Annotated in this window: 62 protein-coding genes and 1 riboswitch (1 of these 63 cut by a window edge); of the genes, 39 read left to right on the forward strand and 23 right to left on the reverse strand. The window is 38.0% G+C overall.

Going from position 1 to position 56,917, the window contains the following annotated elements; genetic code table 11:
* Positions 1–387 precede the first annotated feature (387 nt).
* The 3 genes from DRF67_RS19310 to DRF67_RS19320 all read left to right on the forward strand — a co-directional run bounded on the left by DRF67_RS19310 (position 388) and on the right by DRF67_RS19320 (position 3,006).
* On the forward strand, positions 388–1,080 hold the full coding sequence (locus DRF67_RS19310; protein ID WP_115929942.1) for a hypothetical protein: 693 nt from the start codon (positions 388–390) through the stop codon (positions 1,078–1,080).
* 105 nt (positions 1,081–1,185) lie between these two features.
* Positions 1,186–1,854: a hypothetical protein gene (locus DRF67_RS19315; RefSeq protein ID WP_115929943.1), complete on the forward strand. Its 669-nt coding sequence runs from the start codon at positions 1,186–1,188 to the stop codon at positions 1,852–1,854.
* Positions 1,855–1,941: 87 nt separating this feature from the next.
* Positions 1,942–3,006 (forward strand): PIN domain-containing protein, encoded by a 1,065-nt coding sequence (locus DRF67_RS19320; protein WP_165851847.1) that lies wholly within the window; start codon positions 1,942–1,944, stop codon positions 3,004–3,006.
* 131 nt (positions 3,007–3,137) lie between these two features.
* Here DRF67_RS19320 and DRF67_RS19325 read toward each other — a convergent pair whose 3' ends face one another.
* Positions 3,138–3,371: a helix-turn-helix domain-containing protein gene (locus tag DRF67_RS19325; RefSeq protein ID WP_115929944.1), complete on the reverse strand. Its 234-nt coding sequence runs from the start codon at positions 3,369–3,371 to the stop codon at positions 3,138–3,140.
* Positions 3,372–3,895: 524 nt separating this feature from the next.
* On the opposite strand from DRF67_RS19325, the gene DRF67_RS19330 reads away from it, so the two are divergent.
* Both DRF67_RS19330 and DRF67_RS19335 read left to right on the forward strand, forming a co-directional pair.
* On the forward strand, positions 3,896–4,420 hold the full coding sequence (locus DRF67_RS19330; RefSeq protein ID WP_123912786.1) for a hypothetical protein: 525 nt from the start codon (positions 3,896–3,898) through the stop codon (positions 4,418–4,420).
* Positions 4,421–4,605: 185 nt separating this feature from the next.
* Positions 4,606–5,184, forward strand: coding sequence for a hypothetical protein (locus DRF67_RS19335; protein WP_123912788.1), 579 nt, complete (start codon positions 4,606–4,608; stop codon positions 5,182–5,184).
* Between the two features lie 110 nt (positions 5,185–5,294).
* On the opposite strand, the gene DRF67_RS19340 is transcribed toward DRF67_RS19335, so the two are convergent.
* Both DRF67_RS19340 and DRF67_RS19345 read right to left on the reverse strand, forming a co-directional pair.
* Complete coding sequence (locus tag DRF67_RS19340; RefSeq protein WP_115929947.1) at positions 5,295–5,885, reverse strand: DUF6624 domain-containing protein; 591 nt, start codon at positions 5,883–5,885, stop codon at positions 5,295–5,297.
* A gap of 135 nt (positions 5,886–6,020) precedes the next feature.
* Positions 6,021–6,368: a winged helix-turn-helix transcriptional regulator gene (locus DRF67_RS19345; protein WP_115930002.1), complete on the reverse strand. Its 348-nt coding sequence runs from the start codon at positions 6,366–6,368 to the stop codon at positions 6,021–6,023.
* Positions 6,369–6,450: 82 nt separating this feature from the next.
* Between DRF67_RS19345 and DRF67_RS19350 the strand changes: the two genes are divergently transcribed.
* The 19 genes from DRF67_RS19350 (at position 6,451) to ribB (ending at position 23,357) form a co-directional block, all read left to right on the forward strand.
* A complete protein-coding gene (locus DRF67_RS19350) occupies positions 6,451–6,960 on the forward strand; it encodes a dihydrofolate reductase family protein (protein ID WP_115929948.1) in 510 nt (169 codons plus the stop codon).
* A 234-nt stretch (positions 6,961–7,194) separates the two neighbouring features.
* The gene (locus DRF67_RS19355; RefSeq protein ID WP_115929949.1) at positions 7,195–7,683 is read left to right on the forward strand and encodes a hypothetical protein; all 489 of its coding nucleotides are present in this window, start codon (positions 7,195–7,197) and stop codon (positions 7,681–7,683) included.
* A 910-nt stretch (positions 7,684–8,593) separates the two neighbouring features.
* Positions 8,594–9,766, forward strand: a complete 1,173-nt coding sequence (locus DRF67_RS19360; RefSeq protein WP_115929950.1) for an alpha/beta hydrolase-fold protein — start codon at positions 8,594–8,596, stop codon at positions 9,764–9,766.
* Positions 9,767–9,970: 204 nt separating this feature from the next.
* Positions 9,971–11,143 carry a T9SS C-terminal target domain-containing protein gene (locus tag DRF67_RS19365; RefSeq protein ID WP_123912790.1) on the forward strand — a complete coding sequence of 391 codons (1,173 nt, stop codon included), beginning with the start codon at positions 9,971–9,973 and terminating at the stop codon, positions 11,141–11,143.
* Between the two features lie 73 nt (positions 11,144–11,216).
* Complete coding sequence (locus tag DRF67_RS19370) at positions 11,217–12,128, forward strand: alpha/beta hydrolase family protein (RefSeq protein ID WP_228435862.1); 912 nt, start codon at positions 11,217–11,219, stop codon at positions 12,126–12,128.
* Between the two features lie 101 nt (positions 12,129–12,229).
* On the forward strand, positions 12,230–12,412 hold the full coding sequence (locus tag DRF67_RS21700) for a hypothetical protein (protein ID WP_185142129.1): 183 nt from the start codon (positions 12,230–12,232) through the stop codon (positions 12,410–12,412).
* A gap of 334 nt (positions 12,413–12,746) precedes the next feature.
* Complete coding sequence (locus tag DRF67_RS19380) at positions 12,747–13,292, forward strand: hypothetical protein (protein WP_115929953.1); 546 nt, start codon at positions 12,747–12,749, stop codon at positions 13,290–13,292.
* A 628-nt stretch (positions 13,293–13,920) separates the two neighbouring features.
* Positions 13,921–14,580, forward strand: a complete 660-nt coding sequence (locus tag DRF67_RS19385) for a DUF2461 domain-containing protein (protein ID WP_115929954.1) — start codon at positions 13,921–13,923, stop codon at positions 14,578–14,580.
* Between the two features lie 79 nt (positions 14,581–14,659).
* Positions 14,660–15,205 (forward strand): acyl carrier protein, encoded by a 546-nt coding sequence (locus DRF67_RS19390; protein ID WP_115929955.1) that lies wholly within the window; start codon positions 14,660–14,662, stop codon positions 15,203–15,205.
* Between the two features lie 70 nt (positions 15,206–15,275).
* Positions 15,276–15,923: a hypothetical protein gene (locus tag DRF67_RS19395; RefSeq protein WP_115929956.1), complete on the forward strand. Its 648-nt coding sequence runs from the start codon at positions 15,276–15,278 to the stop codon at positions 15,921–15,923.
* Complete coding sequence (locus tag DRF67_RS19400) at positions 15,920–16,462, forward strand: dihydrofolate reductase family protein (protein ID WP_115929957.1); 543 nt, start codon at positions 15,920–15,922, stop codon at positions 16,460–16,462. Before DRF67_RS19395 ends, DRF67_RS19400 begins: the two co-directional genes overlap by 4 nt.
* Positions 16,463–16,485: 23 nt before the next feature.
* Positions 16,486–16,878, forward strand: a complete 393-nt coding sequence (locus DRF67_RS19405) for a VOC family protein (protein ID WP_115929958.1) — start codon at positions 16,486–16,488, stop codon at positions 16,876–16,878.
* 188 nt (positions 16,879–17,066) lie between these two features.
* Entirely contained in the window at positions 17,067–18,677 is a 1,611-nt protein-coding gene (locus DRF67_RS19410) for a serine hydrolase (protein WP_115929959.1), read from the forward strand.
* A 119-nt stretch (positions 18,678–18,796) separates the two neighbouring features.
* Positions 18,797–19,180, forward strand: coding sequence for a 5-carboxymethyl-2-hydroxymuconate Delta-isomerase (locus DRF67_RS19415; protein ID WP_115929960.1), 384 nt, complete (start codon positions 18,797–18,799; stop codon positions 19,178–19,180).
* Between the two features lie 46 nt (positions 19,181–19,226).
* The gene (locus tag DRF67_RS19420; protein ID WP_115929961.1) at positions 19,227–19,730 is read left to right on the forward strand and encodes a DinB family protein; all 504 of its coding nucleotides are present in this window, start codon (positions 19,227–19,229) and stop codon (positions 19,728–19,730) included.
* A gap of 78 nt (positions 19,731–19,808) precedes the next feature.
* Entirely contained in the window at positions 19,809–20,816 is a 1,008-nt protein-coding gene (locus tag DRF67_RS19425) for a gliding motility protein GldB-related protein (protein WP_115929962.1), read from the forward strand.
* Between the two features lie 398 nt (positions 20,817–21,214).
* Positions 21,215–21,991 (forward strand): alpha/beta fold hydrolase, encoded by a 777-nt coding sequence (locus DRF67_RS19430; RefSeq protein WP_115929963.1) that lies wholly within the window; start codon positions 21,215–21,217, stop codon positions 21,989–21,991.
* Between the two features lie 10 nt (positions 21,992–22,001).
* Positions 22,002–22,355 (forward strand): DUF2200 domain-containing protein, encoded by a 354-nt coding sequence (locus tag DRF67_RS19435; protein ID WP_115929964.1) that lies wholly within the window; start codon positions 22,002–22,004, stop codon positions 22,353–22,355.
* A 135-nt stretch (positions 22,356–22,490) separates the two neighbouring features.
* Positions 22,491–22,616: riboswitch (FMN riboswitch) on the forward strand.
* 93 nt (positions 22,617–22,709) lie between these two features.
* On the forward strand, positions 22,710–23,357 hold the full coding sequence (gene ribB, locus DRF67_RS19440) for a 3,4-dihydroxy-2-butanone-4-phosphate synthase (RefSeq protein ID WP_115929965.1): 648 nt from the start codon (positions 22,710–22,712) through the stop codon (positions 23,355–23,357).
* A 105-nt stretch (positions 23,358–23,462) separates the two neighbouring features.
* Here ribB and DRF67_RS19445 read toward each other — a convergent pair whose 3' ends face one another.
* Positions 23,463–25,547: a TonB-dependent receptor domain-containing protein gene (locus DRF67_RS19445; protein WP_115929966.1), complete on the reverse strand. Its 2,085-nt coding sequence runs from the start codon at positions 25,545–25,547 to the stop codon at positions 23,463–23,465.
* A gap of 180 nt (positions 25,548–25,727) precedes the next feature.
* On the opposite strand from DRF67_RS19445, the gene DRF67_RS19450 reads away from it, so the two are divergent.
* The 5 genes from DRF67_RS19450 (at position 25,728) to DRF67_RS19470 (ending at position 31,341) form a co-directional block, all read left to right on the forward strand.
* A complete protein-coding gene (locus tag DRF67_RS19450) occupies positions 25,728–26,480 on the forward strand; it encodes a DUF3575 domain-containing protein (protein WP_115929967.1) in 753 nt (250 codons plus the stop codon).
* Positions 26,481–26,569: 89 nt separating this feature from the next.
* On the forward strand, positions 26,570–27,247 hold the full coding sequence (locus DRF67_RS19455; protein ID WP_115929968.1) for a response regulator transcription factor: 678 nt from the start codon (positions 26,570–26,572) through the stop codon (positions 27,245–27,247).
* On the forward strand, positions 27,244–28,512 hold the full coding sequence (locus tag DRF67_RS19460) for a sensor histidine kinase (RefSeq protein WP_115929969.1): 1,269 nt from the start codon (positions 27,244–27,246) through the stop codon (positions 28,510–28,512). The genes DRF67_RS19455 and DRF67_RS19460 overlap by 4 nt, the downstream gene beginning before the upstream one ends.
* Positions 28,513–28,614: 102 nt before the next feature.
* Entirely contained in the window at positions 28,615–30,027 is a 1,413-nt protein-coding gene (locus tag DRF67_RS19465) for a porin (protein WP_115929970.1), read from the forward strand.
* Positions 30,028–30,048: 21 nt separating this feature from the next.
* The gene (locus tag DRF67_RS19470; protein ID WP_115929971.1) at positions 30,049–31,341 is read left to right on the forward strand and encodes an MFS transporter; all 1,293 of its coding nucleotides are present in this window, start codon (positions 30,049–30,051) and stop codon (positions 31,339–31,341) included.
* Between the two features lie 49 nt (positions 31,342–31,390).
* On the opposite strand, the gene DRF67_RS19475 is transcribed toward DRF67_RS19470, so the two are convergent.
* A complete protein-coding gene (locus DRF67_RS19475) occupies positions 31,391–31,606 on the reverse strand; it encodes a hypothetical protein (protein ID WP_115929972.1) in 216 nt (71 codons plus the stop codon).
* A 422-nt stretch (positions 31,607–32,028) separates the two neighbouring features.
* Between DRF67_RS19475 and DRF67_RS19480 the strand changes: the two genes are divergently transcribed.
* Complete coding sequence (locus DRF67_RS19480; RefSeq protein WP_115929973.1) at positions 32,029–32,643, forward strand: class I SAM-dependent methyltransferase; 615 nt, start codon at positions 32,029–32,031, stop codon at positions 32,641–32,643.
* 58 nt (positions 32,644–32,701) lie between these two features.
* The gene (locus tag DRF67_RS19485; protein ID WP_123912792.1) at positions 32,702–34,486 is read left to right on the forward strand and encodes a GEVED domain-containing protein; all 1,785 of its coding nucleotides are present in this window, start codon (positions 32,702–32,704) and stop codon (positions 34,484–34,486) included.
* 113 nt (positions 34,487–34,599) lie between these two features.
* Here DRF67_RS19485 and DRF67_RS19490 read toward each other — a convergent pair whose 3' ends face one another.
* The 3 genes from DRF67_RS19490 to truA all read right to left on the reverse strand — a co-directional run bounded on the left by DRF67_RS19490 (position 34,600) and on the right by truA (position 37,597).
* Entirely contained in the window at positions 34,600–36,354 is a 1,755-nt protein-coding gene (locus DRF67_RS19490) for an ABC transporter ATP-binding protein (protein ID WP_115929975.1), read from the reverse strand.
* Positions 36,355–36,554: 200 nt separating this feature from the next.
* On the reverse strand, positions 36,555–36,854 hold the full coding sequence (locus DRF67_RS19495; RefSeq protein WP_115929976.1) for a hypothetical protein: 300 nt from the start codon (positions 36,852–36,854) through the stop codon (positions 36,555–36,557).
* Positions 36,855–36,865: 11 nt separating this feature from the next.
* A complete protein-coding gene (gene truA, locus DRF67_RS19500) occupies positions 36,866–37,597 on the reverse strand; it encodes a tRNA pseudouridine(38-40) synthase TruA (protein WP_115929977.1) in 732 nt (243 codons plus the stop codon).
* A 108-nt stretch (positions 37,598–37,705) separates the two neighbouring features.
* On the opposite strand from truA, the gene lpxK reads away from it, so the two are divergent.
* The 6 genes from lpxK to DRF67_RS19530 all read left to right on the forward strand — a co-directional run bounded on the left by lpxK (position 37,706) and on the right by DRF67_RS19530 (position 43,558).
* Complete coding sequence (gene lpxK, locus DRF67_RS19505; RefSeq protein WP_115929978.1) at positions 37,706–38,731, forward strand: tetraacyldisaccharide 4'-kinase; 1,026 nt, start codon at positions 37,706–37,708, stop codon at positions 38,729–38,731.
* Positions 38,715–39,533 carry a purine-nucleoside phosphorylase gene (locus DRF67_RS19510; protein ID WP_115929979.1) on the forward strand — a complete coding sequence of 273 codons (819 nt, stop codon included), beginning with the start codon at positions 38,715–38,717 and terminating at the stop codon, positions 39,531–39,533. The genes lpxK and DRF67_RS19510 overlap by 17 nt, the downstream gene beginning before the upstream one ends.
* A 187-nt stretch (positions 39,534–39,720) precedes the next feature.
* A complete protein-coding gene (locus DRF67_RS19515) occupies positions 39,721–40,236 on the forward strand; it encodes a TlpA family protein disulfide reductase (RefSeq protein ID WP_115929980.1) in 516 nt (171 codons plus the stop codon).
* A 74-nt stretch (positions 40,237–40,310) separates the two neighbouring features.
* Positions 40,311–40,766 carry a GNAT family N-acetyltransferase gene (locus tag DRF67_RS19520; protein WP_115929981.1) on the forward strand — a complete coding sequence of 152 codons (456 nt, stop codon included), beginning with the start codon at positions 40,311–40,313 and terminating at the stop codon, positions 40,764–40,766.
* 181 nt (positions 40,767–40,947) lie between these two features.
* Complete coding sequence (gene dinB, locus DRF67_RS19525) at positions 40,948–42,045, forward strand: DNA polymerase IV (protein ID WP_115929982.1); 1,098 nt, start codon at positions 40,948–40,950, stop codon at positions 42,043–42,045.
* Positions 42,046–42,085: 40 nt separating this feature from the next.
* Positions 42,086–43,558 carry an alpha-amylase gene (locus tag DRF67_RS19530; protein ID WP_115929983.1) on the forward strand — a complete coding sequence of 491 codons (1,473 nt, stop codon included), beginning with the start codon at positions 42,086–42,088 and terminating at the stop codon, positions 43,556–43,558.
* A gap of 86 nt (positions 43,559–43,644) precedes the next feature.
* Here the strand turns inward: DRF67_RS19530 and DRF67_RS21660 are convergent, their stop codons facing one another.
* The 3 genes from DRF67_RS21660 to DRF67_RS19540 all read right to left on the reverse strand — a co-directional run bounded on the left by DRF67_RS21660 (position 43,645) and on the right by DRF67_RS19540 (position 46,307).
* A complete protein-coding gene (locus tag DRF67_RS21660) occupies positions 43,645–43,809 on the reverse strand; it encodes a hypothetical protein (RefSeq protein ID WP_165851848.1) in 165 nt (54 codons plus the stop codon).
* A gap of 103 nt (positions 43,810–43,912) precedes the next feature.
* Positions 43,913–45,271 (reverse strand): carboxylesterase family protein, encoded by a 1,359-nt coding sequence (locus DRF67_RS19535; RefSeq protein ID WP_115929984.1) that lies wholly within the window; start codon positions 45,269–45,271, stop codon positions 43,913–43,915.
* 133 nt (positions 45,272–45,404) lie between these two features.
* Entirely contained in the window at positions 45,405–46,307 is a 903-nt protein-coding gene (locus tag DRF67_RS19540) for a helix-turn-helix domain-containing protein (RefSeq protein ID WP_115929985.1), read from the reverse strand.
* A gap of 288 nt (positions 46,308–46,595) precedes the next feature.
* On the opposite strand from DRF67_RS19540, the gene DRF67_RS19545 reads away from it, so the two are divergent.
* Positions 46,596–47,651, forward strand: coding sequence for an NAD(P)-dependent alcohol dehydrogenase (locus DRF67_RS19545; RefSeq protein WP_115929986.1), 1,056 nt, complete (start codon positions 46,596–46,598; stop codon positions 47,649–47,651).
* Positions 47,652–47,704: 53 nt separating this feature from the next.
* Here DRF67_RS19545 and DRF67_RS19550 read toward each other — a convergent pair whose 3' ends face one another.
* Positions 47,705–48,133, reverse strand: coding sequence for a winged helix-turn-helix transcriptional regulator (locus tag DRF67_RS19550; protein ID WP_115929987.1), 429 nt, complete (start codon positions 48,131–48,133; stop codon positions 47,705–47,707).
* A gap of 160 nt (positions 48,134–48,293) precedes the next feature.
* On the opposite strand from DRF67_RS19550, the gene DRF67_RS19555 reads away from it, so the two are divergent.
* A complete protein-coding gene (locus DRF67_RS19555) occupies positions 48,294–49,172 on the forward strand; it encodes an NAD(P)H-binding protein (protein WP_115929988.1) in 879 nt (292 codons plus the stop codon).
* A 155-nt stretch (positions 49,173–49,327) separates the two neighbouring features.
* Here the strand turns inward: DRF67_RS19555 and DRF67_RS19560 are convergent, their stop codons facing one another.
* From DRF67_RS19560 to DRF67_RS19610, 11 genes are all read right to left on the reverse strand, one after another.
* Positions 49,328–50,611: an alkaline phosphatase family protein gene (locus tag DRF67_RS19560; RefSeq protein WP_115929989.1), complete on the reverse strand. Its 1,284-nt coding sequence runs from the start codon at positions 50,609–50,611 to the stop codon at positions 49,328–49,330.
* A gap of 98 nt (positions 50,612–50,709) precedes the next feature.
* Positions 50,710–51,558 (reverse strand): GNAT family N-acetyltransferase, encoded by an 849-nt coding sequence (locus DRF67_RS19565; protein ID WP_115929990.1) that lies wholly within the window; start codon positions 51,556–51,558, stop codon positions 50,710–50,712.
* Between the two features lie 23 nt (positions 51,559–51,581).
* Positions 51,582–51,977 carry a cytidine deaminase family protein gene (locus DRF67_RS19570; RefSeq protein WP_115929991.1) on the reverse strand — a complete coding sequence of 132 codons (396 nt, stop codon included), beginning with the start codon at positions 51,975–51,977 and terminating at the stop codon, positions 51,582–51,584.
* Positions 51,978–51,981: 4 nt separating this feature from the next.
* Entirely contained in the window at positions 51,982–52,596 is a 615-nt protein-coding gene (locus tag DRF67_RS19575) for a GrpB family protein (RefSeq protein ID WP_115929992.1), read from the reverse strand.
* 142 nt (positions 52,597–52,738) lie between these two features.
* A complete protein-coding gene (locus DRF67_RS19580) occupies positions 52,739–53,503 on the reverse strand; it encodes a T9SS type A sorting domain-containing protein (protein ID WP_115929993.1) in 765 nt (254 codons plus the stop codon).
* A 3-nt stretch (positions 53,504–53,506) separates the two neighbouring features.
* Positions 53,507–54,031, reverse strand: a complete 525-nt coding sequence (locus DRF67_RS19585) for an ankyrin repeat domain-containing protein (protein WP_115929994.1) — start codon at positions 54,029–54,031, stop codon at positions 53,507–53,509.
* Positions 54,028–54,573 carry a YceI family protein gene (locus DRF67_RS19590; RefSeq protein WP_115929995.1) on the reverse strand — a complete coding sequence of 182 codons (546 nt, stop codon included), beginning with the start codon at positions 54,571–54,573 and terminating at the stop codon, positions 54,028–54,030. Before DRF67_RS19590 ends, DRF67_RS19585 begins: the two co-directional genes overlap by 4 nt.
* Positions 54,574–54,585: 12 nt before the next feature.
* Complete coding sequence (locus DRF67_RS19595) at positions 54,586–54,936, reverse strand: c-type cytochrome (protein ID WP_228435863.1); 351 nt, start codon at positions 54,934–54,936, stop codon at positions 54,586–54,588.
* A 1-nt stretch (position 54,937) separates the two neighbouring features.
* Positions 54,938–55,780 carry a DUF5777 family beta-barrel protein gene (locus DRF67_RS19600; protein ID WP_115929997.1) on the reverse strand — a complete coding sequence of 281 codons (843 nt, stop codon included), beginning with the start codon at positions 55,778–55,780 and terminating at the stop codon, positions 54,938–54,940.
* A 145-nt stretch (positions 55,781–55,925) separates the two neighbouring features.
* The gene (locus tag DRF67_RS19605) at positions 55,926–56,564 is read right to left on the reverse strand and encodes a Crp/Fnr family transcriptional regulator (protein ID WP_115929998.1); all 639 of its coding nucleotides are present in this window, start codon (positions 56,562–56,564) and stop codon (positions 55,926–55,928) included.
* A 244-nt stretch (positions 56,565–56,808) separates the two neighbouring features.
* Positions 56,809–56,917: the 3' end of a DUF3467 domain-containing protein gene (locus tag DRF67_RS19610; protein ID WP_027375539.1), read on the reverse strand. It continues 197 nt past the right edge of the window; only the last 109 of its 306 coding nucleotides appear in the window; the start codon falls outside the window, past its right edge — the gene reads right to left on this strand; the stop codon is at positions 56,809–56,811.

Here is a 56,917-nt window from a genome sequence, read left to right on the forward strand (position 1 = left end):
TATGGATAATCTGATGTTCCGAAAATTTGCTCTTTTTCATAAGGTTTAACAAACTAAATTTAATAATTTTAATTTGTCTGAAAAACAGGGAAGGTTACCGAAGAACCGAACAGAACTTTTAAACTTGATTTTATTAACAAGTATGATATAATAAGTAGCTATGCGACACTCATATCGGGTTTATTAACATTTCTATCAATTCTATTTGTTATTTATGCATTAGTAAGTCAAAAAAATGAAATACTTGAAAAAGAAAATAGTGAAAGAAAACAGGAACAAAAAGATTTACTGGAACATTATAAAGTGTTATTATATTATTTAAAAACTCTATTAGATTCTTTAGAAACATTAAATGAAAGTTTAAAAGAGTATATCAAATTTGAATTGATGAATCCAACTATTAATAATGCCTTATTAATTGAAATAAATAAAAATTTCACCAGGATAGTTGATATGGATGTAAAATCAACATTTAAATCTTTTCAAAGTATATATAAGACTCAAAATAATGAAATAGATTTTGTAAATCTTTATAAATATATTGATTTTTATAGTGAACTATATTTTTCCGTTAAAAAAGACTATGAGGATACTAAAAAATTTAAATATGATAAATTAGTCGAATATGGGTTTGAAGTTCTAGAACTTTACAACAAAAAAGCTGATATGATTGATAGTTACAAGGATGAATTTCCTACAATTTATTTACATAAACCATGGGTAGAAAAAGTAAATAAATCGATTAATGATTATTATAAATATATTGCCGATTGTGAAAGAACTAAACAACAGAATAATTTCGATTATATCAGTGAAAATATATTTAAGACCTTTATAGAATCAGCATTAGCATTAAGGGCTAATATAGGCTATCAAGGGCATAACGAAAAGGAAATTTTAAGAATGACATCAACATTAAGAAAAAAACTTTTCTACATAAAAAGTAGAATTTATAATAATGCTGAAACTTTAGAAAATATAAGAAATACATACATAGATGGAGATAGTGAACATCTTAAAAAATTTAGAGAACTTATTCAAAATATAGAAAAATCATCAAATGATTATAATGTTATTTGATCATTGTATTAATAAAATACTGACTTTACAGAAAGAATAATATCCAAAATTAAGTTACAAGTTTAACTCATAAACTTAAAATAAACCATAATAATAAATATCGATATGATAACTGAATATCAATTACACAGTAAAGAAATTAATGAATTGACTTTCGAAGAAATGGCATTTATCCATTTAAATAATAGCCATGGCCCAATAATGCTTAAAAAATATATTTTAAGGTCAACATTATCTTTTGCTCGTCAAAATGTACTACAAGCTTTAACAAACGATTATAGTAAACAATTAATGCCTTATATAACTTTATGTTCAATTTTAGACCAATTAGGCATTTGTTATGATAGAACGGATAAACCTGAACCTAAATTTGGAAATGGCTTAAAAAGAGCTTTAGTTCAATATGCCGAGTTAGAAGAAAACGATGATTTAATTGATACAATATATGCATTAAGAAATGGATTATTACATAATATAAGTTTAACTTCTTTTGACATTAAAAAAGAAAAATATTATAGATTTAGATATAATTCAGACATATCAACAGTTTATAAAAAGGCTGAAGAAGAATGGAATGGATCCTATGAAACTCTTGATACAAATCCAGAAAAGTTCACAACTCATATTAATGTAGAATTACTAAAAGACTTAGTATTTTCTTGTATTAATAATGCAGATCTACTTAATCAAGAATCACTCCTTAAGTTAAGATTGGAAGGAGGTGTACGCCAGCTTTTTTTTGACTATATTCTCTCTATTAAAAAATTACAATAGTTTTTTATACACAGTCTCCACTACGCAAAGTCTCCTAATTTTCGAATAATTATAAATTAACCTAATAAAAACTAATAATATTTTTTTATGAAAGTAGTTCTAGATTCCAATATAATAATTTCAGATTTCAGATTATCTTCTCCGGATTCGAAGATTCTTTTAGAAGCATCAAAAAAGGGTGACATTGACTTATATATTCCCAAAATTGTATTAGATGAAATCTTCAATAAATTTGAAGAAAGACTTCATGAAGCTAAATCAAAAATCGAAAAAGAAACAAATACAATAAAAAAATTAACTACATCAGAAAAGCATTCTAATATTTCAGCTGATGAAATAACAAAGGAAATTGAAGAATATAAAAAATACATTCAGAGTTTACTTAAAGAAAACAATATCAAAACAATAGATTATCCAAAAATTCCCCATGAATATATTGTTAACAAGGCAATAAAAAAGATTAAACCTTTTAATTCTGGAGAAAAAGGATATAGAGACTCCTTAATTTGGGAAAATGTAAAATCTCTTATGCCAATAATAGGAACAAATATCGCAAATCCAGCTGTATTATTCATTAGTAATAATAAAAAAGACTTTTGTGAGAATCAAAATGATTTACATAAAGAACTTATAATAGAAATTCAGACATCTGATTTAGATGAGGAATCAATAAAAATGCTTAATACATTAGCTGAGTTCTCTCAAGAAAAAGCAAAATTATTCTTTGAACAAGCAAATTCATTTAAAGACAGAATTGAATTAGGCGAAATTGAAGATTTTGATTTAGAAAATTTACTATTAAATAGCCTTAGAAAAGAATTTGATTATGCAGACGTTTCAGAAATAGATTCAATACCATATCAAGATACTACAATAAGGTATATTGAAAATGCTGATAATATTAAAATTATAAATGTACTAAAGCTAAATTCAACAGAATACCTAATAGATTTAAAATGTAATGTAGAAATGACTATTGATTTTTATGTTGATAAATACGAGCATTACTCAAATGATGAGGCTACCTATGATGTTGAGGATTTAGACCATAATGATTATGTAATTTGGGCTTCTGAATTAATTAACCCAGAATTAAAAATTTCACTAATTGTTGATGATGAATTTAATATATTATCAATTCAGATAGACTAAAATCCTCTACAGCGACACCGACTTCGTACAAATAAAAAACAATCCCTTTGACATACTCCGAAGTCTATAGACTTCGGGGTTAGGTTTACTCTATCACCAGACAATATAATAAAGATAAATCCCAACTTTCGTTAGGATTTATCATCTATTTTAAAATCAAATAATTCTTGAGGATGAACTTCTAAACCTTTAGCTAGTTCCTGTATTGTTGAAATTCTTAAATCAACTTCTCCTTTTTCAATTTTGCTGATATTACTATGGTCTACATCACATTTTTGAGCTAACTCCCGATAGCTTAATCCCATCTTCTTTCTAAATTTTTCAACTCTTTTACCAAAAGCGATTCGAAATTCAATTCTATCCATTGCAATACCATTATCAAAGCAATTTGGAAAGTTTACAATAAAAAAATGTAGTTGAATTAACCTACAATTCGAAAATTATATTATATTTGTATAATAAGCTACAATAAATGTAGCTTTGCGATACTTCAAAGAAATATAGAAGCTATTGCTTAGAATCTTGTAATAGAAAACTGGTAATTTTTAACACACGAGACGATAAGCAGGAAGCTCACGACCTAGGCGTGGGCTCTCTTATCCTGTGTGTGGGTATACCAGTACCTCTATTACGGATATTGTAGAGTTTCATGCCGTTTTTATTTTCATGCTGTTCTGCTTTTCTACAATTATCTTTTTCTAAGCCTGCTTTACCACATAAAGTATCATGATACGATACAATGGGGTGTACAATCCATTGCGGCTTCAGGGCTTTTAGAAAAACACAAATTCTATCCTATTCATTCGGTTTGTATAGACAGGAAGCTCAGGCATTGCAGAGCTTATTTCTTTACTGCCGGGTAAAATCGTACAACAAAAAATACACACTCATGAAAAAAAACAGAACAGACTTTCAACCCCGGCTTGGGAAAGGCCGGAAGAAACATTACGAGTTACAGCAGATGGAAACATTTTTTCAGCTCAATGATCTCGCAACATCCAAAGAGCTTTTAAACAACATTATGAGCTATGCCCTTAAAAGAAATAGCTGGATAAAAGAAGATCCTTCCGTTATTTATCATTTTCATCAGGCGATTCGGTCATTCATTCGTGCAGGCTACTTTTTAATGTTGAAGGAAAAGAAATTGTTTGTCAATGCTCAGTTGGAAGAGGTCTCTCCATTGGTTCTTGGCCTGCTTTCTGAGAAAGAATATCAAAATCCGCTACTAGTCTTTAAAAAAGCTTTCAAAGAATACAACGTTAAGGAATTTGATTATTTTATTTCCGGGATGGTCTACTTCTCACTGGGCATCTATGACAAGCTACCGGAAAGGAATATGATAAACCCGTATATTCATATGATCAAAATGCTGGATGCGGCGTATCTTATTATTGAAAGGAGAAGGAAAGAATAAAGATAGTCTTGCTCCGCCATACACAATCTCCCGGCTTTGCGCTAATAAACTAAGTAATCCTAAATTTTCCGATTTAAGATTATCTATAATATTATTTCATCTAAAATACCTTCTTCCACTCCCCCAACTTTACCTATATTTGTGTCGTAGCCACACTAAATATGCACAACCAAAAGGGTAATGGAATGAAAAAAATATTTTGGATATTAATTGTTGTCCTTTTTACAGTAAGCTGTTCTAAAAGTAAAAAACAAGAAGAAACAGAACTAAACAAAATAGTGAATGCTGTTTTGAAATACGAATCCAATCGTAGTACTTCAAAAGAGAACATCTATTTAGTTAATCCTAAACTTTTACAATTAAAAGTCTATAGTCCCAGTAAAAAAGAAATCCTGGGAGAAGAACCGGGACCACCACCATTTTTTAATAAAAGTGTTGCTCATTTGCTTGATTTGAAGAACAATAAATCAGAAGAAAGAAAATCTGACTCTTTGCATCTATTACAACAAAACCAATATTTTTTTGATTCTCTGAAAGTTGATCGTAAAATAAACCCCAATATAAAACTTGCCAGTAAAGAAGACATTAATAATCGTATAAAATTCTGTGAATTCTCAAATCCTGTATACTTCAAAGATGGATCTACTTACATAGAAGCCAGATATTTTGACTCTTCTTTTGGAATTGGTTTTGGGTACCTGCTGGAAAAACAAAAAGATGGAAACTGGATGGTAAAAAAAATAATCAATACTTTTATCACTTAAAAATACTACCCAGCTCCGCAAAATCTTCAGAGTTTGCACAAAAAAATAAATAATCCAAAGTCAGGAGACTTCGGAGAGCAAAGTCGTCCACGTGATTACATGTTGTGTTGTTAATTCGTATTGAACTGAATATTAAAATACTTTAAATAATCCTCTATTGGTTCCAATCCCATTTCTTTTCTTCTTTCGTTTACAGTTTCGGGATTTTCTAATGTATACAATTTACCATTTTCTATTTGTGAACCATACATTTGGGGTTTTCCTTCGTCCATTAACATCCTATCTTTCATCAATGCATATTGCTGTTTAGATAAGTCTCCATTTTTTACCGCTTTCTCTATTTGTGGAAAATACTTTTTTCTGATTTCTTTAGTACTATGTTGCAGACCCAACCAGATTGCATCCATGTGTTTTTGATCCACCTCCTTTAATGTCGGCATACCACACTTTTCAATAATGCTAATCACTAATTCCTGATTCCTGTGATCTTCTTTAGCGTATTTGATGAGTTCATTTGATTTTCTAATCCTTTGGTCACTTTCTAAAACTTCGCTCAAGATTTGATTTTTTTTGCTGCAATCGACTTCAATAATATCTACTGAACCTACATAGACAAATTTATCCCTATTCATATAAAGGAATATTGATATCATTACAACAAGAGCGGTTAATATGCTAAATAATATTTTTTTTATTTTCATTTCTATTTTTGTGTCATAATCCAAAATAGATTGACCATTTTTGGTTAAAAATTAATTGTAAAAATAGGAAAAAATAGAGCCATCAAAAACAAGAAAGATGATTTGATGTAAATTCACATTCTTAATTATATACAATCACTTCTCCTTTATTTTCTTTCTATGCTTCAACCCAAAATTAATTAAGGCATTAACAACCTCTTCAGTTTCTTTGGCATGTGTTGTAAGTGCATATGAGACGGTAATAGGTTTGGTGTTATTAACCGTTCGGGTGATCAGTAAATTATCTTCCAGCTCCTGCAGCACTTTGGATAAAACTTTTGGACTTATTCCCTGAGCTATTTCCTGCAAATCTTTGAACCGCATTGTTTTGCTATTATACAGATTATGCAGAATACAGAATTTCCACTTGCCACCCAATAATTCAATGGCATCTTTAAGGGCCAGTATTTTTTCTTTACTGATGTCATTTTTTTTGGTACTCATACAATAGTTACTTTCCAAAAGGTAACGGATAGTAAAGGTAAAGTTTCTTTCAGATAATTTTACACTGTAAAAAAAATTAAAAATGAAAGTAACAGTAATTGCCAACATTTCAGCTAATGGTAAAGTATTATTATCCGACAATCCACATCATCAGCTACCACCAGAAGCAATGGAATTTTATTTAGTATTCGCGAAAAAAGTGGGAAACCTTGTCATCGGCTTTAAAACCTTTGAAAATTTTTTAACCTTCCCACAGGAAGTCAAGGAACATTTCAGCGGAATAGAAATCGTAATACTCTCTGAAAAACCTTACCTATCAAAAGACTACAAGACGGTTAAAAGTCCTGAAGAAGCTATTGAATATATGTCAGGAAAAGGCTGGCACGAAATGGCAGTTGGCGGTGGAACAGGTGCTTTTAATGCCTTTATCAACAAAGATTTGGTAACGGACATTTATTTTAATATTCATCCACTCATCACAGGAGTTGGCGGTGTTTTAGGAAACAGCAGTGAACTGAATTCGAAATTTAAGCATATAGACTATAACCTTAAAGATGGTTTTATTCAACTGCATCTCAGCAGGGAAGACTGAATGACAAAGGCTAAAAAAGTGAATACACGACTTTGCGCAGCGATGAGACTTATTGTCGCTGAGACAAATCAATATACTAATCGTTCTGCTTTTTGTAGAACGGTTTTTTGTTTACAGAAAATCCAATGAACTTTCTACTTGAAATTTAGTCGTAATCCTATGTATTATATGTAGACGGAATGCGTAAATTTGGAGGTTGACAGATTTTTAGAAGTATACTCACTCTTTTATTGCATGAAAACTAAACTAACCTTAAAAGCCTATTTACCACTGTTACTCTTAATAGTTATTCCCATTTTGTTCATAAAAATCATATTCCAGATTTTTAATGACCCTTACTATGAAAACACTCTATTTCCGAAAATCTTTCTCCCCGGAATATTTATTTTATCTTTCTTAGCCATGTTTTTTGGAGAGATTAAACATAAATTCATTAGTGTTGAATTCACACCACATGAAATTATTATAAAACGCTTTATGGGGCTTCAGACAAAATCATATAAAGTTTCTACAATAGAGGGGTGGAAATATAGCTATCTTAGTGCAAGAGGTGGTACCTACGAATATTTATACTTATATAAGAATGGCCAAAAGGTTGTAAAGATATCTCAGTTTTATCACAAAAACTATGATGAAGTAAAGCGCTATGTAAAAACTGTATTCCAAAGTTTAGGATATGAAAAATTTTCGTACATCGATGAGTTTAAAGAAGCTTTCAAATAATAAAAGCTTTTTAATTTTAAAACAGCAGTTATTTAAAGGTATGGCGAAAGTTCGAAACTAAAAAAAATCAGCAGACTTCGGAGAGCGAAAAAAAAGCAGACAAATAATTGACAAACTTCCAATTCAAATACACCATCCAACGTGAATCGCATCAAAAACCTCAAAAGGCTTCTGCTAATAGATACTTTCGGAGCATTAATAACCACAATATTACTGTTCTTTGTTGTAAGGAATTATCATCATTTTTTCGGAATTGATCCTTCCAAAATCACTATTTTGGCAATTATTGCATTTTTAATCTGTTGCTACGGTATGTTCTGCTGCTTTGCTAACGAAAGATTTTGGAAACCTCTTTTGTTTATTCTTGCATCATTTAATTTACTGTATTGCTCACTTACTGTTTTAATCCTTTGCTCAACTCCATTCTTAACTATTTATGGAATCTTATATTTCCTAGTTGAAATAATTATAATTTCAGTCCTTGCATTTTTTGAAATTAAAACAGCAATGCGATTAAACTCATCAAAGAACTAAAAAAGTGGTATCATTTAAACAAACCCACTGCGTCCTACAGCGCCCCTTTGCACAGCAATGGTAGCCGGGCAGTTTTTATTTCCAGTTGATTAGTAATACTTTCAAAATTGCTATATAAATGAATACATTTGTAAAACAATGACAAAATATATGGAAAAAATATTTACTTCATGGAAAGCTAACCGCAAAATCTGGATATAAAGAGGAGCTTGCCAGTATTTTAATACAAACTTCTTAACTTGTATCGACGGCTAAAGGCTGTATTCTTTATGCTACATTCATGCCCACTAACAGCTATCAAACCAAACACTGTTAATCAAAGCAATAAATAAAACAAAAAACTCCAACATCACAAAATAGTAAGCCTATGAATCTCATGCTATCTTCTTTCAAATGGAGAAAAATTTTTCTGTTATATTTTTCTTTACTTTCTTTTTCAGCTTTCTCACAGCTTGAAAACATACCACCTAATCAAGATACCGCCTTTCTGATAGAATCAAAAGTCCTTCATCAGCCCAGAAGCATTTGGGTTCACCTGCCTGAAGGCTACTCCCCTTCTCAGAGCTACCCTGTTCTTTACCTACTGGATGGTGATGCCCATTTTAAATATGTATCCCAACTTACCGATTATCTTTCGGATTACGATCGGAATAGAATTCCAAAAATAATTGTCGTTGGGATAGTCAATATCGACAGAGGTAAAGATTTAAATATTCATTACGATTTGCTCAACGGAAAAAAAGACCTCTCAAAAATATCAGTATCTGAGGGCTCTGGAAAATTTTTAAAATTTATTGAGCTGGAAGTTGTACCACAAATAAATTCCCGTTTTAAAACACAACCTTATAGAATTTTAATGGGGCATTCTTTAGCAGGTGAATTTGCCTTTTATACTAAAAACACATTGCCTGGTTTATTCCAGGCCATCATCCTGATAAGTCCCGCAATTCATGACGAAAATAGTAGTCTAATAGGTGATTTCAGCAAAATGCTACAAAGAAAAGACTTAAAAGGGAAAATGTACATTAGCCTCGGTGATGAGAATACCCAAAAAGTGAACCTAATCACAGAACAGTTAAGACGTTTTGCCCCAGCTTCCTTTGAATGGGATTTTAGACATTATAAAGAAGAAGACCATTTCTCAGTCACCTATAAAAGTATGTTTGACGGTTTGAAATTTATTTACAAAAATTGGTTTTTTGACAATTACAGTTCAACATTAATGACTCCCGAAGAAATTCAGCAGCGCTTCGAAAGTCTTTCCAAAGAATTTGGTTATCCTATTCAGCCTACAGAAGATTTTGTCAACAATCGTGGTTACAAACAGCTTCGAGCAGGAAATATTGATATTGCTCTTAATTTATTCCAACAAAATGTCAGAAATTATCCTGATTCCTGGAATGCTTATGATAGTTTAGGAGAAGTCTATATGAAAAAAGGAGATAAGAAATCAGCCATTGAAAATTATAAAAAATCCCTCCAATTAAATTCTGATAATGCAGATGGAAAAAAAATATTGGAACAACTGCAATCAGGGAATAAAAACTAAAAATTCAGTACTCCCCTGCCCATTCTAGGACACCATAGCAAACAAATTTTACGTTTGGGAATGACAAAAAAGTCAACCGAAAAAATTCGCTTATACTTTTTCCCTATCTTTAAGCCTGGATGTTCTATTGATATTCTGGAGTGCACCAATCCCGGATTCTCAATAGAAAATCAATAAAAAACAAAACACTAAATCTATACACCATTGAAAACAAAATTATTTCTCCTTTCATTTTTGGGCTTCTTCTTAGTCCATGCCCAAACCCTTCATTTTCAAAATCTCGCAGATATGTCTGCAGACAGGGGTGCATTAACAAGTGTTGTCGTGAATGAGAACATGTACGTGAGCAATGGCTATACAGCAAATAAAGACACCAATTATATTGAGAAGTATAATATTACCAACAACCGTTGGAGCATTTTCAGTTCTAAACTGGTTCCTAAAAGGTTTGCCAATTCGGAGACTGACGATAATAAGATTTATATTTTCAACGGTTGGAAGAATAATCAGCTTGAAATTGTAGATCTTGGAACCAGTACCATAACAAAGGGAGCTGTTAATCCTTTTTATGCCGGAAATTCAGGATCTGCCATTCATGATGGTAAAATCTATGTGTTTGGGGGCAGCGGATTAAATGGGGCTGCAAAAACTGTATTTTCTAACAAGTTTCAATATTACGATATTGCTTCAGATACCTGGAACCCATTACCTGATATGCCGATAGCTAAAGAAACAAAAGGCAAAATTGTTAATAATAAACTGTATGTCATTGGTGGTTTTAACGGAACTTCATCTAATCTGATCAATGTCTTTGATTTGACTACCACCCTTTGGACGGAACAATATACAATGCCGGTCAGCGTGTCCGGACATTCACTGGCAGTATCCGATAATAAAATTTTTATAGTAGGTGATTATGATAATCTAACTTTTCTGGCCTATTTTGATATAGCCACCAATGAATTACATCAGTTATCGTCTAACATGATTCCCCGAAGACATTCGGCCGCGGAAATATATAACAATAAATTATACATCACCGGTGGAAATACAACCTCTATGTCCAACTCATCAATTAAAAGCATACAGGTGGCAGATCTTAATGAAAGTGTACGCTCTGCCAATACAGACCATGATGATCAGGCATTGAAAAAGAAGATCTATACCAATGCAGCGAGAGATGGTTTTGCGATCAGTAATAAAAATAATAGCAATCAGTTTGAATACACTATTTTCTCAATGGATGGAAAACCAATCAGTAAAGGTTTTGCCTATTATAATAAAATGATAGATTTATCAAAAGTACGAAGGGGAACCTACTTTTTTAGTTTCAAAAATGAAAAAGGAATCCTACAAAAGATTAGAATTGTAAGATAATAATAAGCCTTCATCCAACAAGATCAATTCGGTCTGTGTTTCTCTTGCTGCATTTATAACAACTCAAAAAAATATGAATACTCTATTTAAAGAAATCAGAACTATAAATTTCTATTGCAAATCCCTCGCGATGTTTTTACTATTGGTCACCTCTTTTCAGGTCATGGCGGCATCACCAGACTTTATGACCAAAGAGGTGAAATTTGTAAGCAATGGAGACACTCTTGCAGGGACCATTGTAAAACCAGCACAACCCCTTGCTGCGCTTGTCATTGTGCCTGGCTCCGGGCAGGAGAAAAGGATGATGGAATTTGCTAGTCTTCTAGCCAAAAATGGTATAGCGGTTTTAACCTACGATAAACGAGGGGTCGGAGAATCCGGCGGTGTATATGCCGGCCCCGAAGTGGGGACTAATAATGTTGATTCTGCAAACCTCAATCTCTTGTCGTTAGATGCAAGCGCAGCCGTAAACACTTTGAAGAAAGATTTAGCTGACAAGTCTATTCAGGTAGGATTGATTGGCGGCAGCCAGGCGGGATGGATTATTCCTCTGACAGCTAAGAAAAATAACAGTGTCAGCTTTATGGCCATTTTCAGTGGAGCGTTGGTTACCGTCCGGGAACAATTAAGATTTCAGTTTTACACCAACAATAATGCTGATTTCTGGAACAGCCATTCGGAAGAAGACGCACGCCACCATATATTCAATGATCCCGATAAGTATCAACTCATAGATACTGATCCTCTGACTGCATTATCCAAGTTGTCAATACCGGGCTTATGGATCTATGGAGGCAGGGATATTCAGGTTCCGGTTCAGCTATCGATCGAACGTTTGAAGACACTGAAGTCTAAAAATGGCCGATATGAATATCAATTATTTCCGGATTTAGGCCATAATACCGTCTTCACGGAAGACCAGAAGCCTGTTGAAACCATGATAAAATGGATTAAAACGATAGTGTCTTCAACGGAAAAACCCTAATTATTTTACCTCAGGTACTCACTGCTAAATTGGAGACAGAGAAATACTTGTAAGTTGTGGGTGGATATTTTTTCTAATTCAGTGGCCTACCCGGTTTAATTGTGAAAATAACTGATAAAACAGGAGATTATGATTTTGAACTGGTCAAGTCTGTATCAGGTGCTAAGCTGAAAGGAAAAACGGTTACCGTCAACAAAAATCGTTATCAAAATGCTAAGCTGGTTTCCAAAAAGAACTGGTTCAAGCGAAAGAAAATTTCAGGGGAAACGCTAAACACGAATTAGAAAGCATGGGTACCGTCTTTTCTGACGACCAAAAAGCAAATCAGAGAAAAAATCAAACAGGAAAGAGAGATAACCCTATTGCATTAGAAGATTAAAATGTCCGGAAAAATTAACCAGACTTATAAAGAGCGTTTTCAAAGATGAAAGTGAAAAATAAGCAAAGCAATGGAATAATCATGATCAAAAATTTCCAGGGAAGAAAGCCCCCAATCAGTATATCGGCTGGTTTTTCAGCATAATTTCGCTACGCCCTCAGTTTTTTATCCCCTAACTTTCTCCTATATTTGCTTAGATAACCATGCAATCAACATTGAGAGTACATAACCTATAAAATATGGCAACACAGGAAGAATTTTGGGATAGAAAAAAGAAATTAAATGATGACTTTTTCGTCATGGGTTCCGTAGCCAATCCGGCAACAGAAAAACAGATCTCAGAATATGAAGAAAGTACAGGATTTACATTTAGTGAAGATATGAAAGACTTTTTGACCACCTTCGGATCCTTGGTTTTTGAAGTCAAAGAAGAAGTATGGAAACGGCCTGAGGAATTTGATGTTCTTCCAAGCTGGAAATTCGGATATGGCTTTTTTGTCTATGGCCTTTCTCAGGACGAAGAAATGCCTTCGTGGATGGGTTTTGAAGAAAAGCACAATGAAGCTCTTGAATATAATGAATACCCTCTGGGACAAATGTTCTTCAAGCGCAGCGGGAATCTGTACCGGGCCTATACTGACAATGGTGTCATAAAAATTGAATACGATAAATATGATGACCAGGACTATGAAGTATTCGATGGCAACCTGTATGATTTTCTCATTCAGGAAATTGACAATCTGGAAGAAGATTACCTGGAATATATTTCAGAAGGTAAATCCTGATGTATTGGAGTCATAAGGCTTGAAACCATTATTAACATCTATAGCCACTAAATAACGTGAAATCAATATTAAAGATGGAGCTTCCTTGAGTGTCTGAAGAGAGATAATCTTCGATTTTAACGTATAAGTATAAAAATAACCGCAGATGGCACAAATTTCCACAGATGTTTAAGTATATTTTTCAGCGGGCTTTTTTCTAATTGGCTTTCAACCCGATAAGTACTATGAAAAATAGTTGTAAGTATTCTTTAATCGACCTAGGAATCAGTAGCGTAAAAAAAATTGATCTTGAATCAGTTAAAAAATTTCCAGTGTCTGAGCATGGCCACCCAATTGAGTCGAAGAACCAATATAGAATCCATGCGAGTTTGGAAATTTTAGGAGGCAAGGTCAATTTTTAGCGGATGATTCCAGTCTTGAATTTTTGTATACTTTTGCTTCAAGGCAAAAGTATAAATAGAAAATACTCCTTTTCTCCCCACAACTTTTGTACTTGATCCAATAATTACTCTGAATATAAAAGATATAAAAGACTCATGAAGAAAAACAAACCGTAGTTTAAATTCATGAATCAGGTTTTAAAACGTGATAAAAACAATATATTAGATCTCAGTTTAACACTTCCTCTATGAAAAAAGCCTTTGAATTCCTTAAGCATCTTGAAAGAAATAACAACCGGGAATGGTTTGCACAGCACAAATCCGAATACGATGCGGTGGTAAAAGAAAACAAGATATTTTTTAATCATATCTATGCAGAACTTCAGGAACACGATAACCTGAAAGGGATTCATATTTTCAGAATTTACAGAGACGTTCGTTTTTCTAAAGATCAGACGCCATATAAAACCAATTTCGGGGCTGGATATTCCCGTTCAAAACCGATGTTAAGGGGTGGATATTATATTCAGCTGGAACCTGGCAACAGCTTTGTAGGCGGTGGATTTTGGGGTCCTGAAGCCAACGATTTGCTTAGAATCCGTAAAGAATTTGAAATCAGCACCAGAGAAATAGAGAAAATAACCTCAGATGAAACTTTTGTAAAATATTTTGGGGAACTCCAGGGTGATTCTGTAAAAACGGCTCCCCGGGGTTTTGATAAAAATCACCCGGCTATAGATTTAATCAGAAAAAAGCAATTCGTAGTCATGCGAAAATTTACTGATAAGGAAGTCTTATCAAACAGCTTTCAAAAGGAAGCCTTGCTCACTCTACTGGCTATGCGTCCTTTTTTTGATTATATGAGTGACGTGCTGACAACGGATCTTAATGGAGAACCCTTATTTTAGTTACGAACCAACAATGGTTAGAGCTGGAACTGCTACAGCACAACTTACCTATTACAACACAAAGTTAGAATACCAATAAATGGGACTTGACAGCGTAGAGCTTTTATTCGAAGTGGAAAGAACATTTCAGGTTCAGATCAGTGATCAGGAAGCAAGTACTATATCAACAATTGCTGATATTTCCTCCTGTATCGCGGGTATTAAAAATGTGCTCGATACAGAATCAGAGTCACTTCGTCTTATCGAGCAGAATATATTTTTTGCCATCCTTAAAGCGACGGGTAAGAATAGCATTGATCCTGACGATAAAATCTCAGCTCTACTTCATCCCGCAACAGAAGAATGGATACGGTTACAAGCAGATCTTCCCTATAAAATTCCTAAACCGGTACTTCATAGACTATTCTTCAGGAAACCCGGTTATGACTGGAACAGTATATCTGTGAAAAATTTCATCGGGGCGATCATCATTTTGAATGCTCCTGACATTGTTGACTTCGGGAATCCTCAATCCCCAATGGAAATTTATTATGGCGTAGCCGGTATTATTTCAGATCATATGGATATCGATGTATTTGAAATAAAACCTGAAAAGAAAATCAGCACAGATCTGGGAATATACTAATCACGGACACCGCAGAAAAACTTTGACTTGCATTGATAACAATGCGTACCTTAGAGCTTTAATTTTCATTATGAAATTCAGAATTTTAGTACTGTGTCTCCTGCTTTCCGCAAAATTTCTGGCTTGCAAATGCAATGGCGACCCAACCCTGAAATCTTCGTTTGAACGAGCAGACTTTGTTTTTATTGGTGAAATTGACCAGATCACGGAGATGCCTTCAGGATTCAAAACGGCTCAAAATATTCTGAGCCGGGTTAAAATAAATAAGATCTATAAGTCAGACTACGATGACGGGTTTTATCAGCAGGCAGCTACCCTATTCGGATCTCCACTCAATTCCTGCGATGTTCTCTTCAGTGAAAAAGGAAAATATCTGATCTTTGCTTACCATGATCAACGTACCGGATTCCTTTATTCCGATCATTGCCTGGTGCAGAAAAAAGAAGATCAGCTCTCCCCGGCAGAATTCAAAGAACTGGAATCCCTGAGCAATGCGCACAAGAAACAAACAGAAAATATGTCCACAGACAACGAAATAGTGACTGATCTGATCACTAATGATTCGGCTTCTGAAGGACAAATAAAGGATCTCCGGAAAGAAATATCCGGGCTCAGCATACAGAATAACAGATACAAAATAATGATCTACAGCTCTGTTTTTGTGATGGTAATGCTTTTAGCTGCTTTAATAGTTTTACAGAAAAAAAATAAGAAATGAAAAAAGTAATTCTGGACTTAGCTACAACGTTAGACGGATTTATTGAAGGTCCTCATGGCGAAATCGATTGGTGCATCATGGATGACGATATGGATTTTGATGGATTCCTTTTGGGTATTGACACCATTTTTTATGGCAGGGTAAGCTACGATGCATGGGAAAACTATCAGCCGGAAGAACACGCACATCCGGAAGAACAGGAATTCTGGAAAAAGATTCATTCAAAAAATAAATTGGTGTTTTCCAGTGAAAAAAGGGTGGATGAACGTGCCACTTTTATCCATTCAGACATCGCAGAGAAAGTTGCAGAAATAAAAAAACAGGGCGGAAAAGATATCTGGCTGTATGGTGGAGCAGGCCTTATCAGAACTTTTATTCAGCATAACCTTATTGATGTTTACAGAATTTCCGTCCACCCAATTGCTTTGGGCAGTGGTAAACCCCTGTTCGAGGATCTGAAGGAACGACTGAATTTAAAGCTAATCAAAACCAATGTCTTTAAGTCAGGGGTGGTGCAGCTGATCTATACTCCAGAATAAAAATAGACATAAATACAATATCAATGCTAATCAAGATGAATGCCCGGCTAGATACCGTAATCCTTTACGTACAGGATGTTCAGCTGCTTAAAAACTTTTATGTAGACCATTTTGATCTTAAAGTGATCGAGGAAGATTCGGTCTGGGTTCTGCTTGACGCAGGAGCGGCCTATATTGGGCTCCATCGTGCCGGAAATTATTTTATAACAAATATGGAGGACACTGAAATCTTTGGCAGCAATACCAAAATAGTCTTTGAAATTGATATGGATATTAACTCTGCAAGGAATGAATTTGTTTTAAAGAATATTCCGATGAGAGAAATTAAAACATTTGAAAATTATCCCTTCATGCTTTGTGACGGAACTGATCCGGAAGGTAATGTGTTTCAACTAAAAAGCAGAAAAACAAGATAAAGCTAAAGCTCGCCATACTAGAATATGGTATGAATACTAATCAGATCCTATGAAACATCTTTTTACTTCTTTGAACATAAGTCCTCAGAATGATTCAAAAATCTCTGAATAAAAAAGCACATCATTTTAAATTTTTGAGCAAAGCATGTAATACAAACTGACGTATTATTGTTTTATCTAAAAAACAAATGCGAACACTCTTAACCTGCGTTGTTGTGCTATTAACAGCAACCTCCCTTTACTCACAGAAAACCAAGCAATTGGAAAAATTACTAGCAGCCTATGGACAAAACGGTCAGTTCAGTGGCTCCGTTCTGGTTGCTGAAAAAGGAAAAATTATTTTCGAAAAAAGCTACGGCTACCGAAACGGCCCGAAAAAGGAAAAAAACACCAACAACAGCCTTTACCGGATTTTTTCCACTACAAAAATGTTTACGGCCACTGTCATTCTTAAGCTGGAGGAACAGGGAAAACTATCCTTACAAGATAAACTATCAAAATACTACCCGGACTTTCCAAAGGGAGACAGCATCACAGTCGCCCATCTGCTTTCCCATACTTCCGGTATTCCCAGTGAACAGAATACAGATCATACCGTTGATGAAAAAACATTCATACAGTATATTTCAGGAAAGCCCCTGGAATTTTCACCAGGCAGCCAATGGAATTATTCCAATTCCGGATATTATATACTGGGATATATCATCAAAAAAGTGACCGGATCAGACTATGATCAGGTGATAGAAAATTATATCCTGAAACCATTACAAATGAATCACACCGGATTTCATTTCAATATGGTAACTGATGAAAACAAAGCTTTTGGATATGAATTTTTATCTGATAATGCTTCCAGCGAAGCATTTCGTTTTAAGACAGATCATCCATTTGCTGCCGGTGCAATGTATTCTACCGTGGGCGATCTTTTTAAGTTCAACGAAGCCATAAAAAATCATCAACTCCTGAAGAAGGAGACTTTGGAAAAAGCTTTTACCCCGTACCTCAAGGAACATTATGGGTTGGGCATTGTGATTTCTTCAGTTTTGGGTAAAAAGGCAGTGGGTCATGATGGTGGCGGACCTGGCTACCGAAGCAGATATTACCGGGTTTTAGAAGATGACCTGTGTATAATCGTCATTACAAATTCAGAATTATCACGTATCAATCTTATCGTGAGCCAGATGGAAAACATTCTGTACAATAAGCCTTACAACATTCCGACAGCAGCAAAGATTCCTTTGCAGGATCTGAAAAAACTGGAAGGGGTCTATTCTACCGGCGATACAGAATTTTACATTACCGTTACAGACGGGCAGGTGGTTTTCAGAGAGAAAAACAATCCAAGGTGTTTATTGTATCCTATTTCCAGTACGTACTTCCAGTTGGATGAGACGTTCACGTTCACTTTCAAGCCCAATAAGGCCGGGGAAATTGATGCGCTTACCGTTAGATTTAGCGATGGTAAGATAAAAACCGGAAAAAGACAGGCTACAGGGGCCCGATGGGGAATCATTGGAGATGCGACTCCCTCAGGATGGGATGGTAAAGATATTCCTTTGCAAAGCGACCCGAAAAACCCTAAGATCTTCTTTCTCAAAAATTATCCGTTAAAGAAAGGTAAATTCAAATTCAGATTTGATAACGATTGGGGATATGTTTACGGGCTGAGTGATGATGGCAAAAGCATTGCCCTCGAAGCCTATGACTTGCACATCGTAGAAGACGGCAAATACGATATTGTTTTTGATACAACCCATTCTATTAAACCTCAATACAACATCAGAAAATCAGTTCAGTAAAAATTTAAAAATATTTCTTTTCACCGCTCTGTTTTTTCAGGGCGGTTTTTATTTTTATATCAGTTGATATTTTTGCTTATTTTTATTTGACCAAAAGTCAAACTCACAAAATAAAGTTTATGCCCCACTTTATCATAGATTGCTCGCAGGATATCCTTTTGCAGAGGGCACCAGACGAGATCATGGATGCCCTGTACGAAGCTGCCCGCTCTACGGGCTTGTTTGTAGAGAATGACATCAAAGTAAGGCTTCAGCCCTACTCTTATTTCCGGCTGGGAAACGGCAAGAAAAACTTTCTGCATGTTTTCGGATATATTATGGAAGGCCGCGATACCGAACAAAAGGCCCATCTCTCCAATCAGATTTGTACCTGCCTTACCGCACTGCTTCCTGATATTTCTTTCCTGTCTGTCAATATCGATGAATTTGCAGCAGCTACGTACAGCAACAAAGCATTGATTGATCCCCAAAATGAAAATAAGGACAGGCATTTCGGATTATAATCCCAGCCATTAAAAAAACATCTAAACCAACAAAATATCAATTACTATGAGCTTAAAAACATTAACCACTAAAAGTGTTCAGTACAATAATTGGGTCGTTAACAAATATATCGACTGGTTATCAACAAAATCTGATGAACAGCTTAATCAGGAAACCATCTCAAGCTTTCCGACGATCCTGAAAACCTTACACCACATCTGGCAGACGCAGGAATACTGGTGGAGCTTCATTGCAGAAAACAACGAATTCGATTTTGAAAAAACCTCAGCGGTAGCTACCAAAGAAGAGATTTTCAATGCGATAAAAGGTAATTCACAAAAACTGGTGGATTATGTTTCTGGATTGTCTGAAGAAGATCTCTCAAAAAACGTGAAGATAGAATCCCAATGGTTTCAGTGCGACTTTTCCAAATACGAATACATCCAGCATGCCATTCTCCACGGGACTTATCACAGAGGGCAGATCGTAACGATGGGACGCAATGTAGGAATAACAGATGCACCCATGACCGATTTTAATTTCTGGAATATTTATAAAGATCAGCAATAAACCCGACCATTTGTGGATAAGTCTGATGGATCATCCCAAGCTTTCACATATAACAGTAAGAAATATAACCTATTCCCAATGAAAAGAAGCACTCTGTTTTTATTACCTTTTATTTTTATATTATTCTCAACGCAACCATTGATTGCTCAAAACATTGATTATAAAAAGCTAGAGCAAATTCCCGACAGTGTAAAAATTGGAAATATTGTAATCCTTAACTTATTCAAACATCAGCTTCTTGCTCATAAAAACAATAAATATGACTCTGTAAGGATCATTAATAATGTTTATCTACCTCACAAAAAACTTTGGGACAGCTGTTATGGGGTGATCTTCGGTGAAGAAAATGGCCATCTTTTCAATAATCCAAAAGGAATGATTTCCTGGAATAAAACATTGTACAGAGACAATAAAAAACAGTTTGAAGAAAAGACCAATATCCTTTTAGGGATCAATGTTGAAAAAACATTAAAAAAAACCCTTACAAAATTCAGAACTTTGGTTCCTTTTCAGCCCAAAGCTAAAATAAGCCTGCTTTTTACTCCCTTGACAGGAATTGCTTTTGGCGGCTGTAATGATGAGCAATTTGCATTAGAACTCAACAATAAAAGTCTAGATATTCTCTATGCATTTGAAAAAGGTTTTCCCCACGAACTTAACCATCTCGTATATGAACATTTCAGAAAAGCCAATCCGGATGGAGAATCTGCTCTAAGCCAAACTATCGACGAAGGGTTTGCATGTTATTTTACCTATGTATTTTTCGACAGGAAAATACAAAAATACGAAGCTGTAGAAAATATGACTCAGGAAAATTGGAACTGGTACGTCACACATGAAAAAGAAATCTTCACAAAGCTAAAACCTTATTTCACTGATACATCAGGCAATAATCCTCTATTAAGAAATGATAAGCTAAAAACATTTCCGGAAGCGCCAAAATCTATAAATTACTGGCTTGGTTTCAGAATCATTGAAAAGTATGTGGAAAAACATGGCTCAGATTCATGGAAAGATGTTTATAACATGACTCCAAAAGACCTGCTGGAAAAAAGTGGCTATGAAAAATATATCGAAAACTTATAGTTATCCACAATACAATCATTACAATAGAAAACTCAACTCCAACAATTGATTATAACGAGTTGATTTTATGAATATTTAAATTCAAAATAGATGTCTATCCACCTGTACTAAAATATGTGGATAACTTTTTCATGGTTCCATACTCTCTTGTGGATAAACTATGGATAAGTTTTTCGATTATTTTAAAACGTTCACGTAATCAAATAATATTCAAATCATTAAAATAGACCCTGCTTTTTGTGGAATTACAGAAGAAATAAAAATAGGTGGATAAGTTTTGTGGATAACTTATCCATACTTTTTAGGATGAATTTTTATTTATTCATACCTACAATTCCCATATGATTACTGCGATTTTGTAAATTTGGTTTATCATACACCAATACTCAAAATTTTAAATGGAAAAATACACAGCATCATCAGACGGTCAGAAGATTCATTACAAAGAATCAGGCAACGGAAGTACCACGATACTATTTGTTCATGGATGGCTAGGAAATACAGAATGGTGGGCAGCCCAACAGGAAAATTTCAAAAATAAATTTCATGTTATTCAGATCGATCTTGCCGGACACGGAAAATCAGATGCATCCAGACAGGACTGGACCAGCGCTGGATATGCTGACGATATTAAAGCTGTAGCTGATGCAGCCGGTTCTCAGGAAATTATTCTTGTGGGGCATTCTATGTCCGGAGCTTATGTACTTGAAGCCTCATTGAAAATCCCGCAGGTAAAAGGTTTAATTCTTATTGATACATTGAAAAATTTAGATGAAACTTTCACGGAAGAACAGACTGAAGAAGTTTTATCATTGTATAAATCTGATTTTAAGCACACTGTGGAACATCTTCTGCCGCAATATCTGTTTGTTGAACAAACCCCTCCCGAGGTAAAAGAAAGGCTACAATACGAATTTCTTCAGAGCGAGCCTGAACTGGCGATCAACGTCCTCAGACCATTGTATAAAACGGATTTCAGAACCATTGCAAAGCTGGTTCAGGTACCCGTAATAGCCATCAATTCTGATGCTTCTCCTACTGATTTGGAAAACAACCGGAAATATTTGAAAAACTATCATTATGTTACCATTGAAGGAGTCGGGCATTATCCTATGTTGGAAAAACCGGATGAGTTCAATACGATCATTGATGGAGTGATCAAAAAATTAATCTAATACTCAAGTTATGCAAAATACCAGAATTTTCACGACTGCATTTGCCAGTGTTTATCCCCATTACATTCAAAAGGCAGAAAAAAAGGGGCGCACTAAAGAGGAAGTGCATGAGATTATATTCTGGCTGACAGGATATGATGAAAAAAGTCTTCAGAAGATACTCATGGACCGCACGGATTTTAAAACATTTTTTGACCAGGCTCCCCAAATGAATCCTAATACAACCCTGATAACAGGAGTTATCTGTGGATATCGCGTAGAAGAAATTGAAGATGAGCTGATGAGAAACATCCGGTATCTGGATAAGCTGATTGATGAACTGGCTAAGGGAAAGAAGATGGAAAAAATATTAAGAACGGTTTAAATTTTTTTTTGGATCTTAAAATCTGACAAATCTCTTTTCCATTTCAAAAAACTTCCCGAAATTAGCGGTCTGTGCTTTAAATACTATTCAATGAAATAAAAATTTAAATTAAAACATACAGTAAAACTTAGGATAAGTTTTCTTCGGGGCAGGGTGAAATTCCCTACCGGCGGTTACAGTCCGCGACTCCTTTCTCCGGAAAGGACTGATCTGGTGAAATTCCGGAACCGACAGTTAAAGTCTGGATGGGAGAAGAAAATGAGACGATCAATAGGATTCCCTTGGGACTCTTATTGTGTCGTATTTCATTTCCATGTACCGAAGAATATTTTAACTTTTAAAAAGTAAAATAACATGGAAAAATTATTAGAACAATTCGGAGCTACCTCCAAAGAACGTGTAGAAAAAGCACTTCAAACATTACAAAAGGGAAAAGGTATTCTATTGGTAGATGATGAAAACCGCGAAAACGAAGGTGACATCATCTTTCCCGCTTCCACCATTACAGAACAGGACATGGCACTTCTGATCCGCGAATGCAGCGGCATTGTCTGCTTATGCATTTCTGAGGAAAAAAGCCGCCACCTCAATCTGCGTCCGATGGTGGAAACCAACAACTCCAAAAACCAAACCGCATTCACCATTTCTATTGAAGCCAAAGAAGGCGTAGAATCGGGAGTATCTGCGAAAGACCGCGTAACAACGATAAGAACCGCCGTAGCGGAAAATGCCCAGGCAGAACATATTGCAAGCCCGGGACACGTTTTTCCTTTGATCGCCAGAAAAGAAGGCGTTTTTGAAAGAAGGGGCCATACGGAAGGAAGTGTAGATCTTGTCAAAATGGCCAACCTCGGTGATGATGCCGTACTTTGTGAACTCACCAATGAAGACGGATCTATGGCAAGACTGCCTGAAATAGTAGATTTTGCGATCAGAAAAGAAATGAGCGTCGTGACCATTGAAGACATCTACGCGTACCGTAAAATGATCATCAGCAATTAAACGTACAACGATTTAGCGCACAGAATAAACCACCGGATCCTTATCTGGTGGTTTTTTTATGACAATACTGATAAAGAGATTTGATGATTATGATCTTTCCAATCTCTAAAATGTGGCAGCAGGTGCAGTTTCATTATTCAGCTTTCGCTGGATCTCTGTTTTTTTACCTGTAGAGAAATCATAACTCAGCCCCAACACAAACATAGATTTGTTGTTCATAATCTGGGTGTGAACCCCGTAATCCACGAGGCTTTCCGGAAGACTTTTCGTTTTGTATTCCGAAGGCATTCCCATCCAGTACATTCCGGTAGAAAACGTCCAGTTCTTGTGCTTGTAGCTTACAAAAATATGATTCTGATTTTCATTGGTATTCAGGAATGCCCCATTGAGGCTGTACACCGGCATATTGAACTGATACTGCAGTGAAAAAGATTGATATTCTGACGACAGCACGAAATAATTACCCAAAAAATTATTCCTGATCAACGCTCCTGTACTTGTCCGGACGGTTTCAGAGGTAGGTGTAAGAACAGCTTTTACCACCAGAAGATTACTGCCAAAAGGTTTATAAGATCCTGTCAGCTGTGCTCCGTAGCGCTGGCCGTTTTTTCCATTTTCATAGGTCAGTGCATAACCGCCCAATTCACCGTCCTGCACGTAATACTGATTGATCACCCTATCTGTATACCGGTAAAACAGCGCTGCATTAAAGTCAAAGTATTTGTTGTTAAAAGAATAGGTAAGGGTATTTGCAAAAACCTGCTGCGACTTTAAAAAAGGATTTCCCCGCTGCACGATATTAGGAGCCAGCTGCACCACATTACTGCTCAATGCATTACTCAAAGGACTTACCGGATTGTAACTCCCGGTAAAGCGTAGACTCTGGTTCGCCTTCATCTGATACCCTAAAATAACTTTGGGTGTAAAGGTCCATTCATCAAAAATAGTTTCAGCACTCTTATTATGAATATGGGTAAGTCCTGCTCCGATACGATAGCTGAATTTATCCACTTTGCCTGAAAATTCAGAATAAAAATACTGTTCAAGATAATTAACACTATACTGAGAATATCCTGTAAGATTATTTAGGTCATTTGAAATGGAAGTCCTTGAGATTCTATAGCCTGATGAAAGCTTTCCTGCTGTAAAATCATGCGTATGGGCAAGTTCTCCCACAAGACTTGTCTGCTTTGCTTTCAAAAGCATATCGTTATCATATACGGGAAGTCCGGTATCAGTAATCCATTCCTTAGCCGTTTCCGTGGTCCGTGTTGTATAATGGGAGCCCACAATATTAATGCTCAGTTCATCCTTTTCCCCTATTTTTTTAGAATAATAAAGATCCAGTTTAGGAATTACATACCTGGACCCGTTATTTTTAAACATGGCATGAGCTTCACTCAACTCGTCCTGTGTAAAAACACTCTTCCCCACCCCTTTTGAGAACCGGCTGAAAATATCCGTATTCAGCTTAACCTGAAAAGCATAATCATCAGGAATAAGCCTGGTAAAACGAAGCGCCAGATTCTGAAAAGTATACCCGAAATGATCGGTCCTGTTTTCGTCTGAACGGCTATCCTTTCCGTTCAGCCTGTAATCGTAGATACTGTTCACCCGTCTGTCATTATAATCCCGCAGGTTCAGCGAATATTCCAGGCCAAAGTTATTTTTCCCTTTTGTATAATTGGCATAAGCAGAACCATTGACAAATCCAGTATTCAGAGCAGTAGAGACATCTGCTCCGAAAACATAACCTGTTTCGGAAGATCTGGTAAGAATATTGACCACCGTGTCAGCCCTTGTGGCCCATCTTGCCGGCGGAATATCATAATACTCTACTTTGATCACTTCAGAAGGCGGCACACTGCGGATCTGAAGATCAGTCGCTTCAACGCCATTGATCAGAAAAAGGGTTGTCCCTCCCTTTGTGCTTGTAATGGTATTCGCTACCGGATCTAGCTGTAATTCGGGAAGAGTACTGAGCAAATCCTTTGCATACCGGGCTCTGTCCAGTGCCGTTTTATCAAAAGTGTAAACGGCTTTGTCGGCAAACTGCTTTTTGCGCTGTGACTTCAGAACGACTTCCTGAATTTCTCTTGTTTCTCCCACATCAGCAGTATCAGTTTTAAGCTCTTGTGCTGCTACCAACACTCCAACAAGAAAGAAAAGGCTGCCTATTGTTTTTTTCATATCAAAAAGGAATTATACCCTTAAGACAATTGGTAACCGGCAGATATTACACCATACACATACTTGAAATTAAACGCAGCACAATCACTCATGCTAGTATTTTTTACGTTAATTCTTATTATTATGTTAAATTCTGCCTGATTTTTGATGATACACCTCTACACCACAAAATATAAAGTCATGAAAAAAGCAGTCCTACTCATCCTTGGCTTTCTGCTGTCCTTCGCCGATGCCCAGGAAATCCAAAACAGTGCGCCCGAAAAGATGAACATCATCAAGACCAATGTCACAGCTTATGCATTCAGGAATATCAATCTATCTTATGAAAGAGCCATCAATCAGTGGTTTTCTGTGAATATTGGATTTGGTACCATGCCTGAAGGCAAGGTACCCTTCATCAATGCTTTTCTGAAGGATGAAGATGAAAAAAGATTTCAGAATCTTCGTGTCAGAGCTACCAATTTTACCATTGAACCCAGGTTTTATATTGGCTATGGCTATGGAAAAGGATTTTATTTTGCTCCTTATTACCGTTTTTCTGATGTCTCTTCCAATACTTTTGATTTCTACTATGACTACAGGGGCCCCAACAACCTCTCTTTACGAATCCCGCTTAAAGGCCAGGGAAGCACCAATGGAAACAGTGGTGGACTGATGGTAGGTGTTCAGTTTTTCCTGACCCGGAGCCAGAATTTAGTCCTTGACTTCTGGATTGCTGGGGCTCACTATGGCAACGGAAAAGGAGACTTCAGCATGACCAGCGATTTTGTTCTGACACCGGATATGCAGGCACAGCTAAAACATGAAATAGAAAACCTGGATATTCCTTTTGTAAAATATTCCGTAGAAACCAATGCTCAAGGTGCCAGAATAAAAGTAGACGGACCATGGGCAGGCTTCAGAAGCGGACTATCCATTGGATACCGGTTTTAAAATACCCGCAAAAAAAACCGTTCTTAATTTTCTGAGCGGTTTTTTTATATCTTTAAAGCCGCTAACAGTTTCCGGATTAATCACTTTGTATGAAAATTCTCATCATAGAAGATCATAAAGATCTTGCAGCCAACATTACAGATTATCTTAAAAAAGAAGATTACGTCTGTGAAGTAGCTGTTGATGCGAAAGAAGCTTTAGAAAAAATAGAGTTCTTTGAGTATGACTGCATTCTCCTCGATCTTATGCTTCCTGACGGAAACGGTCTGGAAATCCTGAAGCATATTAAAAATGATGCTCTGGGAGCCAGTGTCATTATTGTTTCGGCGAAAAATTCTTTAGATACCAAACTGACCGGGCTGGATGACGGTGCCGATGACTATATTACCAAACCGTTTTCCCTTCCTGAGCTGCACTCCAGAATAAAAGCTGTGTTGAGAAGAAAGACCCCGGAAAGCAACCGTATCCTGAGTTTTAATGAAATAACGATTGATCTCGAATCCAAGGAATGCCGCATCAATGATCTCCCGCTCAATCTTACGAAAAAAGAACTGAACCTGCTGATCTACTTTATCAACAATCAGAACAGGATGCTTTCCAAACAGGCCATTGCCAGTCACCTTTGGGGAGATTACACGTACAGCATCGACAATATAGACTTTGTATATCAGCACCTGAAAAATCTGCGGAAGAAAGTGATTGATGCAGGTGGAAAAGATTATCTGCAGACAGTCTACGGACTGGGCTATAAATGGATTGACAAATGAATCTGAGTTTCCGTTTTGCCAGGGCATTTACCATATTGGTATTTTTTGTTCTTATTTCAGGCTTTACGATTCTGTATATTGCTTTTGAAAGAGCAACGATGCGTTCCGCTATTCTTAAACTGGAAGACCTGAATGCCTATGTGACCCATAAGTTGGAAAAAGATCCCGGTTATGACTACCTGAAATTTCATCACCGGCAGACCCAGGTAAAAATTCTTCCCCCGGATTCTAAGGATATTAAAGAAAAAATTATTGAGGAAAAATACATCTGGAACAAAAGCATTCAATCCTATATCAATAAGATAACGGTAACCACCTACCCTGTCATTCATCAGAAAAAATACGCGGTTACAAGTGTAAGATACATCACCATCATCGAAAACGATTTTCTGATGAGCATTATTATGGTGATCGCATGGATCATGGTCTTTCTGATCATTCTCACTATTATTGTGAGTATCCTGGTTTCCAAAAAGATCCTTGAACCTTTTTATCAGGCTATGGATGAGATAAAAAAATTCAGGCTGAGAGACAACCACTCTTTGGATCTCATGGAAACAGAAACAGAAGAACTTCAGTCTCTCAACAAATTTCTGTTAAAAATGACTGAAAGCTCCAAAAAGGATTATCACCTGCTGGAAGAACTTTCTGAGAACACTTCCCACGAATTACAGACCCCGCTGGCCTCCATCAAAGGAAAAATAGAACTGCTGATGGACAGTGAGCTTTCTGAACAGCAACTCACCACGCTCTCTTTAATGAATGATGAGCTGGACAGGCTTTCTTCTATTAACCAATCCCTGATTCTTCTCGCAAAACTGGAGCATTTTGAAAAAAACGATTCACATCTTATAAACTTTTCAGCACTTCTTCAGGAACGGCTTTATTATTTTGAAGATATTTTTGAAATACAGAACCTTACTGTTATCACCGATATCCAGGATGATGTGCATCTCCATTTTGATAAAAATCTCGCAACGATTGTTCTCAACAACCTCATCAATAATTCCAAAAGACACAATATCGAAAACGGAAGCATATCTGTGGTCCTTACAGAACAGTATTTTGAGATTTCAAATTCAGGAAACCCACCCTCCATTCCTACCGAAGATGTATTCAAAAGATTTAAACGCGGAAATCCCAATCAAAATTCTATCGGAATTGGTTTGGCCCTCGTGAAGAAAATTTTGGAGATTTATGATATCGAAGTAGCCTATGAATTTGCCAACAATTTGCACAAAGTGAAAATCAATTTCACAAAATAATACCCTGAAATTCAAAAACATATTACAGAAATAGTCAATTCTATGTAAACTTCAAAATTTCTTCAGAATTTATGTATTGTTTAGGTGCAAATAAAAGCGCCAATGAAAAAGCTACTTATTATTTTCAGTTTACTTGTTTTGCAATCTGTAAACGGTCAGGATACCGTCAGTCTTAAAAAACATGCTGAAGTCGCTTCAACCGAAAAAAATCCGCTGGATATCGGAGAACTTAAAATAAATCTGAATTCCAGGGGAGACCAGTGGCTGAAATTCAGCATCTCCAGTCAGATATGGCTGAGGAGTATTGAGAACAATCCGGGCACAGCAGTAAACGGAGTCCCACAGGATCAGACGTATGATGCGGGAATCAGGAGAATGAGACTCATTGTTCAGAGCCAGGTTACTCCGTTTTATTCGGTCTTTTTACAGATGGGAATCAATAATCAGAGTTTTATTTCAGGAGGGGGTACAGGAACAGGAAACAATGGAGCCGGAAAAAAGTCTCCTTTCTTTTTTCACGACGCCTATAATGAATTCGCTGTTATCCCAAGAAATAATTTCCAAACCGGAAAACCGAACAGATACAATCTTTATCTGGGAGCCGGACTGCATTCATGGAACGGTGTTAGCAGATTGACCAACGCAAGTACCACCAAAATGCTTGCCGGTGACCTTCCTGTTTTTAATTTTCCAACGATTGAAATCGCCGACCAGTTTGCCAGGCAATTGGGAATTTTTGTACATGGGGAGCTAGACAGGATCAATTATCGTTTCAGCGTCAACAAGCCCTTTGCAACAAGTTTAAAACCTACAGTCGGCGGTCCGGCTGTGGACAACAACCAAAGCGGAAAATTATCCTATGCCGGATATGCATTCTATCAGTTCTTCAACAAAGAGGTGACTGCAACATCTTTCCTTCCCGGCAATAATCTCGCCCGGAAAAAAGTCCTGAATCTGGGAGCCGGCTTTTACACCAATAAGGACGCCTCCCAATCCCAGCCTTCAGAAAACCGGTTTGAATCTCACGATGTAAGTATTTTGGGAGCGGATGTCTATACAGAACTTCCTTTGGGTGCTCAGAACAAAGAAATGGGGCTCACCTTGTATTCAGTCTTTTACAATTACAACTACGGACCCAATTATCTGCGGATTAGCGGTCTGCTGAATCCGGGAACTGTGGATCCGCTATTCAGCGGGCAAAAAGCTCTGGAGGGAGTGGGAAACAACAGAGTTTTGATGGGAACTGGAAATATATGGTTCTCTCAGGTAGGATTTGTTCTGCCGAAATTCAGCCATGTGCTGAAGGTTCAGCCTTTTTTCAACTATGCACTGAAAGACATGAAAGCGCTCCGCCAAAACGGAAACTATTATGATATTGGCGCCAATTTTTATCTCTATGGCCAGAATGCGAGAATTGTAGCCCAATACAGCAGCAGACCATTATACAATACCGCATCCGGAAAAGTTTTTGACAGAAAAGGTGAGTTTTTACTGTCTTTTCAAATTGTACTTTAAAAAATTTAATATCTTAACTATATGAATACTACTCAAATTACAACCGCCCAAAGGATCAAAGCGATCGTAGGCGGTTCTGTAGGAAACCTGGTTGAATGGTACGACTGGTATGCCTATGCTGCCTTCGCCATTTATTTCTCCAATTCCTTTTTCCCTGATTCTGACCTGAACGCTCAGCTGATGAATACTGCAGGGATATTTGCTGTCGGGTTCCTGATGCGGCCTATCGGAGGCTGGATATTTGGAAGCATTGCCGATAAGATCGGAAGAAAAAAAGCGATGACACTGTCTGTACTGCTGATGTCTTTCGGATCTCTGCTGATCGCCCTTACTCCCACCTATAAAACTATTGGTATCCTTGCACCGGCGCTATTGCTGATTGCGAGATTACTACAGGGGCTGAGTGTAGGCGGTGAGTACGGAGTTTCTGCAACTTATCTCAGTGAAATGGCTTCTGAAGACAAAAGAGGTTTCTATTCCAGCTTTCAGTATGTGACATTAATCGGCGGCCAGCTGATCGCATTGGGAATTCAGCTTATTCTACAGAAACTGCTGCTTACAGAAGCTCAGCTCGAGGATTGGGGCTGGAGAATTCCTTTTGTCATCGGAGCAATGCTCTCTATTATAGCTTTGTACTTAAGGGCCAACCTTCATGAAACCGAAGCCTTTGAAAACAAGAAGGATCTCAGTGAGAAGAAGAAAGGAACGATTAAAGAACTTCTGAAGCATCCCACTGCTTTACTTACGGTTGTAGGTCTGACCTTAGGAGGTACGCTGGCATTTTATACCTATACGACCTATATGCAGAAATTTTTAGTGAATACCGTTCATCTTACTAAGGAGCAATCGACGCTGATATCTTTTGTTTCCCTATTTATATTTGCTTGCCTGCAGCCTGTTTTCGGAGCATTGTCTGACAAGGTTGGAAGAAGGCCATTGCTTTTGGGTTTTGGTATCATGGGAACCTTATTTACAGTTCCGCTGCTTACAGCTTTAAGTACTACCACTTCAATGTGGACCGCGTTTTTCCTGATTATGGCTGCTCTTATTATTGTCAGTGGATATACCTCCATCAATGCAGTTGTAAAAGCAGAACTTTTCCCTTCTGAGATCAGGGCGCTGGGAGTAGGTCTTCCATATGCGCTTACCGTAGCTATTTTCGGAGGGACAGCAGAGTATATTGCTCTTTGGTTCAAGCAGGAGGGCACAGAAAGTTATTTTTACTGGTACATCACGGGGTGTATACTTTTTTCACTTCTTGTCTATGCCAGGATGAAGGATACAAAGGAAACCTCAACACTGGACAAAGATTAACAGCATAAAAAGACCGGCGCAGCAGATTCTCTGCGGCGCCGGATTATTTTTAATGATAAGCTTGCTTAAATTTTTCAATCATGCTGTCCAGATTATGTCGCTGGACATAGACCGTTTTCACCTCTTCATATCTTGGCGACTTGTAGAAAACCTCATGGAAATCCATACTTCCGTTTCCTACTTTTACGACCTTTTGTACTTCAATATTCAACTTTTTCAATTCATCTCTGAAGACTTTAAATTCATCTTGGATACTACTGCTCATTTATATTTTTGGATTTTAGTTAATATTCAATTTATGTACAAAACCCCTTTCAAATTCCGGGCATTGTTATAAATTTTTATTAAAATTAGTAAATTTCCCAATATAAAACATCGGGTAATCATTATTTTTTTATTTATTTTAATGATTTCCTGATTATTTTGTCATATTCCACAAATACCACATCATCAAATACCTTCTGAATTTCATTCATCAACAACCTGAAATGCTCATCAGCAAAGAGAAAACCGTGGAATTGAACTGTTACCGTAATGCTTCTTCAGTCGTGCTACAGTAACTTCTACTCCCGCCTGTCAGAAATCGCTTATGCTGGTTTTATCTGCAACCTAAAGCAATCGGAAAAAAACAGGCGAAGCTTAATGAATTAATTGATAAATTTGAAGAAATAAACAATCAATTAAGGAATGACAGCTTCTGACTCTAAAAATCACTGGGAACATGTATACGAAACCAAAACCCCCGATCAGGTAAGCTGGACGCAGGAGAAACCAAAAACCTCTCTGGATTTCATCCGCTCTTTTGCATTGGGAAAAGATGCCAGAATAATCGATATCGGTGGCGGAGACAGCAACCTGGCCGATTTTCTTCTTGAAGAAGGTTATGAAAACATTACGGTACTGGATATTTCTGCCAAAGCTTTAGACAGGGCTAAACAAAGACTGGGTGAGGCCGCAGGTAAAGTCAAATGGATCGTTTCTGACATTACATCGTTTGAACCTGCAGAAACCTATGACATCTGGCATGACAGAGCTGCCTTTCATTTTCTTACCACCCCTGAACAGGTATCAAAATATATTGATATTGCAGAGAAAAACGTAAGGGGCTATATGATCCTGGGGACTTTCTCTAAAAACGGACCTGCAAAATGCAGCGGACTGAATATTCAACAATACGATGAACTTTCTTTATCAGAAAAATTTGAACCCTCTTTTGAAAAAATAAAGTGTCTGACTGAAGATCATACCACTCCTTTTGATACAATTCAGAATTTTATTTTCTGTACTTTTAAAAAGCTGTAATACAATTCAAGTATTTTTATTTAATTTTAATTTTACAACCATTAAATACAAAAATACTATGAAAAAATTGCTATTTATTCTTATTTCATGCGCCTTCAGCACGAATTTTTATTCACAAAAGTTAGAATTCCAGGAGTGTGGAACCGATGAATTAATGAAAAAACATTATGCCAGATTCCCTCAGGAGAAAATTCAGGATGATGCTTTTAATCTGGAATTATCCAAAATGATCAAAAGCGGAAAGCTGGATGCACACCTTAAGAATAATCAGGTGTATGAGATTCCTATCGTGGTACATGTGGTAGGGGACGGAAGTGCGGTAGGAACTGTCAACAACAAGTCCGATGCTGATATCATTGCCTGGGTCAATTATACCAACGGGGTGTTCTCGGGAAGTAATTCCAGCGGAATGGACGGCGCCAGTGCAGTATTACCGGTTAGATTTGTTTTCGCTAAAATAGATCCCAGCTGCAATCCTACCAATGGAATCAACCGGATCAATGCCTCCCATCTTCCTAAATATGTAAGCGGCGGAGTCAATGATGACAACACAACCAACGCCGTGAACGCTACAGAAATTACAGCAATGGGATTATGGGATACCAGCAAATACTACAACATTTATGTGGTTAAAAAATTAACTTCCAATTCAGGAGCACTGAATGGCTATGCCTACTATCCTGGAGGGAGCAAAGATTATTCTTTTATGGCAACGAGTGCCTCTGCTGTAAATGCTCAGACTTTGGCCCATGAATTCGGACATGCCCTGGGGCTGAGACATACCCATGAAGGATATAATGCCACTTCGGGAGACTGCCCTGTAAACAATGACTGTACCCTGGATGGAGATCTGGTATGTGATACGGAACCTATGAAAAGTCTCTACCACTCTTCTGTTCCCTATACCTGCCAGACAGGAAAGATCAACCCATGTACAACTCAGCTGTATGCGGGGGGAGAAAGGAATGTGATGGCGTATACCTTCTGTTTCCGGAACCTGTTTACACAGGGACAGGCAACAAGAGCGACAGCCCAGCTTCTACAGTACAGACAGTCCCTGATCAATTCTCCGGTTGCCTCCACCACGGTGATCAATAACAGCACAACCTTAACAAACGCCTGCACACCAACCTCAATAACCAATCCGGGAGGATATAATATTGGGATCACTTCGGTGAAATTCGGAAACATCAGTAATTACTCCAGCAATTACAAACAGGCAGCCAATAATTTTTATGAAAACTTCACCGGAACCTACTGCCTGGGAATTTCAAAAACAACCATTCCCAAAAACGCTCCTACCACCCTTACCGTTGCTCCGGGATCCAGCAATGCCCATATCATCAAAGCTTATATTGATTATAATAATGACGGTCAGTTTAATGAGACCACAGAACTGGTTCTCAACCAAAGTGGCGTGAGCAATGGTTCGTTCGCGACGGCCAACATTACACCACCTGCCAATGCGGTTGTTAATACGCCGCTCAGAATGAGAGTTATTGGCGATTTCAACGGTACGGCAGTTACAGCATGTTATACTCCAAAATACGGACAGGTAGAAGACTATTCCGTGATGATAAATTCACAAGCCCTGTTATCTTTAAAAGACACTATTCAGAACAATACTGCTTACATCACCAAAGATACAGGTTCCGTCTATGTAAAAGGCGATTCTAAAATTTCATCGCTTCACATTTATGATGCTTCAGGAAGACTTCTTACACAAAAAACAGATATTAATACCACGGAATTCAGATATCCTGTGGAACAGAGGGATATCATCATTATCGTGAATGCTGTTTTTAAAGACGGAAAAACAATCACTCAAAAACTAAAATTCTAACCCCTATATTCAATAAAAAAAGAGAGCGTTTTGCTCTCTTTTTTAGTTGATGCTGAAACCTGATTTCTTATCTTATTGTAAACAACACCGATTTTCTTATGTCGTCCGGATTACTATTTTTTTTCATCTTCCATTTCCACCTCATGCCGCAGCTGTGCCTTGTAAAGGGTAGCATAATATCCGTTCTTATCCAGCAGTTCAAGATGTCTGCCTTCTTCTACAATTTTACCGTGTTCCATCACAATGATCTTATCAGCTTTTTCAATCGTTGACAGCCTGTGGGCAATAATGATGGAGGTTCTGTTTTTGGTAATTTTTTCTGTAGCTCTCTGAATCAGCTTTTCACTTTCATGGTCTATTGATGACGTCGCTTCATCCAGAATTAAGATCTTAGGATCGGACAAATAAGCTCTGAGGAAAGACAATAGCTGTCTCTGTCCCAGTGATATTGATGATCCTCTTTCGCTTACCACATAATCATATCCGCCGGGAAGCTGCTCAATAAACCGGTCCACCTCAATCTCCCGGGCTCCGGCTTTTATTTTATCCAGCGTAATAGAGTCATCCCCAAAGGAAAGATTTTCAAAAATACTGCCATGGAAAAGGAAAACATCCTGCAGTACCACTCCGATATGGCTTCTGAGATTATAGAGTTCATAATCTTTTAGATCTACATCATCAATAAGAATCTTTCCGGAATTGATATCATAAAGTCTTGTAATAAGACTGATAATTGTGGATTTCCCGGCACCGGTCGCTCCTACAATAGCTACGGTTTCTCCCGGATTTACTTTGAAATCGATACCTTTCAGTACCTCCTGCTTTTCATCATACGCAAAACGTACGTTATGGAATTCTATTTTACCGTCAAAATGATCTTTCCTTACCGTTCCGGTATTTGGCATTGAGTTTTCTTCATCCATCAACCCCAGCACCCTTTCCGCACCCACAATACCACGCTGGATATTGTTGAAACGGTCAGCAATCTGCCTCAGAGGGCGAATCAGCATAGAGATGTACTGAATAAAAGCAATCACCACCCCGGCACTGATCGTAATATACCCTCCATAGAACAGGATAAACCCGATAAACAGGGAAGAAATTAGCTCTACTACAGGAAAGAATAATGAGAAGATAAAAACGGTTCTCAGCAAAGCGCTTTTCAGCGTAATATTGATATCATCAAATTTTTTGAATTCGGATTCCTGCCTGTTGAACACCTGAATGATCGGCATTCCTGCCAATCTTTCCTGAACAAAAGAGTTTTGGGTAGAGGTCCAGTTTCGTTCGTCTCCGAAGGCCTTTTTAAGCCTCTTCTGAAAAAACCTTGTGATAACGACCATTAATGGTAAAATCGCCAGTGTAATATAGCTGAGATGCACATTGGTACTGAACATCATGACGAGAACAAATACAATTCTCAGAATATCCCCAAAAACCATCAGGAAACCATCTGTATATACTGTGGCAATCGTTTCTACATCACCTACAGCACGGGTAACCAGCTGCCCGATAGGCGTCTTGTCAAAAAATGAAGTTCTGAAGTAAATCAGTTTTGCATATAATCTTTCCCTGATATCACGGATGACATTCTGCGAGATAAAATTTGAAAAGTAAACCAAAAAGAAGTTTAATACTGTTTCAGCAAATACCAACCCTACCAAAATGTAGATATGCTTCATCATCAATGCCTTATCCTGCAGCTTTGTGATATCATTATCCACTACTTCCATGGTAAGATATGGCCGGTAGGTAGAAACTATGGATAGTATGACGGAGATTACTAAAGTAAGGATGAACCAAGAACGAAACTTCATTCCAATAAAGAACAGCCTTTTTACAATTCCCCAGGTATCTTGTTTTTTCATTGTACGAATCGAAGAAAAGAATTAAAATAAAATTCTATGCAAAAATAAGACTTTCTACATTGCCAGCCTTTACAACTTTGGAAATCATGATAGAAAATTTCAGATACCTTTCATTTACAATATGAATAGCCGGTATATTGATCAGGTTGTTTTTACTCCTGATTATTTTTACCAATCTGTGTGCCCTATTGACCGTTTTATTACTGTTTATTCTTTTTCCAGCGTATATCCAGATAACGATATCCCATCCATACAACAGCCAGTGAAAGGATCCAGCCCAGGATATTCGCGACGGTAAAACTATTGAAATCTATATCCTGCTCGTAATAATTAGGATCCATGATGATGCCGAAAAGCCCATAGATAAGGCCAATGAAAAATTGCACTCCAATCCATAATGCCACCCCCAGAAGGCCGTACTTCCATGGGGTTTTACCATGGCTGGCAGCCAGCTTCTGATAAAAAACAAAGGTGATTATCGCAATTAAGATTGTAATCATTACTTTTATATTTAAAACTCATACCCTACATCCACCAGATACAACCCATGTGCAGGAGCCGAAGTTCCGGCGGCATTACGGTTCTTATCCTCGATAACCTTACGCAGATCTTCCGGCTGCAGTTTCCCGGTCCCTATTTCTACCATCGTTCCCACAATAGCACGGACCATGTTTCTAAGAAAACGATTGGCAGAAACAGTAAATTTCAGTTCGCTTCCGTTCTGTTCCCATTCTGCGCGGTACATTTTGCAGATATTGGTTTTATTATCGGTCTTTAATTTGGCAAAACTTGTAAAATCTTCATATTCAAACAAGATCTTGCAGGCTTTATTCATTGCATCAATATCGAGCGGCCTTTTCCAGTGCTGCCAGGCAGATTCCTGGGTGAACGGATTTTTTACCAGTGAAATATAATATTCATAGGTTCTGAAGGTTGCATCAAAACGGGCATGGAAATTATCCTTTACCCTAAAAATCCTTTCGATGGAAATATCCGGCGGCAAAAAGCTGTTCAGCCTGCGGGGAAGTTCAGCATCAAGCACTTTTTCTGTATCAAAATGGGCAAATATTTTTTTGGCATGAACCCCCGTATCCGTGCGTCCTGCTCCGGTAGTTTTAATTTCTTCTCTTAAAATGGTGGAAAGTGCTTTTTCCAGTTCTTCCTGTACAGAAATGGCATCCGGTTGTATCTGATAACCGAAATAATTCTTTCCGTTGTAAGAAAATTCAATAAAGTATCTCAATGTAATATAATAACTCCGCAAAATTACTTAATTTACTGAAATATTTGTTGAAAAGTCTTTGAGAATATTGTATCAAATCCCTATTAAAATCCTTATTTTTGCAATCGTATGAAAAGATGGTACCTTTATCCTTTTTCCCTCGGTTATCATTTGGTAACGGGTATCCGGAACACCATGTATGATCTGGGAATTTTTAAATCGACAAAATTCAAGACACCGATAATCAATGTCGGGAATCTTTCTGTGGGCGGAAGCGGAAAATCGCCTATGGTGATGTATCTTGCCCAGTATCTATCCAAGCATTACAGAACCGGAGTGCTGTCACGGGGTTACGGTAGGTTAACCAAAGGGTATGAAGTCACCAATTACGAAAGCAATTATAAGATTGTGGGTGACGAAGCCATGCAGCTTTTTGAGCGTTTCAAGAACCGTTTTGTCATTGCTGTTTCTGAGGAACGGGTACCGGGTGCTAAAAAAGTGATCGATGATATGGATCTTGAAGTACTGGTACTGGATGATGCGATGCAGCATAGATCCATCAGGGCAGGCTTTAACATCCTGATGACCGATTTTAATGATCCTTTTTTCAAGGACTACCTTCTTCCGGCCGGAGACCTCAGGGAATCAAGAGCCGGGTCCAAAAGAGCAGACATCATTATGGTGAGCAAATGTCCTGATGAACTTACCGAGGAAACAAAAAGGTATTATATCTCCAGGATCAGACCTTCCTATAAGCAGAAAGTCTTCTTTTCATCAATCGGCTATGACGAAAATGTATACGGTAAAGACAAAATGCTTCCGGATAACAACCTGAATTATTATGATATTTTACTGATCACAGGAATCGCCAATCCGAAACCGCTTTTGGAGCATCTTGCAAAATTCTCCAAAAGAGTGAAACACTTAAAATTCAGGGATCATCATAATTTCACCGATGATGATATTAAAAAAATTCTTGCAGAATATAAAAAGCTGGGAGAATATAAACTGATATTAACCACAGAGAAGGACTATGTCCGTCTGAAAACTTTTGACTATCTTAGAGAAATTGTTTACTACTGGCCTATCAATGTACTTATTGATAAAAAGGAAGAATTCAATCAAATCATCTTAGATTATGTTAGAAAAAATTAAAGAAACAGCTGATTTTATCAGGAACATCATCCACGATACTCCCGATTTTGCTGTTGTTTTGGGATCCGGACTTGGAAAACTGCAGAATGAAGTGGAACCGATCCATATTTTAGAATACAAAGATATTCCCAATTTTCCACAAACTACAGTGACAGGACATAGCGGAAAGCTTATCTACGGCATGCTGGAAGGTAAAAAGGTACTGATGATGAGTGGCCGCTTTCATTACTATGAAGGACATTCCATGGAAACCGTTACTTTCCCTGTTAGAGTTTTCCATTTATTAGGGATCAAAAACCTCATCCTTTCAAATGCTTGTGGCGGGGTAAATCCTGCTTATCGTGTTGCTGATGTAGTCATTCTAAAGGACCATATCAACATGATGCCTGAACATCCGTTACGGGGTCGGAATATAGATGAACTTGGGCCACGTTTTGTGGATATGAGCGAGCCTTACAATAAAAAAATGATCGCAGTAGCGGAACAAATTGCTGCTGAAAACAAGATCAATATCCACCAGGGAATCTATGTAGCCCTTCAGGGACCTACTTTTGAGACTCCAGCTGAGTATGGCATGATCAAAGCTATCGGCGGGGATATGGTGGGAATGAGCACCGTGCCTGAAGTAATTGTTGCCAGACACATGGGGATGGATGTCTTCTGCATGTCCGTGATTACTGATCTTGGCGGACCTGATATTGCCTTTGCCGTCTCTCATGAAGAAGTATTGAATGCTGCCCATAAGGCCATGCCCAATGTAATTACCGTGGTAAAGGGCCTGATTAAGCATTACCCATCATAAATTAGCTCAGGTCAGCCTGTAAAGAAGAACTGATGCTATTTTTCAATATTTCAACAGAGGATTGTCCGGATATATACTCTTTGTAACGTTATAGACATTTTCAATCTTATAAATTTTTCCCAATTCACCAAAAATCAATCTCAGATTGCAATTCATTTTTTAGATTTGTATCATGAAATTGTAAAAAATGAAAAAGTTATTATTAATTTTTATGATAGGTGTTTTTGGATTAAGCTATTCACAAGAAGCACCAGCTGTTCTTAAAACGGGGTTTTCAAAAGAAGCCCTGCAACAAAAACTGGAAGATGAAAACGGAAAATCAGTGACCATACAGCAGATTCTTGACCTGCATAAAGGAAAGGTTTTGGTGATTGATTTCTGGGCAGGATGGTGCAGAGACTGTCTGAAAGCACTTCCGAAAGCTGAAGAACTGGAAAGAAACAATCCCAATATTGATTTTGTTTTCTTATCTATGGAAAGATCTAAGGAAGGTTTTGACAAAAGCCTGGTACGATTCAATATGAAGGAGAAAGACAATTACTGGTTTGCTTCCGGTTGGAAAAATGATTTCACGAATTACGTTGACCTCAACTGGATTCCCCGGTATATGGTTATTGACCAGAAATCCTCTATTGCAAAGTATTACGCCATATCTCCTGAAGATCCGGAAATCCAGCAGACCATCAACAGACTGTTGAAGTAATTTGACACTTTAATTATTAATCAAAAAAGAAACAAGAAGTCTAATGTATTTAGATTTTTTTTAAATGTACCACCATGATCACGAGAGAAGCTACAGAGCAGGATTTAGAAATTCTTTTAGAATTTGAGCAGGGCGTTGTATCTGCAGAAAGGCCTTTTAACAGTACCCTTATTGAGGGTAAAATTAATTATTATGATTTAAACAACCTGATGCAGTCTCCGGATGCCCTTTTACTTGTTGCTGAGGATCAGAACGAAATCATTGGCTCGGGATATGCTCTCATCAAAAAGTCTGAAAAAGACTACAACCGGTTTAAGGAATATGCCTATCTGGGTTTTATGTATGTATCACCGGAGCACCGGGGAAAAGGAGTCAACAAGGTGATTACCGATGAGCTTGTTAACTGGGCAAAATCACGAAATATTTCAGAAGTGCGGCTGGATGTGTATTCGGAAAACGAATCTGCCATAAAAGCATATGAAAAAGCAGGATTTGAACCTCTCCTTTTAACAATGAGACTGAAGGCTTAAAAAAAGAAGCTTGATGATGGATGATGGAAGACATTGAAGTCTTATAGACTACTTTCCTATCTTTTATTAACTTTCCGGTCAATGGGTCATAGTTTTTTTTATTGACCTCGTTAACTTCCCTCTTCCAGCTTCCCTTCTATAAAAAATTTACCATCAATACAGGAATCCATATCTTTGTGATATGGATTTTTCTTTGCCGCTTCGTAAAATTATTCATGTGGATATGGATGCTTTCTATGCTTCTGTTGAGCAGCATGATAATCCCACGCTTAAAGGGAAACCTATTGCGGTTGGTGGGCAGCACCGTGGAGTTGTAGCAGCAGCCAGCTATGAAGCAAGGAAGTATGGCGTGCGTTCTGCCATGCCTAGCAAAACGGCCAAAGAAAAATGTCCGCATCTTATTTTTGTGCCACCGAGATTTGCCCGGTATAAAGAAATTTCGAAAAAAATCCGCGAGATTTTTTATGAGTATACCGATCTGGTAGAGCCCTTATCATTGGATGAGGCGTATCTGGATGTTACGGAGAATAAAAAAGGAATGGATTCTGCCAATCTGATCGCAAAAGAGATCCGTCAGAAAATATTTGAACAAACAGGCCTTACCGCATCTGCAGGGATTTCAGTGAATAAATTTTTGGCAAAAGTGGCATCGGATATCAACAAACCAAATGGCCAGAAAACAATTCACCCTGATAAGATGGAAGGCTTCCTGGAAGAGCTGCCGGTTGAAAAATTTTATGGTGTGGGAAGAGTCACTGCCAACAAAATGTTCAGCCTGGGAATTTATAAGGGGAAAGATTTAAAGAAAAGATCCCGGGAAGAGCTCATACAGCTTTTCGGAAAATCCGGAAACCATTATTACAATGTGGTTCGTGGCATTCATACTTCTGAAGTAAAGCCTCACCGGATTCAGAAAAGCGTTGCTGTAGAACGTACTTTTTTTGAAGATCTTTTCGATGAGCAGCAGATCAATGAAAAGCTGGACAGTCTGGCCCAGGAGCTTCATCAGAGATTACAGAAAAATAATATCCTGGGAAGAACACTAACTTTAAAAATCAAGTATAAAGATTTCTCTCTTTTTACCAGAAGCATGACCCGCGAAAATTATTTTATTTCTCCCGAACAGTATTTTACGACAGGGAAAAAACTCTGGGAACTTCGCCCCTTCGATAAAGCGGTGCGGCTGCTTGGGTTGTCTCTTTCTCACCTCAATACGGAGGAGAAAAAACAGGTTTCTGTTCAACTAAAAATTCCGTTTGAGGAATTCGGTGATCAATAGGCCTTTTTTCGTACCTTGTAGGAACCAAATCAGCAAATTTATGAACCCAACAATGATTCAGTTTTTCCATTGGTACTCTGAAGGAGATGGAAAATGGTGGAAAGAGGCCGAAAAACAGGCAGAATACTTATCAAAATCAGGAATCACCTCTGTATGGTTTCCTCCGGCGTATAAAGGCACAAATGGCGGCTTTTCTATCGGCTACGATGCTTACGATCTTTACGATCTCGGAGAATTTGATCAGAAAGGAACAACTCCCACAAAATACGGTACAAAAAATGAATATCTGAAAGCGATTAAGGCTTTGAAAAACCAGGGAATGGAAGTCATTGTAGATATTGTTCTGGGACATAAAGCCGGTGGCGATGAGCTTGAAAAATTTAAAGCAGTAAAGGTAGACGAGAATAACAGGGAAAAAGTAATTTCCGATGTCATTGACATAGAATCCTATACCAAGTTTACGTTTCCAGGAAGAGGAAAAAAATATTCCGATTTTGAATGGAATTTCACCTGCTTCAGTGGAGTAGACTATGCGGAAGGAATGGATTCTCACATTTATAAGATCCAGTCGGAATATGGAAATGACTGGGAAGAAATGATTCATGATGAAAAAGGGAATTATGATTACCTGATGTACAACGATATCGAACACCGTAATCCGTTTGTACGCGAAGAACTGAACAACTGGGCAAAATGGTATTTCGACCAGACCGACTTTGATGGCGTACGATTGGATGCCCTAAAGCATATCTCATTTGATTTTTATAAGGAATGGCTCACCGTACTGCGTTCCAATTCCGGAAAAAACATTTTTGCAGTCGGAGAATACTGGGCGCCTGGATACCTTCATCTGCTCCAAAAGTACATTGAGGTAACGGAAGGTTGTATGAGCCTTTTTGACAGTTCTCTTCAAAATAATTTTCATAATGCCTCAAAGGAAGGCGGCTCCTATGACCTCAGGAGAATCTTTGATGAAACCCTTACGCAGGCAGATCCTATGCATTCCGTAAGTTTAGTGGCCAATCATGACACACAACCGCTGCAGGACCTGGAAGCTCCCGTAGAACCATGGTTCAAGCCCATCGCCTATGCCCTTATTCTGTTGAGAAAAGATGGCTATCCATGTGTATTTTACCCTGATCTTTTTGGAGCTCATTATGTAGATAAAGACAGAGAAGGCAATGATCAGGAAATTTTCATGCCCAAAGTAGATGGTATTGAGGGACTTCTGAAAGCAAGAAAAGAGCATGCTTACGGTAATCAGAAAGATTATTTTGAAGACGCCAACTGCCTGGGATGGGTACGTGAAGGGGATGATGAACATTCGGGCTGCGCTGTGGTGGTCAGCAATAAGGAGGCGTACCATAAGCCTATGGAAATGGGTGAAAAATATATAGGAAAGATTTTTTATGATGTTCTGGGAAGGTATGAGGAAAAAGTAACGATCGATGACAAGGGATGGGGAAATTTTCCGGTACCGGCAGGAAATGTGAGTGTCTGGATCGCAGAATAAGATCAAAATATCAATAAAAAGCATACATGATCCGAGTAACTTGTCATGTATGCTTTTCTTTTTCTATTAATCAGTTGATAGGGTTTCTAGCATTGGATTCCCCGGCAGTTTCTAAAATCGATAGCCCATTCGCAACAGAAATTATCTTCGTTGTATGCACAACAAACTCTGTCGCGGATGATAATTCCCCCTTTCAGGTTTCTGAGCTCTTGTCTATCCATTTTTCTTGCATTGAAAAGTTTTGTTTTCATAATTATTACTTTTTAAGGTTTAGTTGATTAAATATACATAAAACATCACATATGAATGAATAAAATACATCAAAAAAACCAACAAATACATATAAAAAGCAATCTACTGAATATTTTGCTGTACATCAACCTTTTTCACTTCAAGAATAGCAGGCCGCCCGGAGTGTTTACTAATTTTCCCGGTACGGGCAAATTCTGCCCAAAGAGCTCTTATTTGTTTACCATACTCGTGAATATGGCTCCAGGGTATATCTTTCAGCAATCCGGAAGATTTCCACGCTGATTCATTTCCAAAAATCAAAGGAAGGTCAATGCAGTGAGGTGCTCCGATAGGATTATCTTTCAATTTTGAATGAATTCTGAATAGATACACATTCCCACCGGCTTCAGCCAGATGTTGGGCAAACTGCCTCGCCGGCTTTCCGTAGATCAATTCTGTGGTTTTCTCAACCGTTTTATCCATCACTTTTAAGCCCCACCCTTTTCCGAAATATTTATTCAGAGCGTCTGAGGTTTTAAGATAAAAGGCTGTTTCATCGTTGTTGAAACCAATCAGCACATCATAATTTTTCGCATTTTTTTTCCATTGCGCCATCGATTCTTCTTCTGTACATAATGGTGGAAAGCTATACTGGACCCCAAAAGGCATAGCCGCCTTCAAACCATATCTGATGATAGATGGAACAAGCTTTCCGTATTCATCCATCATCTTTAGAACATCGACCTCATCTTTTAACTTCTCTGTCTTTCTCAAAAAATCGGCAGACATTTTCTGTCTTTTATGACGCAAACCCAAAGGAGCACTCTGCATAATAACCCGTTGGAATAATCCTTCTACTCCCTCTGATATCATCAGATGAGCAATAGCATCACCACCTGAAGATTGGCCGAAGAGGGTTATGTTATCCGGATCTCCGCCAAAGTCTGCAATATTGCTTTTAATCCACTTCAATGCTTCAATAATATCCAATAAGCCGAGATTGGGAGGTCTTTCTCCATCACCCCCCAAAAATCCAAAGAGTCCCAAACGATAGGATACCGTAACGACGATGATATGCTGTTCTTTTACCCATTCTGCCGGATCTGCTGTAGGCAAATCACCACATCCTATTTCATGAGATCCGCCATGAATCCAAACAATGACCGGACACTTTTCATTTTCCTCAATCACTTCAGGACGGGCAACAGATAGGTATTGGGTAGATTCGTCAGGCTGAAAGGTTTCAACGGGAGTAGCGCCGATCATTTTTTCTACAAGGGGACTGAGCACCTGTGGACAAACCGGAGTTTTATCAGGGGAAACCATCACTGATGCTGAAGGTTCTGCAGGAACAGGCTTCTGAAACCTTTCAGAAAAGGCATAGCGAATACTTTTAGCTCTGATTATTCCTTCTTCTTTTAATGCAATAATTCTCCCGAAACGGGTCTCGAAAATTGTAGTGTTCTGCTGATTGGGTGTCATCTTTAAAACTGTGAAAACTTTTCTCTTTAAATTTAATTATTTAAACACAAATTCCACAAATACAGGCACAAATATCACAAACCATTATTGTGTTATTCGTGAAAAAAAATTAGTGTCATTCGTGTTAAAAAAACTAGTTCAGGATTTTATACTCACTCGGTGACATTCCTACTTTGGTTTTGAATAATCTGGTAAAGTGTTGTGGATATTTGAAGCCCAGATCATACGAAATTTCGCTGATCGATTTTCCCTGCTCAAGGATCTGTTCTTTGGCGATATCTATTAATTTATTATGGATCAGTTCCTGCGGGGAGATCCCGAGTTCCTTTTTAATCAGGTCGCCAAAATAATTGGCGGAAAGATTCAGTTTTTCAGCAAAGTAATTCACCATGGGAAATCCTATATTCTTCGGATTTTCAGATTTTAAATAATCATCTACCAGATTTTCAAATTTTCCGATCACCCCTTGGTTGATATGGTCCCGTGTGATAAACTGGCGGTCGTAGAAACGCATACAATAATTCAAAAACAGTTCAATATTGTTAACGATGAGTGATTTGCTGTGTTTATCAATGGATTGTTCCAGCTCATGCTTTATATTTTTAAAACACTCCAGAATAATTTCCCTTTCTTTTTCTGAAAGATGTAAAGCTTCATGAACATCATAAGAGAAGAAATTATAGTCTTTGATATTTTTTCCAAGATTGGTTCCTTTCAATAAATCCGGATGAAAAATCAACGCAAAACCTGCAGGCTGAACATGCTTATCTTTATTATAAATTCCATACGTCTGCCCTGGCGCAATGAAAACCAATGTCCCTTCCTGATAGTCATAGCTATGTTTTCCATATTGCATGTCTCCACACATGACATCTTTTAAAAAAACCGTGTAGAACCCGAATCTTCTTCTATATTGGCAAATAGGATCCGACTTGGAAAAATCAATGACACTTACCAGCGGATGCAGGGTTTCATGATTGGCCATTTTATTATATTCCGAGACCGTGTTATAGATTTGAACCTCCTGATTTTCCATTGAATTATTTTTAATCTTACTCAAAATTACTACTTTCCCGGGTAACGTAAAGACTGTCTGTAAAATTGGTAAGTATTCCGGTAATCTGTATAAGTATGGTTTATCAGAAAGTTTCGATTTTTGTATTCGTGGATATAGGCTGCGAAGTTTCCGGTAATGTCCATCTTCCCGGCACAGGTCCTGAGTCTGAATAAACAGATATGATCGGAATGGCTGAATAACGGGTACCATAAGGATCAGGCGCAGCGTAGTATAGACAGAACTTACTAACTTAAACTAAATATACAAATGAGTACAATCACAGTAAAAGCTTTTGGTGCAGAGTCCACCACAGCAGATCTGAAAGAAATGAATATTGAAAGAAGAGAAGTAACCCCAAAGGATGTAGAAATTGAAATTTTATACTGCGGGGTGTGCCACTCGGATCTTCATACAGCGAGAAATGACTGGGGCGGTTCTTTATACCCTGTTGTTCCGGGTCATGAAATCGTAGGAAGAATTACCAACGTAGGAAATGAAGTGTCTAAATTTAAAGTAGGAGATCTTGCCGCGGTAGGCTGTATGGTAGATTCCTGTGGACATTGTGACAGCTGTAAGCATGATCTTGAGCAGTACTGCCTCAATGGGTTTACAGGAACATATAACGGAAAAGACACTCATCTGGGAGGCCACACTTTCGGAGGATATTCACAGAAAGTGGTGGTAGATGAGCACTTTGTACTAAGTGTTCCTGAGAATTTGGACCTTGCAGCGGTAGCTCCTCTTCTGTGCGCAGGGATTACTACCTGGTCACCATTGAGACACTGGAATGCAGGGCCGGGTTCCAAAGTTGCCGTGGTAGGATTGGGCGGTCTTGGGCATATGGCGATCAAGCTGGCTAAGGGATTAGGGGCTGAGGTTACTTTATTCTCCAGAACACCGGGAAAAACCGATGATGCCAAGCAGCTCGGTGCAGACCATGTCGTGATTTCCACTGACGATTCACAGATGGATGCCGTTAAAGGTAAATTTGATCTGATCATTGACACGGTTCCTTACGAACATGATGTGAATCCTTATATGCAGACGCTTTCCCTGAACGGAACATTAGTTCTTGTAGGGTTTGTAGGTGAGTTCCAGGAGACTGAAGTGAGCACAAGACCCATGATCTTCCAGCGCCGTTCTGTTGCCGGATCTTTAATCGGAGGAATTGCCGAGACCCAGGAACTTTTGGATTTCTGTGGAAAACATAATATTGTTTCTGATATAGAACTGATTAAAATGCAGGACATCAACCATGCATATGAAAGAATGTTGAAAAGCGATGTAAAATATCGTTTCGTTATTGATATGCAGTCGTTGTAATTTTTCTATAATATTGACCAAAAAACAGGTTCTACATATTGAAGAGCCTGTTTTTATTGTTTTATATTCTGGCTAAAAATATTCTGATTTTTATCCCGTACATATTTGTTTCCTTCCGCACATTGCTTATCATTTCTTTCCATATCCTGGAATGCCCATGCTGCCATCGCATCAATAACAGGAGCCAGTTCGTTGCCAGCGTCACTGAGTCTATAGGTGACATGAGGTGGCACTACGGGTTTTGCCGTCCTAATGATTAAACCATCTTTTTCAAGCTGTTTCAGATGCTGGATGAGCATTTTTTCCGTTACAGCAGGAATTGCTTTTTTCAATTCACTGTATCTTTTTTCACCAGTGGATAAATTAAACAGGATAATCGGCTTCCAGAATCCTCCAATTCTTTCCATGACATACATAACGGGACAATCCTGTACTGTTTTTTTATTTTCCTGAATGGTTGAACTTTCTTTAATCGCTGTCATCTCTACATACTTTAGGGTAAGTACTTGTATAAAAGTAAGTACAAATATAACTTTGTTCTCGGAAATAAAAAAATATTTATGATGAATTCGCCATTACGGGGTCAATATAAAGATGAATCAGTAATATAGCGATTACATATAACCACTAAAAAATGTACATATGAAAATTGTCATCACAGGATCATTAGGAAATGTAGCTAAACCATTAGCACAACAATTAATTGCTGAAGGGCACACGGTTACTGTAGTAAGCAGCAGCAATGCAAGAAAAGAAGATATTGAATCGATGGGGGCAGCTCCGGCCATAGGATCGATTACTGACCTTCATTTTTTAACTCAGACCTTTGAAGGAGCAGACGCCGTTTTTGTAATGACACCTCCCGCTATCAGTCCTGATAATATTGTTGAAAACACTACGAATGCAGGAAAAAATTATGCAGAAGCATTACAAAAAGCAAATGTAAAAAGAGCTGTCATGCTGAGCAGCGTAGGGGCAGAATCTCCTGTAGAAAATGGACCGATAGCAGGTCTTCATCGTATTGAAAAGTTATACAATGAAGTAGACAACACTTCTTTTACTTTTTTAAGAGCAGGATATTTTTACAACAACTTCTTCAATGATATTCCTTTAATTCAGAATGCAGGTATTATCGGAGGTAATTACCCTGCAGGGATTGAAGTACCCGTAGTACATCCTGATGATATTGCGAAAGCAGCCGCTGAAGAACTGGTAAAAGACGAAAATAGTAACAATATCAGATATATAGTGAGTGACGTGCGAAAAGCTTCGGATTTTGCGAAAGTACTCGGAACTGCTATTCATAAACCTGAACTTCCATGGGTTGAATTTTCTGACGAAGAGTCTCTGAACGGGATGCTGCAGGCAGGATTGCCGGAAGATATGGCTCATCTCTATGTGGAAATGGGGAGAGGAATAAGAACCGGTGTTGTGCAGAAGGATTTTATTGATCATGGTTCTCCTGTTACAGGATCTACCGGGTTAGAAGACTTTGCCCAAGAGTTTGCTTCTAAGTTTTAGGATCAACAGCTGGAAGAAGGAGACTGAAAGTTTGTATTGGTTTACCAATTGAACACGCTGTCAGATTACAAGCTTCTTATGTTTTCATAAACAGTTTCGGCGCACCAAAGGTGCGCCGAAACTGTTTATTACTTTTTTTCTGGTTAAGCTTCAGATTATTTTTGCGCTTTCAGTATTTTCTTGAGCACTTTCAGTTTCCCATCAATAGGCTGATCCCTTTGTAGCCCTAAAATTTCAGCAACTACCGGATACACATTGACATTGGAAAATTCGTCAATCATCAGGTTATTTTTGAACTCCGGTCCCCATGCAAAGAAAGTAGCCTTCATTTCAGGAACAATCTTCGGATTATAACCATGTTTTCCTACGGATGTTTTTCTTCCTTTCTCAAGAAATATTTTCGGTGCCGTCGGAATCAGAAGAATCTGTCCTATTCTGTGGTAATGGTCATCCTTTGTGGCAAAATGCAGGTATCGCGGCAGTTTTTTATCCAGGAATACCTCGTAGTCTTCAGTAGCATTCGATCTCAGCTCTTTATACACTTTTTTCACCTCATCCGGATTTTTCACATAGACTCTCAGCAGCGTCTGGGAATTATAGAAATCAAATCGGTTACGATCAAAAAGCAATGCAGGAATTTCTAACGGTGTACCACCGTCTACTTTGATCATACCATGATCGGAAACAAAAATAAAATTAACATTATTTAATCCCAAATCGTTTACCTGCTGTACGAGATCACCTACTGCACGATCAATCAGATGCACTGCATTTTCTGTTTCCGGAGCATCAGGCCCGAAATGATGTCCGCTTCCATCCACTTCCGGAAAGTACAGTGAAATGAAATGCGGTCTCTTTTGTTCAGGCAGCTTCAGCCAGTTGATCACTTTCTTCACCTTTTCGGCAGGGCTGAACTTTTCGTGGTAAGGATAATAGTAAGAAGGTCTTAGTCCACCGGCATCACTTGCTGAACCTACCCACATCAGAGAAGCGGATACCATTCCTTGTTTTTCAGCAAGCCCCCAAAGCGGAGTTCCTCCATACCAGCTTCCATCCTCGGCATTCTTTTTACTGTTCATGGCATAAGCCTCCTTTCTTTTGTAATCATAGAAAAAGTTATCGATAAGACCATGATGGGAAGGATAAAGACCGGTGATCAAGCTCCAGTGGTTGGGAAAAGTTATGCTCGGATAGCTCGGAATCATAGCTTTGGCGCGGATTCCGTTACCGGAAAGCTTTAAAAGATGTTCTGCATGATATTTTTGGGCATAATCATGACGGAATCCGTCTGTAGAGATCATGATCACATAAGGTTTTGACTGTGCTTCCATACTGTTTTCCCGTCCCGGAACAACGATCTGGGCCGTATCCATATTCACCTGCTGGGCGTATACTGTAAAGGATATCAACAAGAGTAAAAAATGTATTCCTCGCTTCATTGTTTAAATTTTGGCAAAGGTACGTTCTCTATGGCTCCCCGAAAAGTTTAAAAGATTAAAAGTATATGAATCCTGTATTTTTTAGGGTTAAAAGATGTTTACGAAATAATGCGCTTCATCTCATATTGGGACAGCCAGTGGGTAAGGCCTGTTCTGTTAGCCAGAAATGAAGAGATCTCCTCAGATGAGTCATCTACATTATTGAATGCAACCGGCTGTCCGCTGCTCTTTTCACCAATCGCCTCAAAAAGTCTGGTTCCGATTCCCTGTTTTCTGTACTGCTGATCTACCGCAATCTGACAGATTCTTTTTGTCAAAGGATTATAAATGATGTATCCTATCAGTTTCTCACCCTCAAAAGCGCCCAGCACGATACAGTCATGAGGCCTATCATCCAATACAAAGACCGATCCCTGCCATGATGGTTCAATATCCCAGAAAGAACGGAATTTTTCCCACTGGAACTCCTGCAGCTCCTGTATGGAAACCTCTGTGTTTCCTTTCGCCGTATTGATGGTTCCTCTAAAGCAAAGCAATCTTCTGGACACTGCAAATCCAAGATTTTCATAAGCCCTGATCGCCGGCAGATTTCCTTCAATTACTTCAAGCAGTAATACTTCCGCATTTCTTTCTTTCAATTGAGGAATACTGAAATCATACATTTTCCGGACAAGGCCTTTTCCTCTGCTTCCCGGAACCACTCCTGTGCCACCGTTATATATAATTTTCTGTCCGTTTTCATTTTTTTCCGCCTGCAGAATAAACCCTGCCAACTTTCCTGCATCAAATGCACCCACGGAAATGTCCAGGTCTAATTTTTCAGAACTTATTTTTAAAACAAGCTGTTCTTTCGTGAGATGAAAAGGAACAACGTAATCTGAAAAAGAAAGATTGAATACTGCCAAAAGTTCTTCGGTTGTAATATCTTTTAATGTTTTGAATTCCATTGTGATTTAAATTGGGTTAAAAGTTACCATTCTCTGTCAAGATCTTCTTTCCAGTCGTAAGGCATCAGTTCCTTTAAGGTGACAAATACTCCGTTTTTAACTTCTATGACCGCATTAAGATTTTCTTTGGATAACTGACTCATCAATTCTCTGCAGCGTCCGCAGGGAGGAACTGCATTACCATCGTTTCCTACTGCTACTACCGCTTTGATGTAGCGTTCTCCATTTTTCAACATTTCGGCTACAGCACTGTGTTCTGCACAGAATCCCATGGAGCAGGCTGTATCTATACTTATACCCGTATATACATTTCCATTTGTTGTTTCAATCGCCGCTGCTACTCCGCCATATTCTACAAAATCATTCAGTATGGTGGCTTTTGCAAATTGTCGGGCAATTTCCTTCAGGTCCTTTCTCATGAGTTCAAATAGTATATGAGTCTTTATGTTGTGCTAAATACCATTGTACAGCATTTCTTTCTTCCCTTTTAATAAACGGATCTTTTCCCTGGTTATAATCATTTCCGTCGAACCATTCTCTGGTACTCAGCTCTTCTTTTAATTGCTGATATTCTCTTCTCACCTCCGGATGCGCGCGCAGATAATCCCGGAAAGCTATATGGCGGAGCCAATGTTCCGAAGAGGTGGAAATTACATGCAGATGGGCAATGCGGATACTGTGATCATGAAGTCCTTCCGGAATATCATCTCCATAGAGAATATGATCAGGGAAACCGAAATGACGAGCTGTGTCCTTAAGCCTTATGAAGAAACGGCGGTATGGCATATCATCATTATATTTTTCATAATACACATACTCTTTACCGCGAAGATGAGGCGGTACTTTGTCCAGGTCTTCTTCATCCTTCACACCAATCATTATATCAATAATAGGCTTTGCAGAAAGGCCTTCAACGGATGTACTTCCAATATGCTCTATTTGTGGGCACAAGAAGCCAATACTTCCCTCCAGCTCACTTTTAATCTGCTCAAACTGATTTTTCCACAGAGGATTGTAGGGTTCGAAGGTTATTCTCATAGAAATCCGGGTATACACAAAGATATGAAAAATCTACCAGCACCCCTGCAATGAAGGTTTTTTAACAGCTATCAGTTTTTATAAGCAATGCTGCCCCTGAAAAGTCAGAGGCAGCATTTGAATATTTTGATGTGTTTTTTTATTATTCTTTAATCAGTTTTTCGTACGCTGTACTTCCATCCTTCAGCTTAATCTCAAAGTAATAATTTCCTGGCTGCAGATCTTTAATACTGATATTGTCAGTACCGGCCTGCAATGACTTCACCTTTCTTCCCGACGATTCGTAGATATCAATGGTTTTTATCCTGTCGGAGTTTTTGAGACTGACTGTTTCTTTAGCCGGATTTGGATACAGCTTCACTTTTTTACTTTCAGAAGCAGCAATTTCCTGTGTAGACAGGTTGCTGGCAGTCATTGTCAAGGTAGTGTATCCCCTGTTGGCAAAGCTATGCTGAACAAGAGCCGTACTTCCTCCTCTGGCGTAAAAAATGTCGAGCGGACCTGCTGCATTCGGGATTGAATAATCGCCTGCGCTGCCAGCAAGACTTCGGGTGGCCACAATGGTTCGTGTACTTCCTGATACGGTATTGGACGTAATGGTCCAGTCCTGTGTGGTATCTGCGGTTGGAGCGACACCAATACCATTAAAGGTATAATCAAGGTTAGAATTGGTAGTGGAATTGACATTGTAGATAAAGCCATCGGCGCCCACCGCCATTCCGTCGTCTCCCGCACCTATAGCCAGATAGGAAGTACTGTTTCCTGTAAGCGTCAGGGTCGCCTGACTAGGTGTGGTTTCAAGCTTCACGGTCATTCCGGTCCCTCCCAGGGCTACGGTGCCTGAAGTAAACTGTGCCCACGCAAGATTCGCAGTGAGCAGTCCCAGGGCAAGTAAAGTTGTTTTCATATTTTAATTTTTTAAGATGTTTATGATTTCCGGCTTACCGGTTTTTAAAGCATATTCAAAGGGAGTCATTCCCATTTGATCCTTGATTGATTTATCCGCTTTATAGTGAAGCAATAATTCGATCAGTTCTTTATTTCCTAATTTTACGGCCCAGAAAAGAGGGGTAGATCCGGTACCATCTGCAATATTAGGATCTGCATTTTTCTTCAGGAGTCTTTCTGCCAGGTTTCGATTGTACTTTATAGCCAGCCCCGCCAGTGCAGTTCCTTCATTACTTTTGTAGTTGACATCCTTTACATGATCAATCAGAAATTCCGCCACCTCCACATTTCCCCTGTAACAGGCAAGAATCAACGGTGTAAAACCGCTTTCATTGGTTTGATTCACGATATCCGGATTCTGCTTCATCAGGGCCTGAACTTCAGCAACAGTTCCGCTTCTTGCAATATCAAATATAGATTTCGCTTTTTCCTGGGCAGTCAGTAGGGAAGCCAGGAACAGGCTTAAGATAAAAATCAGATTTTTCATTGCTTTGTCAGGGTATAATTATACTCGATATTCACATTTTCTGCCACTTTCTTGGTCACCATCTTGGGAATGGTGACTTTATAATCTGCAGGTCTGGCAACAAAACCTCCCTGCATATAAATTTTACCATCTTTTGAATACATGGTTGCTGCAGAGGAAACCGCTTTATCTACTCCATGAAAATTAAGAGTCCCATTCACGGTATATTTCTGGGGCGTTGCAGTAAGTTTTGTTTTGTCAAAATTGATAATTTTCCCTTTAAAAGTTGTTTTCGGATATTTGGCTGACTCTGCATAACTTTCATTGAAGTGTTCTTCCATAAGCTTGGTTTTAAAATGGAAGTTTTTCACTGCTGAAACGGAGGCCATTTCACCGGTATCGGCATTCAGAACCACAATGTTATTGTCGTCCTGAGCGTAGATATCCTCAAACAAAGGCACAGAGGCCTCAAAGGTCACTTTACCTGTCTTGGAGCTGTATTTCTGTGCCGAAGTGTAGCCTGTCAAAAGCAGAAAAACACTAATTGCTATTAAATTTTTCATATCAAATATTTGTTAGTTTTCAGATAGTCCGTCGGCTTTCCACTTGATGAAAATATTGATCTGCGCTGCAGACAGTGAACCTCCTTTCGGCATTTTTCCAGGATCTCCATTAGGTCTTTGGATACGGTCCAGGATTCCGTCGATATTATTTTTTGCCTGTTCGTAAGTAGCCAGGGGCTTATTGAAGCCGTCAGCAGAATGGCATCCTATACAATTATTATCGATAATGGGTTTTACATCTTTTACATAGTTTACCGGCGCCGTAATAGGAGTATTGTCTGAAATCTCTTCATAGGTTCTGCTGTCACATGCTATGAGCAGCACAGCTGATAAAAGGATCGGTATGTAGGATAATGTTCTCATATCAAAAAACTCTATAAAGATTAAACCCAAAGAAAATCTGTCCTTTCCCCCAATTTCCTGACGCGTTGGTCAGATATCCGATGTCCGAATTGACCTGGGAATTCGAAAATAAAAGCTGGAAAACGTGTCCCCCGGTTTCTATATCTACTCCCAGCGAGAGAGGATTTTTATAAAAACTGTGATTGTCAAAATTCACAAAGTATTCGGCATTCACGGATACTCTTTTTGAAATTTTATACCGTCCGCCCAATCCTGCTAAAAACTGATTTTTATCTTCTGTTGCCGGCTCATATAGATTCTTATGGACAAAAGAAGGGGTAAGCTGAAGTGATAATTTATCGTTAAATCTTCTTGAGATCAATGCCTGGGTAAGGTAGGCGAGCCTGTCACTGAATTTGAGATAAGGATAATTATCTTTATCCAGGTCGGTATTTATTCCCATTACATTGTATCCAACGATATCTACCGGAAAGTTTTCATTTTGTTTCAGTAACCTGTATTTGACGCTGCCTTCGAAAGTTTTCATAAAGGTCTCCCTGGAAAGGCTGACAGAGACCGCATCGGTAAGACCATAAATGACCCCCAGCTTTGTAGAGGCATTATCCAGTCCAAAGAAGTTTTTAAAACCCGTACTTACGTCTCCAAACCTGTGTGCTACGATGATGTACCATTCTTTTTTTGCCGGTAATTTTGTGGACTGTCCCGTGACGATCTGCAGGGCTTTGAAAGCAGGCTGTGAGGTTTCGGTATTCGGGGTAAGGGTATCAATATCTTTCAGCAGATCTTCCTGAGCAAAGGCAAAAACTGATGAAAATACTGACAAAAATAAGAGAGCTTTTGCCATATTACAATTTTAGTTTAATTATGATATAGCAAACTTATAGAGATATCAATTCAAAAATTGGTGATAAAAGTCACCAGAAAAATTGTTTTTATCAATGATAAAACAAAAACCTTTAAAACAATTCAAATTAGACTTATCTAACAATTTAATTATCAGGAACTTTCAATCCTTCCTTAGTCTGGAAAATTTCGCCATCACTTTCTATTTTTTTCAGGACCCTGCTCACTACTTCGCGGGAAGTCCCCAGACTGCTGGCAATTTCACGATGGGTAATCTTTATAGGGTTGTTGCCTGTAAGGGAAATTTGCTGCCTAATATAATTCAGGACTCTTTTATCGAGTCTGTGAAAAACAGCATCATTTACCATATTCATCACTTCAGAGAAGCGTCTGTCATATTCGCGGTAAAAAAGCTTATTGATTTCAGGAAATTTAATCAGCCACTCATGCATAATGGAAACAGGAACCAGCAGGGCTTCAGAGTCTTCTTCTGCAACAGCATACACTTTACTTACATAATCTGTAAAGATTGAGGAAAAGGTCATCAGACAACTGTCGCTGGGCTTGATAAAATAATAGATCAGCTCGCGTCCGTCATTAAGGGTAAATACCTTAATAGAGCCTTTCAGAAGGAAAGGTACGTATCTGTTTTTTTGTCCTTCCCTTACGATTTCGGTTTTCGACTTTATATCTGCAATGATAGCCTGCTGCTGAAGTTCACTTATAAAGTCATCCCCCAAAAAACCAAATTTGCTAAGGATGAATTCATCATGAGTAATAATCATATCTTTCTGCTTTTTCTAAAAACAAAAATAGGAAAATGAACTATTGCTATGCTACTTTTTCATTTTATTAAATAATAATTAACAAAACCACCAGCATATTGAATTTTAAAAAACCATAATCAGATAAATTATATAATTCCAGCAATTACATTGATCCGTTAAAACGGGGCTGATTCCTGTTTAATGGATAAAAAAAATACCCCGGTTTTTTTACCGGGGTATCCTATTTATTGTAAAAGAAATCTTACGCTTGTACGTTGTTTCCGCCTAATACGAAAGGCTCAACTTCTTTGATTTCTCCGAACTGCTGCTCGTAGTTAGCGATGTTCTGCTGAAGAGCGCTTAATACTCTT

This window comes from Chryseobacterium pennipullorum (assembly GCF_003384725.1).
GTDB classification, from domain to species: domain Bacteria; phylum Bacteroidota; class Bacteroidia; order Flavobacteriales; family Weeksellaceae; genus Chryseobacterium; species Chryseobacterium pennipullorum.

What these genes read in the sequence shown, in the direction of transcription:
- DRF67_RS19310 (WP_115929942.1), top strand. Translation starts at nt 388, where the DNA reads ATGAATCCAACTATTAATAATGCCTTATTAATTGAAATAAATAAAAAT.
- DRF67_RS19315 (WP_115929943.1), top strand. Translation starts at nt 1,186, where the DNA reads ATGATAACTGAATATCAATTACACAGTAAAGAAATTAATGAATTGACT.
- DRF67_RS19320 (WP_165851847.1), top strand. Translation starts at nt 1,942, where the DNA reads ATGAAAGTAGTTCTAGATTCCAATATAATAATTTCAGATTTCAGATTA.
- DRF67_RS19325 (WP_115929944.1), bottom strand. Translation starts at nt 3,371, where the DNA reads ATGGATAGAATTGAATTTCGAATCGCTTTTGGTAAAAGAGTTGAAAAA.
- DRF67_RS19330 (WP_123912786.1), top strand. Translation starts at nt 3,896, where the DNA reads ATGAAAAAAAACAGAACAGACTTTCAACCCCGGCTTGGGAAAGGCCGG.
- DRF67_RS19335 (WP_123912788.1), top strand. Translation starts at nt 4,606, where the DNA reads ATGAAAAAAATATTTTGGATATTAATTGTTGTCCTTTTTACAGTAAGC.
- DRF67_RS19340 (WP_115929947.1), bottom strand. Translation starts at nt 5,885, where the DNA reads ATGAAAATAAAAAAAATATTATTTAGCATATTAACCGCTCTTGTTGTA.
- DRF67_RS19345 (WP_115930002.1), bottom strand. Translation starts at nt 6,368, where the DNA reads ATGAGTACCAAAAAAAATGACATCAGTAAAGAAAAAATACTGGCCCTT.
- DRF67_RS19350 (WP_115929948.1), top strand. Translation starts at nt 6,451, where the DNA reads ATGAAAGTAACAGTAATTGCCAACATTTCAGCTAATGGTAAAGTATTA.
- DRF67_RS19355 (WP_115929949.1), top strand. Translation starts at nt 7,195, where the DNA reads ATGAAAACTAAACTAACCTTAAAAGCCTATTTACCACTGTTACTCTTA.
- DRF67_RS19360 (WP_115929950.1), top strand. Translation starts at nt 8,594, where the DNA reads ATGCTATCTTCTTTCAAATGGAGAAAAATTTTTCTGTTATATTTTTCT.
- DRF67_RS19370 (WP_228435862.1), top strand. Translation starts at nt 11,217, where the DNA reads ATGAATACTCTATTTAAAGAAATCAGAACTATAAATTTCTATTGCAAA.
- DRF67_RS19380 (WP_115929953.1), top strand. Translation starts at nt 12,747, where the DNA reads ATGGCAACACAGGAAGAATTTTGGGATAGAAAAAAGAAATTAAATGAT.
- DRF67_RS19385 (WP_115929954.1), top strand. Translation starts at nt 13,921, where the DNA reads ATGAAAAAAGCCTTTGAATTCCTTAAGCATCTTGAAAGAAATAACAAC.
- DRF67_RS19390 (WP_115929955.1), top strand. Translation starts at nt 14,660, where the DNA reads ATGGGACTTGACAGCGTAGAGCTTTTATTCGAAGTGGAAAGAACATTT.
- DRF67_RS19395 (WP_115929956.1), top strand. Translation starts at nt 15,276, where the DNA reads ATGAAATTCAGAATTTTAGTACTGTGTCTCCTGCTTTCCGCAAAATTT.
- DRF67_RS19400 (WP_115929957.1), top strand. Translation starts at nt 15,920, where the DNA reads ATGAAAAAAGTAATTCTGGACTTAGCTACAACGTTAGACGGATTTATT.
- DRF67_RS19405 (WP_115929958.1), top strand. Translation starts at nt 16,486, where the DNA reads ATGCTAATCAAGATGAATGCCCGGCTAGATACCGTAATCCTTTACGTA.
- DRF67_RS19410 (WP_115929959.1), top strand. Translation starts at nt 17,067, where the DNA reads ATGCGAACACTCTTAACCTGCGTTGTTGTGCTATTAACAGCAACCTCC.
- DRF67_RS19415 (WP_115929960.1), top strand. Translation starts at nt 18,797, where the DNA reads ATGCCCCACTTTATCATAGATTGCTCGCAGGATATCCTTTTGCAGAGG.
- DRF67_RS19420 (WP_115929961.1), top strand. Translation starts at nt 19,227, where the DNA reads ATGAGCTTAAAAACATTAACCACTAAAAGTGTTCAGTACAATAATTGG.
- DRF67_RS19425 (WP_115929962.1), top strand. Translation starts at nt 19,809, where the DNA reads ATGAAAAGAAGCACTCTGTTTTTATTACCTTTTATTTTTATATTATTC.
- DRF67_RS19430 (WP_115929963.1), top strand. Translation starts at nt 21,215, where the DNA reads ATGGAAAAATACACAGCATCATCAGACGGTCAGAAGATTCATTACAAA.
- DRF67_RS19435 (WP_115929964.1), top strand. Translation starts at nt 22,002, where the DNA reads ATGCAAAATACCAGAATTTTCACGACTGCATTTGCCAGTGTTTATCCC.
- ribB (WP_115929965.1), top strand. Translation starts at nt 22,710, where the DNA reads ATGGAAAAATTATTAGAACAATTCGGAGCTACCTCCAAAGAACGTGTA.
- DRF67_RS19445 (WP_115929966.1), bottom strand. Translation starts at nt 25,547, where the DNA reads ATGAAAAAAACAATAGGCAGCCTTTTCTTTCTTGTTGGAGTGTTGGTA.
- DRF67_RS19450 (WP_115929967.1), top strand. Translation starts at nt 25,728, where the DNA reads ATGAAAAAAGCAGTCCTACTCATCCTTGGCTTTCTGCTGTCCTTCGCC.
- DRF67_RS19455 (WP_115929968.1), top strand. Translation starts at nt 26,570, where the DNA reads ATGAAAATTCTCATCATAGAAGATCATAAAGATCTTGCAGCCAACATT.
- DRF67_RS19460 (WP_115929969.1), top strand. Translation starts at nt 27,244, where the DNA reads ATGAATCTGAGTTTCCGTTTTGCCAGGGCATTTACCATATTGGTATTT.
- DRF67_RS19465 (WP_115929970.1), top strand. Translation starts at nt 28,615, where the DNA reads ATGAAAAAGCTACTTATTATTTTCAGTTTACTTGTTTTGCAATCTGTA.
- DRF67_RS19470 (WP_115929971.1), top strand. Translation starts at nt 30,049, where the DNA reads ATGAATACTACTCAAATTACAACCGCCCAAAGGATCAAAGCGATCGTA.
- DRF67_RS19475 (WP_115929972.1), bottom strand. Translation starts at nt 31,606, where the DNA reads ATGAGCAGTAGTATCCAAGATGAATTTAAAGTCTTCAGAGATGAATTG.
- DRF67_RS19480 (WP_115929973.1), top strand. Translation starts at nt 32,029, where the DNA reads ATGACAGCTTCTGACTCTAAAAATCACTGGGAACATGTATACGAAACC.
- DRF67_RS19485 (WP_123912792.1), top strand. Translation starts at nt 32,702, where the DNA reads ATGAAAAAATTGCTATTTATTCTTATTTCATGCGCCTTCAGCACGAAT.
- DRF67_RS19490 (WP_115929975.1), bottom strand. Translation starts at nt 36,354, where the DNA reads ATGAAAAAACAAGATACCTGGGGAATTGTAAAAAGGCTGTTCTTTATT.
- DRF67_RS19495 (WP_115929976.1), bottom strand. Translation starts at nt 36,854, where the DNA reads ATGATTACAATCTTAATTGCGATAATCACCTTTGTTTTTTATCAGAAG.
- lpxK (WP_115929978.1), top strand. Translation starts at nt 37,706, where the DNA reads ATGAAAAGATGGTACCTTTATCCTTTTTCCCTCGGTTATCATTTGGTA.
- DRF67_RS19510 (WP_115929979.1), top strand. Translation starts at nt 38,715, where the DNA reads ATGTTAGAAAAAATTAAAGAAACAGCTGATTTTATCAGGAACATCATC.
- DRF67_RS19515 (WP_115929980.1), top strand. Translation starts at nt 39,721, where the DNA reads ATGAAAAAGTTATTATTAATTTTTATGATAGGTGTTTTTGGATTAAGC.
- DRF67_RS19520 (WP_115929981.1), top strand. Translation starts at nt 40,311, where the DNA reads ATGATCACGAGAGAAGCTACAGAGCAGGATTTAGAAATTCTTTTAGAA.
- dinB (WP_115929982.1), top strand. Translation starts at nt 40,948, where the DNA reads ATGGATTTTTCTTTGCCGCTTCGTAAAATTATTCATGTGGATATGGAT.
- DRF67_RS19530 (WP_115929983.1), top strand. Translation starts at nt 42,086, where the DNA reads ATGAACCCAACAATGATTCAGTTTTTCCATTGGTACTCTGAAGGAGAT.
- DRF67_RS21660 (WP_165851848.1), bottom strand. Translation starts at nt 43,809, where the DNA reads ATGAAAACAAAACTTTTCAATGCAAGAAAAATGGATAGACAAGAGCTC.
- DRF67_RS19535 (WP_115929984.1), bottom strand. Translation starts at nt 45,271, where the DNA reads ATGACACCCAATCAGCAGAACACTACAATTTTCGAGACCCGTTTCGGG.
- DRF67_RS19540 (WP_115929985.1), bottom strand. Translation starts at nt 46,307, where the DNA reads ATGGAAAATCAGGAGGTTCAAATCTATAACACGGTCTCGGAATATAAT.
- DRF67_RS19545 (WP_115929986.1), top strand. Translation starts at nt 46,596, where the DNA reads ATGAGTACAATCACAGTAAAAGCTTTTGGTGCAGAGTCCACCACAGCA.
- DRF67_RS19550 (WP_115929987.1), bottom strand. Translation starts at nt 48,133, where the DNA reads ATGACAGCGATTAAAGAAAGTTCAACCATTCAGGAAAATAAAAAAACA.
- DRF67_RS19555 (WP_115929988.1), top strand. Translation starts at nt 48,294, where the DNA reads ATGAAAATTGTCATCACAGGATCATTAGGAAATGTAGCTAAACCATTA.
- DRF67_RS19560 (WP_115929989.1), bottom strand. Translation starts at nt 50,611, where the DNA reads ATGAAGCGAGGAATACATTTTTTACTCTTGTTGATATCCTTTACAGTA.
- DRF67_RS19565 (WP_115929990.1), bottom strand. Translation starts at nt 51,558, where the DNA reads ATGGAATTCAAAACATTAAAAGATATTACAACCGAAGAACTTTTGGCA.
- DRF67_RS19570 (WP_115929991.1), bottom strand. Translation starts at nt 51,977, where the DNA reads ATGAGAAAGGACCTGAAGGAAATTGCCCGACAATTTGCAAAAGCCACC.
- DRF67_RS19575 (WP_115929992.1), bottom strand. Translation starts at nt 52,596, where the DNA reads ATGAGAATAACCTTCGAACCCTACAATCCTCTGTGGAAAAATCAGTTT.
- DRF67_RS19580 (WP_115929993.1), bottom strand. Translation starts at nt 53,503, where the DNA reads ATGAAAACAACTTTACTTGCCCTGGGACTGCTCACTGCGAATCTTGCG.
- DRF67_RS19585 (WP_115929994.1), bottom strand. Translation starts at nt 54,031, where the DNA reads ATGAAAAATCTGATTTTTATCTTAAGCCTGTTCCTGGCTTCCCTACTG.
- DRF67_RS19590 (WP_115929995.1), bottom strand. Translation starts at nt 54,573, where the DNA reads ATGAAAAATTTAATAGCAATTAGTGTTTTTCTGCTTTTGACAGGCTAC.
- DRF67_RS19595 (WP_228435863.1), bottom strand. Translation starts at nt 54,936, where the DNA reads ATGAGAACATTATCCTACATACCGATCCTTTTATCAGCTGTGCTGCTC.
- DRF67_RS19600 (WP_115929997.1), bottom strand. Translation starts at nt 55,780, where the DNA reads ATGGCAAAAGCTCTCTTATTTTTGTCAGTATTTTCATCAGTTTTTGCC.
- DRF67_RS19605 (WP_115929998.1), bottom strand. Translation starts at nt 56,564, where the DNA reads ATGATTATTACTCATGATGAATTCATCCTTAGCAAATTTGGTTTTTTG.